The 56,990-nt window shown below is 54.6% G+C and carries 52 protein-coding genes and 1 tRNA gene (1 of these 53 running past the window's edge); 38 read left to right on the forward strand and 15 right to left on the reverse strand.

Going from position 1 to position 56,990, the window contains the following annotated elements; genetic code table 11:
- Positions 1-45 precede the first annotated feature (45 nt).
- Positions 46-405, reverse strand: coding sequence for a YraN family protein (locus KYK14_RS05035; protein WP_243900258.1), 360 nt, complete (start codon positions 403-405; stop codon positions 46-48).
- A gap of 176 nt (positions 406-581) precedes the next feature.
- Between KYK14_RS05035 and lipB the strand changes: the two genes are divergently transcribed.
- The 10 genes from lipB (at position 582) to porN (ending at position 11,137) form a co-directional block, all read left to right on the forward strand.
- Positions 582-1,382 (forward strand): lipoyl(octanoyl) transferase LipB, encoded by an 801-nt coding sequence (gene lipB, locus KYK14_RS05040; protein ID WP_219157510.1) that lies wholly within the window; start codon positions 582-584, stop codon positions 1,380-1,382.
- A gap of 36 nt (positions 1,383-1,418) precedes the next feature.
- Complete coding sequence (locus KYK14_RS05045) at positions 1,419-1,835, forward strand: hypothetical protein (RefSeq protein WP_208307542.1); 417 nt, start codon at positions 1,419-1,421, stop codon at positions 1,833-1,835.
- Between the two features lie 47 nt (positions 1,836-1,882).
- On the forward strand, positions 1,883-2,959 hold the full coding sequence (locus KYK14_RS05050; protein WP_243900257.1) for an MraY family glycosyltransferase: 1,077 nt from the start codon (positions 1,883-1,885) through the stop codon (positions 2,957-2,959).
- 29 nt (positions 2,960-2,988) lie between these two features.
- On the forward strand, positions 2,989-4,188 hold the full coding sequence (locus KYK14_RS05055; RefSeq protein ID WP_219157513.1) for a DUF4271 domain-containing protein: 1,200 nt from the start codon (positions 2,989-2,991) through the stop codon (positions 4,186-4,188).
- 69 nt (positions 4,189-4,257) lie between these two features.
- Complete coding sequence (locus KYK14_RS05060) at positions 4,258-5,070, forward strand: uroporphyrinogen-III synthase (protein WP_219157516.1); 813 nt, start codon at positions 4,258-4,260, stop codon at positions 5,068-5,070.
- Positions 5,071-5,329: 259 nt separating this feature from the next.
- Positions 5,330-6,337 carry a PorP/SprF family type IX secretion system membrane protein gene (locus KYK14_RS05065; RefSeq protein ID WP_219157519.1) on the forward strand — a complete coding sequence of 336 codons (1,008 nt, stop codon included), beginning with the start codon at positions 5,330-5,332 and terminating at the stop codon, positions 6,335-6,337.
- A 236-nt stretch (positions 6,338-6,573) separates the two neighbouring features.
- Entirely contained in the window at positions 6,574-7,581 is a 1,008-nt protein-coding gene (gene porK, locus KYK14_RS05070) for a T9SS ring complex lipoprotein PorK/GldK (protein ID WP_185282231.1), read from the forward strand.
- Between the two features lie 91 nt (positions 7,582-7,672).
- On the forward strand, positions 7,673-8,488 hold the full coding sequence (porL, locus tag KYK14_RS05075) for a type IX secretion system motor protein PorL/GldL (protein WP_246601692.1): 816 nt from the start codon (positions 7,673-7,675) through the stop codon (positions 8,486-8,488).
- Positions 8,489-8,549: 61 nt separating this feature from the next.
- The gene (gene porM / locus KYK14_RS05080) at positions 8,550-10,136 is read left to right on the forward strand and encodes a type IX secretion system motor protein PorM/GldM (protein WP_219157522.1); all 1,587 of its coding nucleotides are present in this window, start codon (positions 8,550-8,552) and stop codon (positions 10,134-10,136) included.
- Between the two features lie 47 nt (positions 10,137-10,183).
- The gene (gene porN / locus KYK14_RS05085; protein WP_185282233.1) at positions 10,184-11,137 is read left to right on the forward strand and encodes a type IX secretion system ring subunit PorN/GldN; all 954 of its coding nucleotides are present in this window, start codon (positions 10,184-10,186) and stop codon (positions 11,135-11,137) included.
- 122 nt (positions 11,138-11,259) lie between these two features.
- Here porN and uvrC read toward each other — a convergent pair whose 3' ends face one another.
- The 3 genes from uvrC to porW form a co-directional block, all read right to left on the reverse strand.
- The gene (gene uvrC / locus KYK14_RS05090; RefSeq protein WP_219157524.1) at positions 11,260-13,074 is read right to left on the reverse strand and encodes an excinuclease ABC subunit UvrC; all 1,815 of its coding nucleotides are present in this window, start codon (positions 13,072-13,074) and stop codon (positions 11,260-11,262) included.
- Positions 13,075-13,211: 137 nt separating this feature from the next.
- Positions 13,212-15,551, reverse strand: coding sequence for a penicillin-binding protein 1A (locus KYK14_RS05095; RefSeq protein WP_219157527.1), 2,340 nt, complete (start codon positions 15,549-15,551; stop codon positions 13,212-13,214).
- A gap of 129 nt (positions 15,552-15,680) precedes the next feature.
- Positions 15,681-18,668: a type IX secretion system periplasmic lipoprotein PorW/SprE gene (gene porW / locus KYK14_RS05100; protein ID WP_219157530.1), complete on the reverse strand. Its 2,988-nt coding sequence runs from the start codon at positions 18,666-18,668 to the stop codon at positions 15,681-15,683.
- A 209-nt stretch (positions 18,669-18,877) separates the two neighbouring features.
- Here porW and KYK14_RS05105 point away from each other — a divergent pair, with 209 nt between their 5' ends.
- The 8 genes from KYK14_RS05105 to atpG all read left to right on the forward strand — a co-directional run bounded on the left by KYK14_RS05105 (position 18,878) and on the right by atpG (position 24,870).
- Entirely contained in the window at positions 18,878-19,117 is a 240-nt protein-coding gene (locus KYK14_RS05105; RefSeq protein ID WP_208309000.1) for an AtpZ/AtpI family protein, read from the forward strand.
- A 26-nt stretch (positions 19,118-19,143) separates the two neighbouring features.
- Entirely contained in the window at positions 19,144-19,551 is a 408-nt protein-coding gene (locus tag KYK14_RS05110) for a hypothetical protein (protein ID WP_219157533.1), read from the forward strand.
- A gap of 33 nt (positions 19,552-19,584) precedes the next feature.
- Entirely contained in the window at positions 19,585-20,640 is a 1,056-nt protein-coding gene (gene atpB / locus KYK14_RS05115) for a F0F1 ATP synthase subunit A (protein ID WP_219157536.1), read from the forward strand.
- 54 nt (positions 20,641-20,694) lie between these two features.
- Positions 20,695-20,961, forward strand: coding sequence for an ATP synthase F0 subunit C (gene atpE / locus KYK14_RS05120; protein ID WP_185282240.1), 267 nt, complete (start codon positions 20,695-20,697; stop codon positions 20,959-20,961).
- A 187-nt stretch (positions 20,962-21,148) separates the two neighbouring features.
- Positions 21,149-21,643: a F0F1 ATP synthase subunit B gene (locus KYK14_RS05125; protein WP_185282241.1), complete on the forward strand. Its 495-nt coding sequence runs from the start codon at positions 21,149-21,151 to the stop codon at positions 21,641-21,643.
- 87 nt (positions 21,644-21,730) lie between these two features.
- Positions 21,731-22,291 (forward strand): ATP synthase F1 subunit delta, encoded by a 561-nt coding sequence (gene atpH, locus KYK14_RS05130; protein ID WP_219157539.1) that lies wholly within the window; start codon positions 21,731-21,733, stop codon positions 22,289-22,291.
- Between the two features lie 3 nt (positions 22,292-22,294).
- Positions 22,295-23,878: a F0F1 ATP synthase subunit alpha gene (gene atpA / locus KYK14_RS05135; RefSeq protein ID WP_208308996.1), complete on the forward strand. Its 1,584-nt coding sequence runs from the start codon at positions 22,295-22,297 to the stop codon at positions 23,876-23,878.
- Between the two features lie 107 nt (positions 23,879-23,985).
- Positions 23,986-24,870 carry an ATP synthase F1 subunit gamma gene (atpG, locus tag KYK14_RS05140; RefSeq protein WP_219157542.1) on the forward strand — a complete coding sequence of 295 codons (885 nt, stop codon included), beginning with the start codon at positions 23,986-23,988 and terminating at the stop codon, positions 24,868-24,870.
- Positions 24,871-25,027: 157 nt separating this feature from the next.
- On the opposite strand, the gene KYK14_RS05145 is transcribed toward atpG, so the two are convergent.
- A complete protein-coding gene (locus KYK14_RS05145) occupies positions 25,028-25,756 on the reverse strand; it encodes an HAD family hydrolase (protein ID WP_219157545.1) in 729 nt (242 codons plus the stop codon).
- 150 nt (positions 25,757-25,906) lie between these two features.
- Here KYK14_RS05145 and pafA point away from each other — a divergent pair, with 150 nt between their 5' ends.
- The 3 genes from pafA to KYK14_RS05160 all read left to right on the forward strand — a co-directional run bounded on the left by pafA (position 25,907) and on the right by KYK14_RS05160 (position 29,392).
- The gene (gene pafA / locus KYK14_RS05150; protein WP_219157548.1) at positions 25,907-27,616 is read left to right on the forward strand and encodes an alkaline phosphatase PafA; all 1,710 of its coding nucleotides are present in this window, start codon (positions 25,907-25,909) and stop codon (positions 27,614-27,616) included.
- 167 nt (positions 27,617-27,783) lie between these two features.
- Positions 27,784-28,368 (forward strand): inorganic diphosphatase, encoded by a 585-nt coding sequence (locus KYK14_RS05155; protein ID WP_185282247.1) that lies wholly within the window; start codon positions 27,784-27,786, stop codon positions 28,366-28,368.
- A gap of 139 nt (positions 28,369-28,507) precedes the next feature.
- Positions 28,508-29,392 (forward strand): UbiA family prenyltransferase, encoded by an 885-nt coding sequence (locus tag KYK14_RS05160; RefSeq protein WP_219157551.1) that lies wholly within the window; start codon positions 28,508-28,510, stop codon positions 29,390-29,392.
- A gap of 33 nt (positions 29,393-29,425) precedes the next feature.
- Here the strand turns inward: KYK14_RS05160 and KYK14_RS05165 are convergent, their stop codons facing one another.
- Positions 29,426-30,955 carry an NAD(P)H-hydrate dehydratase gene (locus KYK14_RS05165; protein ID WP_219157554.1) on the reverse strand — a complete coding sequence of 510 codons (1,530 nt, stop codon included), beginning with the start codon at positions 30,953-30,955 and terminating at the stop codon, positions 29,426-29,428.
- 146 nt (positions 30,956-31,101) lie between these two features.
- Here KYK14_RS05165 and msrB point away from each other — a divergent pair, with 146 nt between their 5' ends.
- Positions 31,102-31,563 carry a peptide-methionine (R)-S-oxide reductase MsrB gene (gene msrB / locus KYK14_RS05170; protein WP_185282250.1) on the forward strand — a complete coding sequence of 154 codons (462 nt, stop codon included), beginning with the start codon at positions 31,102-31,104 and terminating at the stop codon, positions 31,561-31,563.
- A gap of 173 nt (positions 31,564-31,736) precedes the next feature.
- Positions 31,737-32,642, forward strand: a complete 906-nt coding sequence (gene sdaAA, locus KYK14_RS05175; RefSeq protein WP_185282251.1) for an L-serine ammonia-lyase, iron-sulfur-dependent, subunit alpha — start codon at positions 31,737-31,739, stop codon at positions 32,640-32,642.
- 13 nt (positions 32,643-32,655) lie between these two features.
- On the opposite strand, the gene KYK14_RS05180 is transcribed toward sdaAA, so the two are convergent.
- From KYK14_RS05180 to ispF, 3 genes are all read right to left on the reverse strand, one after another.
- The gene (locus tag KYK14_RS05180; protein WP_219157556.1) at positions 32,656-34,026 is read right to left on the reverse strand and encodes a LutB/LldF family L-lactate oxidation iron-sulfur protein; all 1,371 of its coding nucleotides are present in this window, start codon (positions 34,024-34,026) and stop codon (positions 32,656-32,658) included.
- Positions 34,027-34,171: 145 nt separating this feature from the next.
- Positions 34,172-35,860 (reverse strand): M28 family peptidase, encoded by a 1,689-nt coding sequence (locus KYK14_RS05185; protein ID WP_219157565.1) that lies wholly within the window; start codon positions 35,858-35,860, stop codon positions 34,172-34,174.
- An 80-nt stretch (positions 35,861-35,940) separates the two neighbouring features.
- Positions 35,941-36,420 (reverse strand): 2-C-methyl-D-erythritol 2,4-cyclodiphosphate synthase, encoded by a 480-nt coding sequence (gene ispF, locus KYK14_RS05190; RefSeq protein ID WP_219157568.1) that lies wholly within the window; start codon positions 36,418-36,420, stop codon positions 35,941-35,943.
- 207 nt (positions 36,421-36,627) lie between these two features.
- Between ispF and KYK14_RS05195 the strand changes: the two genes are divergently transcribed.
- From KYK14_RS05195 to KYK14_RS05220, 6 genes are all read left to right on the forward strand, one after another.
- Positions 36,628-37,239 carry a TetR/AcrR family transcriptional regulator gene (locus KYK14_RS05195; protein ID WP_208308987.1) on the forward strand — a complete coding sequence of 204 codons (612 nt, stop codon included), beginning with the start codon at positions 36,628-36,630 and terminating at the stop codon, positions 37,237-37,239.
- A 33-nt stretch (positions 37,240-37,272) separates the two neighbouring features.
- Positions 37,273-38,817 carry a TolC family protein gene (locus KYK14_RS05200; protein WP_185282256.1) on the forward strand — a complete coding sequence of 515 codons (1,545 nt, stop codon included), beginning with the start codon at positions 37,273-37,275 and terminating at the stop codon, positions 38,815-38,817.
- 78 nt (positions 38,818-38,895) lie between these two features.
- On the forward strand, positions 38,896-40,035 hold the full coding sequence (locus KYK14_RS05205) for an efflux RND transporter periplasmic adaptor subunit (RefSeq protein ID WP_219157572.1): 1,140 nt from the start codon (positions 38,896-38,898) through the stop codon (positions 40,033-40,035).
- Positions 40,036-40,086: 51 nt separating this feature from the next.
- Positions 40,087-40,479: a four helix bundle protein gene (locus KYK14_RS05210; protein WP_185282258.1), complete on the forward strand. Its 393-nt coding sequence runs from the start codon at positions 40,087-40,089 to the stop codon at positions 40,477-40,479.
- Between the two features lie 8 nt (positions 40,480-40,487).
- Positions 40,488-43,925 carry an efflux RND transporter permease subunit gene (locus KYK14_RS05215; protein WP_219157574.1) on the forward strand — a complete coding sequence of 1,146 codons (3,438 nt, stop codon included), beginning with the start codon at positions 40,488-40,490 and terminating at the stop codon, positions 43,923-43,925.
- A 137-nt stretch (positions 43,926-44,062) separates the two neighbouring features.
- Complete coding sequence (locus KYK14_RS05220) at positions 44,063-44,332, forward strand: phosphopantetheine-binding protein (protein ID WP_185282260.1); 270 nt, start codon at positions 44,063-44,065, stop codon at positions 44,330-44,332.
- Positions 44,333-44,415: 83 nt separating this feature from the next.
- On the opposite strand, the gene KYK14_RS22560 is transcribed toward KYK14_RS05220, so the two are convergent.
- Complete coding sequence (locus KYK14_RS22560; RefSeq protein WP_219157576.1) at positions 44,416-45,105, reverse strand: YkvA family protein; 690 nt, start codon at positions 45,103-45,105, stop codon at positions 44,416-44,418.
- Positions 45,106-45,268: 163 nt separating this feature from the next.
- Entirely contained in the window at positions 45,269-45,868 is a 600-nt protein-coding gene (locus KYK14_RS05230; RefSeq protein WP_208308982.1) for a C40 family peptidase, read from the reverse strand.
- Between the two features lie 316 nt (positions 45,869-46,184).
- Here KYK14_RS05230 and KYK14_RS05235 point away from each other — a divergent pair, with 316 nt between their 5' ends.
- On the forward strand, positions 46,185-46,547 hold the full coding sequence (locus KYK14_RS05235) for a hypothetical protein (protein ID WP_219157578.1): 363 nt from the start codon (positions 46,185-46,187) through the stop codon (positions 46,545-46,547).
- Between the two features lie 84 nt (positions 46,548-46,631).
- Here KYK14_RS05235 and KYK14_RS05240 read toward each other — a convergent pair whose 3' ends face one another.
- Positions 46,632-47,426: an SDR family NAD(P)-dependent oxidoreductase gene (locus KYK14_RS05240; RefSeq protein WP_219157580.1), complete on the reverse strand. Its 795-nt coding sequence runs from the start codon at positions 47,424-47,426 to the stop codon at positions 46,632-46,634.
- Between the two features lie 241 nt (positions 47,427-47,667).
- Between KYK14_RS05240 and KYK14_RS05245 the strand changes: the two genes are divergently transcribed.
- Positions 47,668-48,159 (forward strand): hypothetical protein, encoded by a 492-nt coding sequence (locus KYK14_RS05245; RefSeq protein ID WP_219157582.1) that lies wholly within the window; start codon positions 47,668-47,670, stop codon positions 48,157-48,159.
- A 67-nt stretch (positions 48,160-48,226) separates the two neighbouring features.
- On the opposite strand, the gene KYK14_RS05250 is transcribed toward KYK14_RS05245, so the two are convergent.
- Positions 48,227-48,299, reverse strand: a tRNA-Thr gene (locus tag KYK14_RS05250).
- Positions 48,300-48,488: 189 nt separating this feature from the next.
- On the opposite strand from KYK14_RS05250, the gene KYK14_RS05255 reads away from it, so the two are divergent.
- The 5 genes from KYK14_RS05255 to KYK14_RS05275 all read left to right on the forward strand — a co-directional run bounded on the left by KYK14_RS05255 (position 48,489) and on the right by KYK14_RS05275 (position 53,948).
- Positions 48,489-48,983, forward strand: coding sequence for a hypothetical protein (locus KYK14_RS05255; protein WP_219157584.1), 495 nt, complete (start codon positions 48,489-48,491; stop codon positions 48,981-48,983).
- A 70-nt stretch (positions 48,984-49,053) separates the two neighbouring features.
- Positions 49,054-49,812 (forward strand): FkbM family methyltransferase, encoded by a 759-nt coding sequence (locus KYK14_RS05260; protein ID WP_219157586.1) that lies wholly within the window; start codon positions 49,054-49,056, stop codon positions 49,810-49,812.
- Between the two features lie 17 nt (positions 49,813-49,829).
- Positions 49,830-50,108 (forward strand): DUF4834 family protein, encoded by a 279-nt coding sequence (locus tag KYK14_RS05265; protein ID WP_185282268.1) that lies wholly within the window; start codon positions 49,830-49,832, stop codon positions 50,106-50,108.
- Between the two features lie 167 nt (positions 50,109-50,275).
- Positions 50,276-52,831, forward strand: a complete 2,556-nt coding sequence (locus KYK14_RS05270) for a YfhO family protein (RefSeq protein WP_219157588.1) — start codon at positions 50,276-50,278, stop codon at positions 52,829-52,831.
- A 172-nt stretch (positions 52,832-53,003) separates the two neighbouring features.
- A complete protein-coding gene (locus KYK14_RS05275) occupies positions 53,004-53,948 on the forward strand; it encodes a 1-aminocyclopropane-1-carboxylate deaminase/D-cysteine desulfhydrase (protein ID WP_219157590.1) in 945 nt (314 codons plus the stop codon).
- Here the strand turns inward: KYK14_RS05275 and KYK14_RS05280 are convergent.
- Entirely contained in the window at positions 53,834-55,108 is a 1,275-nt protein-coding gene (locus tag KYK14_RS05280) for an ArnT family glycosyltransferase (protein ID WP_219157592.1), read from the reverse strand. The two genes, KYK14_RS05275 and KYK14_RS05280, sit on opposite strands and share 115 nt — an antisense overlap.
- A 183-nt stretch (positions 55,109-55,291) precedes the next feature.
- Between KYK14_RS05280 and KYK14_RS05285 the strand changes: the two genes are divergently transcribed.
- On the forward strand, positions 55,292-55,924 hold the full coding sequence (locus KYK14_RS05285) for a DUF4230 domain-containing protein (protein WP_219157594.1): 633 nt from the start codon (positions 55,292-55,294) through the stop codon (positions 55,922-55,924).
- A gap of 61 nt (positions 55,925-55,985) precedes the next feature.
- Here the strand turns inward: KYK14_RS05285 and KYK14_RS05290 are convergent, their stop codons facing one another.
- The gene (locus KYK14_RS05290) at positions 55,986-56,489 is read right to left on the reverse strand and encodes a regulatory protein RecX (protein WP_185282272.1); all 504 of its coding nucleotides are present in this window, start codon (positions 56,487-56,489) and stop codon (positions 55,986-55,988) included.
- 160 nt (positions 56,490-56,649) lie between these two features.
- On the opposite strand from KYK14_RS05290, the gene KYK14_RS05295 reads away from it, so the two are divergent.
- Positions 56,650-56,990 carry the start of a DUF5686 and carboxypeptidase regulatory-like domain-containing protein gene (locus KYK14_RS05295; protein WP_219157596.1) on the forward strand. Its footprint extends 2,284 nt past the window's final position, so 341 of the gene's 2,625 nt are visible here — the first part of the coding sequence; it begins with the start codon at positions 56,650-56,652; the stop codon falls past the right edge of the window.

Below are 56,990 nucleotides of genomic sequence, written 5' to 3' on the forward strand. Positions count from 1 at the left end.
TCCTTCGCAAGCTCAGGATGACACACTATTGTGAAGTCCCTGGTCTCAATAAAACGCATCCTCAAAGTGCTCTACCCGGAAGCCAGCAGCTACGGGCGTTACGGCCAAAACGTCGAAGCGAATGTCGCCGTGCCAGTTCAGTTCTTCCTGTACCTGCTCGGCGGCCAGGCGAAACAATTGCCGTTTGCGCTCCGTCACGAACGCCTCGGGGTAGCCGAACTGTGAGGTAGAGCGCGCCTTCACCTCCACGAATACCAGCAACTCGTCGTCCAGCGTGGCAATTAAGTCGATTTCGGCACGGCGGTAACGGTAGTTGCGTTGCACAACGGTATACCCTTGCGCCGTGAGGTGCGCGGCGGCGGCATCTTCGCCGGCTTGGCCGAGTTGGTGCGCGGGAGTCATCATACGGGGGTAGGGTAGGGGGGCAGCACGGATGGGGTTGGTGCTAAATCTAGTACCTTTGAAGTGGTTTGTGCACCGACCCGTCACCGGGATTGTAGGTAGCTGTTATTGGCAGGCCGAGAGGATGTAATTACTAGCCAGCGCGGCTTGCTTTTTGTACACCGCAGTTTTCAATTAGGATGGACACATTGCTTACTTCTTGCAGTACATCGGCTCCGACTAGTTCGGTGTTCAGTGCTACGCCTACTGCTACGCCCCACCAAAATCGTGCGCTACATGTGCGTCATTTGGGCGTGCAGCCCTATGAAGAGGCTTGGGCCTATCAGGAAAGCCTACTAGCCGATACCTTGGAGCGCAAAAAGCAGAACCGCGACGCCATCGAGCGAGGGGAAGCCCCTGCGCCTACCCCCAACTACCTGTTGCTCTGCGAGCATCCGCACGTGTATACACTGGGTAAGAGCGGCAAACCTGAGCACCTGTTACTGGATGAAGCAGGCCTGGCGCACCACGGTGCCACGTTTCACCGCATCAACCGCGGCGGCGACATCACCTACCACGGCCCCGGCCAGCTGGTAGGCTACCCCAACCTCGACCTCGATAATTTCTTCACCGACATTCACCGCTACCTGCGCGTGCTGGAAGAAGCCGTTATCCTCACCCTGGCCGACTTTGGTCTCTCCGCCGGGCGCATTGCCGGCCTCACCGGCGTCTGGCTCGACTGGGAGGAAGGCGCCCCCAACCCGCGCAAGATTTGTGCAATGGGCGTCAAGTGCAGCCGTTGGGTAACGATGCATGGCTTCGCGCTCAACGTCAATACTGACCTTGATTATTTTGGTCATATCATCCCCTGCGGCATCGACGACAAAGCTGTAACCTCGATGGAGCAGGAGTTGGGCCATGATGTGCCTTTGGCTGAGGTTGCGGACCGCTTGGTACCGCATTTGGCAACCTTGTTGGGAGCTACGCTGACGCAAGAATAGCTGCGATAGAGCGTCCATTTTATCCACTGATTACCTATGAAAGAAGATATTTCCTTTGATCCGGTAGAAGGCGTTTCTATTGCCATAGTGCCCAGCCAAGACGCGGTTGTGGAAGACGGCAAACCCGGTTGGCTGGTCTACTTGTTGAACTACAATTCCTTTCCGCTCAGCAACGTTATCGTAAGTTCTAATGGCTACGGTACTGATGCGCAGGGCGAGCCAGTGCGTACCTCCACCCTACGTCATGCCTTGCCGGAGGTAGAGCCCCGCAGCGCCGTTCCCATCGAACCCATCGACCCGGCCCTGTTTCACCTCAACAATCAATACTGGCTCAGCTACTACCGCGGGGCACAGATTTTCGACAAGAAATTCATTTTCGTTCCCGATTCTATTGTGCCCGCCAACCTGACGCACATTGCGCTGCTCGAGCAGGAAGGCGTGCTGCACAGTTAATCCGATCTTGCCCGATTCCACCCACCCCCTTTGATCTTGACTTTACGATGCCCGTTCTCGGAGTAAAACTGGTCCTGTCGGCTCTGTGGTCGTTTTTGGTGGCGCTGTTTGCCGTGCCGTCCATTATCTACATCGCCCACCTAAAAAACATGCTCGACACGCCCAACGTGCGTACCGTGCATGAGTCACTTACCCCCCGTTTGGGCGGGGTAGCCATCTTTGCAGGCTTCATGTCGGCGCTTACCATTTTTGCGCCTCTGGAAAATGGTATTCAACAACTGCTGGCGGGTTGCATCGTGCTGTTTTTTGTAGGACTGAAGGATGACTTGGTGACGATTTCTGTCACTAAAAAATTTATCGGGCAGCTATTGGCCACTGGTATCATTATGGTGATGCCTGATATAGAAATCCGCATTACCAGCTTCCAGGGCATCTTTGGTATTCACGAGCTACCTATGGGTGTCAGCTATGCCATCACATTCGTGGCCATTGTAGGCATCACCAATGCCATCAACCTGATTGATGGGCTCGATGGCCTGGCGGGTACCATTGTAAGCATCATCTCCGCTACGTTTGGTTACTACTTTCTACGCTATGGTGGCCCTTCTTACGGAAACTACGCTTATGTTGCTATCTGCCTGATAGGTGGTATTATCGGTTTCCTACGTTATAACTTCCACCGCGCCAGTATTTTCATGGGCGATACTGGTTCCTTGGTGTGTGGATTTATCGTGTCAGTACTCACCATTCAGTTTGTTGAGATGGGCGCTACCACGGGACAGCCATTTGGCGCTTCGTCGCCATCGGTAGCGGTAGGAATTTTGTTTGTTCCGTTGTTCGATACTCTGCGCGTCTTTATTATTCGGATGCTGGCGGGCCGTTCACCCTTCTCACCCGATAAGAACCACGTGCATCACCGTATTCTGGCTATGGGCTTTCAGCAGATAAGTACAGTGCTACTGCTAGGGCTGCTTAATCTAGTAGTGATTCTGTTTGTCATCAACTTCTCCGCTCTAGGCAATACTCTATTAATACTAGCATTAGTGGCTTTCTCGGTATTGTTGAGCGTTTTTCTGGGCGTATACCACAGCCGGCGGGGTGTACAGCGTCGAGTAGCGTCATAGTAGTACAGCAAGCAAGTTCGCCAGAGATTATGATGACCAACTACTCAATTGCTACACGCCACCACTGGCGCTGGGTGTTGGTATGGCTGCTCTGCTGGCTGACCCTACCCAGCGGCGTCCGTGCAGCTGAGTATCGGCCATTGCCCCCATCCGCCAAAAGCGGCTTGTCAAACGATTGGCTGATTTACAATGCGTCTCGAAACCGGCTGACGCTGTACCTACCCGGCTATCACGCGCCGGCGCATGCGTATTATCAGTGGGTGAATCTGCGTCCTAGCAGACCCCTACCCATCACGTTTGTGGCTCGTCAGAATGAGTGCTTATTTCTGGACAACCAGTTAATTTTCACCTCACCGGCCGCCGCCTCCTACACGCTGGATCTGGCTACCTTCCTACCAGCTTCTGCGCCGGCTGGTCAACATCTACTCTGTGTCTGGCATGCCGATGCGGTACCCAATCTATCATCGTTTGCGAATGCTATTCCGGAGGTAGCAGCGGCTTCTGGCAAGCCGGCCTCCACTGTAGCTAGGGTGCTTCCGCGTCCTCGTGGCCACCAGGGGCAGACTGTGTTTATCGGCTTTTTGCTGCTGATTGGGCTGCTATACGGTGGCCTGCGAGCTTCCTACCAACCAGGTTTTGCTCGTATCTATCAGTTTGAGCAGCTGTGGCGCCGCGGTAACAACGAGCCCGACTTTTTGGTGAAGCCTACCATCACCTGGCTCAATATCCTACTCGTTCTGATTTTCTCGCTCTCCTTTGCGCTGCTGCTTGTTGCCATCCATACCAACATCCAGAGCATCGTCATTCTACGGCGCTTGTTTGCCGTGCCTGAGTCGGCTATTGTACTGCGGGTGTTGTTCTACACCAGCCTCATTGCGGCCTTCGTATTAGGAAAGTACCTTTTTCTTGAGTTGATGGGCTACATCTTTGATGTCACGTCCTTGGTAATAGTCCAGTATCGGGAATTTATCCGCACAATTCTCTTTATGGGATTATTCCTGCCCCTTGTTATGCTACTCTATTTAGGCCTCAATCAGACCCTGCCCGAGACAGTACTATGGGTGTCTAATGGTGTGGTTTCCTTACTGTTACTAGGCTCTGTATTTCGTATAGCCCGCACGTTACATCGGCGGGCGTCATTACTGAATCTGCATTTGTTTTCGTACCTTTGCGCCACGGAAGTGATTCCACTCATCATTCTGCTTAAAATAATCGTTTTTACTTACTAATACCGCGCTGTTGCGGGTGTGAAGCATTATTCATAACCCTCCTTTTGCGCTAGATTTACTCGATTACCTATGGCCGAAAGCAAAGACCAACCGGGAACGGGCCGGCATGCCAAAAGCATTGCTAGCATCCTCGTTACGCAGCCTAAGCCCACCGGGGACATATCACCCTATTTTACCATTGCGGAGAAGTATGGTATTAAAGTTGATTTTCGCGAGTTCATACAGGTTGACCCTGTCTCATATAAAGACTTTCGCAAGGAAAAAGTAAACATCCTCGACCATACGGCTATCATCTTCACCAGCCGCAATGCCGTCGACCATTTTTTTCGTATTTGCCAGGAAGCCAAAATTGAGATGCCTGCCGAAATGAAGTATTTCTGCATTTCAGAGCAAACAGCTAACTATTTGCAGAAGTACATTGTGTTGCGGAAACGGAAACTATTTGTTGGACTTCGTACCGCATCTGATTTGTTCGAAGTCATCAAGAAGCACAAAAGCGAAAAGTTCTTGTACCCATGCTCTGACATTCGCAAAGATGATATTCCGGAGTTCATGCGGGCCAACAACTACAAGTTCACGGAGGCGGTCATCTACCGTACTGTTGCCAGCGACCTGTCGGATCTGAGCGACGTGAAGTATGATTGCCTAGCTTTTTTCAGCCCCTCCGGCATCAGTTCCCTCTTTGTTAACTTCCCCGACTTCGTACAGGATGGTACGCGCATTGCGGCATTCGGTCCTACCACAGCAAAAGCCGTTCGCGATGCAGGTTTAGAGTTGGATATTGAAGCTCCTATGCCCAATGCGCCCTCTATGACGGGTGCTATTGAAGAGTATATTCGTCGAAATGCCGAAGCTGTTGCTGCCCTCAAAAGCAGCAAATAAAAGCAAGAAACAGAATAGTATTAGCCCCCTTTTCCAGCAATTGGTCGTTGGAGAAGGGGGTTTCTGTTTTACCGATGCAAAATGGTAACCGAATCAGTCTCGGAAGTGTATTTAAGCAGGCAAAAACATAAGGCTAGATAGACACTTAATCTGACAGCAGAGCGTTTTAACGTAAAGACGCGACCGAGTTTTTTTTCTACATTTGAAAACGTACTTGTGTAGCCTGTTATGGCATACGCTCCGTTAAATCTGTTGCTATATGAAGCGAATTTTACTTGCCGGTTTTTTATCCACCTGCGCTGGTACTGCCTTTGCCCAGCAACAGCCTAATTTTACGCACTATCCGTTTGTTGGCCTTTACTTGAATCCTGCTTATGCAGGCATCAAAGGGCAAGGAGAAATTACAGCGTTGGGTCGCTACCAATACCTTGGCTACAGTGGTAGTTTTGATGATGGTGGTTCGCCCCAAACATACTTGCTTTCGGCCTCGTTGCCGGTGCCTGCTTTGGGTGGGGGTATCGGTATTCAGGTATACCGAGATGTAGTAGCAGTGTTGAAAACTACGAACGCCCAACTCTCTTATTCCAAGCATTTCAAAATTGGCGAAGCCAGACTGGGAATTGGCGTTCAGGGTATCTACAATCACGTAGGCCAGGGCGGTTACCGACCCGTCGATCTAAACGACCCGAGAGTGCCCATAGAAGGCTCTGACGCAAAGTTTGACCTAGGCGCTGGAGTATGGTATGAAGCGCCTAAATTTTATGTGGGTGTAAGCGTAAACAACCTACTGCGGGCAAATGGGTACCGCTACCTAGCGCGACCAGTAGATCCTACTGCGGAGCTTTCTGAAACGGCTCGGTATCTGAATGAAAATCATTCGTACCTGACTGCTGGCTACAATATTGAGGCATCTTCATCCGTTGTGGTAACGCCCACCGTACTCATGAAAATGGTGCTGCCGGGTAAGTTCGGAAACAACGATAAATTTAATTTCAAAAATAATTCTTACGAAGCTGGTGTTCGTGCTACAGTCAATGACCGGTATTGGGCTGGCATTGGTTATCGCTACGATGAATCCATTACTGGCTTGGTAGGATTCAGTTTTGGAAAAGATAACGCTGCACGCGTTGGATTAGCTTATGACCTTATTGCATTTAACCAAGATGCAAGGGCGTTGAGCTCTGTCGAATTGATGTTATCGTATCGCCTACCCAAGCCCGGAATTTTTACGCGTCCAGCAGTACGTACGCCGCGTTACAGTTTTTAGCCTTCATATCTGGCAGGGTTTTCGCGGTTCAGGTGAGTAAGAAAGACGAAGAGGATAACCGTAGGGAACCTTGAGGAGCTATCCTCCTGTTTCACCGAATGTTGCACTTCTCGCGGTCTTTTCAACGCGTCAGAGGAAAGGCTTGTGCGCGTACGCTTCAATGAGTAAATTTGCCGTTCCATAAAATTGTAATCTTTGGGTATTGCCGCCCAATCAGCCTTTTCTACACCTACCTCATGAACAAGTTACTTCTACTGCCTCTGGTTGCCTTCTCGGCATTGTTTCTGGGGGGCTGTGGCTTTGGCAAAGGACCGCAGGGCGACCTAGTAGGGGCGGAGGACCGCCCTGAGTATAACCCACAGGAGGTTCCTTTTGGCATGGTGCCCTGCCCCGGTGGTACGTTCCACATGGGCCAGACTGATCAGGACATTTCGGCCTCTATGGTGAACATGAACAAGCAGGTGACCATCGCCGGCTTCTACATGGATGAAACAGAAATCACCAACAACGAGTACCGCCAGTTCATGAATGCTATCCGTCAGGATTCCATTGATGTGTTGGGTGAAGAGTATGTGATGACGGAGCTGTATCCCGATACTACCGTATGGGTACGCGACTTCACGTATCACATGGGCGACCCGCTGATGGAGTATTACTATACTCACCCAGCATTCGACGATTATCCAGTAGTGGGGGTAGACTGGTTTGCCGCCAAGTATTTCTGCAACTGGCGCACCAAGAACAAGAACGCCGCCAACGAAGAGTCTGGTCTGGCACCTATGCCTAACTTCCGTTTGCCCTCTGAGGCGGAGTGGGAATATGCCTCCCGCGGCGGACGTGACTTAGCCACCTACCCTTGGGGTGGTCCTTACCTACGCAATTCGCACGGCTGCATGCTGGCCAACTTTAAGCCCGGCCGCGGCGACTATGCTTCTGATGGTTATGCTTACACGGCCCCAGTAGGCGCCTTTTTCCCGAATGACTTTGGTCTATATGACATGTCGGGTAACGTGGCCGAGTGGTGCGATGATGCATACATGGAAGCTTCGGTACCGGTAGTGTGGGATATGAACCCTACCAACCCCGACGACAACGAGCCTCGCAAAGTGGTACGTGGTGGATCTTGGAAAGACATTGCTTACTTCCTCGAAACGGGTACCCGCAACTTTGAATACCAAGATTCCGCTCGCTCTTACATCGGCTTCCGTTGCGCCATGATTCAAATTGGCCGCAACTCTCGCTAACTCAAACTTCGCTTTCAATTAATCAATCAGGCCGGGTGGCCGACGCATTAACCTCACCAACCCCTCATCATTTCCAATCTTCTTTTCAACAATGGCAGCAAAAGGTAACTTTTTCTTCGACAGTGTAATGCCGAAAATCTACGGTATTGGAGCTGCAGTCGTAATTATTGGTGCACTATTCAAAATTCTACACTTACCCGGCGCTAACGAGATGCTGATTGTAGGTCTGGGCACCGAAGCAGTTATTTTCTTCTTAAGTGCGTTCCAACCTAACCCCAAAGAAGTTGATTGGTCATTGGTGTACCCTGAGTTGAGCGAAGGTTACGACCCATCGACTGGCAACTCCAGCTTCCGCACCAACGCTATTGCTGACAACGGCAGCACTGGCCTAACCCGCAAATTAGACGACATGCTGAAGGATGCAAATGTAACTCCTGAAGCTATCAACTCGCTGGGCGCTGGTTTGAACCGTCTAAGCACCACCACACAGCAACTCTCGACGCTGGGCGACGCTACCAACGCTACGGAAGAGTACACCACGAAAGTACGTGGAGCTGCTCAGTCGCTGGAGCGCATCAACGAAGCATATTCTAATACGGCTCAGGCTATGTCGGCTATGGCTGAGGCTACCTCGGACGCCAAAGAGTACCACACGCAGGTACAAACCGTGACCAAAAACCTGGGCGCTCTGAACGCAGTGTACGAAATGGAATTGCAGGATGCCAACACGCACCTGAAATCGATGAATAAGTTCTACGGCACACTGAGCCAGGCAATGGAAAACCTGACCGAAGCCGGCAAAGAGACCGAGCAGTTCAAGCAGGAAATCACTGGTTTGACCACCAACCTGACCTCGCTGAACCGTGTGTATGGCAACATGTTGAACGCCATGCGTGCTACCAGCTAAGCTGATAAGTAGAAAGATTTAAGAAATTCTGTCCCCACTATACATTTAATAGGAAGACGAGATGGCGGGAGGAAAAGAAACTCCACGGCAGAAGATGATTGGCATGATGTACCTAGTACTGACTGCACTTCTAGCCCTGCAAGTAGACTCAGCAATTCTGCTGAAATTCAAATTCTTGGATGATGCGCTGTTTGGCATCAACCAGAAGGTTGAGAAAGCAAATGGTAATGCCGTAAAAGGCATTCAGGCACAGGTTGAAAAGAACCGCAACCAAGCCAGCGATTTGGCAGTGCTGAAGCAAAGCGAAGAGATTCGGGAACGCAGCAAAGCAATGGTTGCTTACCTGAACGATGTACGCGATAAGCTGGTAGTAGCTACCGAGAATAAAAAAGGCCAGAATGCGTACAATAACATGGATGCTAATGATAAGGTAGCAAACGCCATGTTGGGCCAGAACAAAAACGGTTTAGCCTATCCCCTAAAAGGCAAACTGAATGAGTTCTCTAGCTACATCAAAGGTTTCGTGCCCGGCGCTACTCCTCTAGCTCTAGATGCCAAAGAGGACCCTTTGACCGCTGCTGACCCAGCACAGAAGACGAAAGACTTCGCTGAGTTAAACTTCGAAAAGACGCCTCTTGTAGCTGCTTTAGCTGTGCTATCGCAGAAAGAAGCTGAGGTATTGAAGTACGAATCGGATGCTTTGGCTGCACAAGCTGCTAAGGTAGGTGGTACCACCATCGTATTTGACAAAGTAGGCGCTTTCGCTAGTGCAGAGTCAAACACAGTAGCTGCCGGCACAAAGTATAAAGCAGAGCTCTTCCTTACTGCTTCGGCCTCGAACCTGAAGCCTACGATGACTCTGAATGGTTCGCCATTGTCAGTAGATCCTAACGGTCACGGTAAAGTAGAGTTCACGGCTACCCCTGGTGGTTTTGATGCAGCTGGTAACGCCAAAAAGCAGTGGTCAGGTACGATTCGCTTCAACCAGAATGGTCGCGACACAACTTTCAAAGTAACGGTTCCATATACTGTTACTAAGCCAGTAATGCAGATTCAATCGGCTTCGGTACAAGCTTTGTACTTCAAGTGTGGCAACAAGCTAAGCGTACAGGTTCCTGCTTTGGGTGCTCAATACAAGCCTAGCTTCTCTGCCTCGGGTGCTGCCTCTATCCCTGGTTCGAAAACGGGTGAAGTGATGCTGGTGCCTAACTCGCGGGAAGTGACTCTGAACGTAAGCAGCAGCGGTAACGCTATCGGTTCGCAAACCTTCCAGGTGCGTCCAGTTCCGAAGCCTGATATCAAATGCGTAGTAGGTGGCCGTGAGGCTAACGAAAAGCAGGGTACTCCAATTACTGCCGTGCGTAACCTATCGCTGCGTGCTATCCCGGATGCCAGCTTTGCCAACTTCCTACCTGAAGACGCCCGTTACCGGGTAACTAGCTATGAAGTAACATTGGTACGTGGTCCACGTCCTGTAATGCCTTCTCGCACTATCAGTGGTCCCGATGCTAACTTGAGCGATGTAGTAAACACTGCTAAGCCTGGCGACCGTCTATACATTCAAGTGAAGGAAGTGAAGCGTATGAACTTCCAAGGCCAGCAGGAAGACGTAAACATGGGCAAACAGTTCAATATTCCGCTGATCTAAGCATTGCTTAACTGAACGAAACGCGGCGATTTACTGATTACTACGGTATGAACAAGATTCTCTCTTTGGCTGCTCTGGCAGCAGGCCTCACGCTGTCGGTAGCAGCTTCGGCACAGGAACAAGCTACTACCGCGAGCAGCAATGGCTCGTACCGTCCGATTCCGAATTCGGATATCATGTTCAGCAAAACTATCTGGCGCGCTGTTGACCTACGGGAAAAGCAGAATAAGCCAATGTTTGCCGAGGGTAAAGAAATCAGCCGCATTATACTGGATGCCGTGAAGCGCGGTGAGTTGCAAGCTTATGCTAATGACTCGCTGACTCGGACGCTAACACCAGCCCAAGTACAGGCCAATGCTTCTTATGTAGAAGAAACACAAGGCCTAACTGATGCTGAGAAAGCTGCCGGTTTCACAGATGCTGACTTAGGCGGCGGAAGTGACGACGGTTGGGGTAGCAGCAGCGGTGGTGGCGATGGTTGGGGTGCTCCAGCGAAAAAGTCCACTGCCAAGGGTAAAAAAGGAGCTACTACTAAAAAGGTAGCTGCTGCTCCTCCAAAGCCGGCTGCGCCACCTAGCTATGAGTATCGTCCTAAGGACTTGTACCAAATGGAATTGAAAGAAGATATGATCTTCGACAAGAAACGGTCGCGGATGTATCACGACATCAAATCCCTCACGCTGGTAGTGCCTTCTACGCTGCCTTCCAACGCTTCGGGTATTGAGAAGCCCATTGGCACGTTCAAGTACAGCGACTTGGTTCGGGTGTTCCGTAACAATCCTACTAGCGCCATCTGGTTTAACCCTCAGAACGACGCACAGCACAAGAACTTGGCAGACGCGTTTGAGTTGTGGCTGTTCAATTCGTACATCGTGCGAGTGTCGAACCCAAACAACGCACGCCTCGACGAAATCTACGGTGGTCAGCAGCAAGGTATCCTGGCTTCGCAACAAGCTGCCGCTGATTTGATCGAGTATGAGTACAACCTGTGGAGCTTCTAAGACCACAGATTAACTCGGATTTTAGCGGATTACACAGATTTAGTAACTGATCCGCTTATAAATAAAAAGCCTCAACCAATAATTGGTTGAGGCTTTTTATTTATAAATTTTTACGCAAAAGGCTATTCCAATGCAGCAGATTCTTGGTCAGCAAAGTAATTGAGTAATACTTTAGCTTTGGCTTTTCCTACTTCTGCCACTAATTCCAACTCAGTAAGCTCCTTAATCTTTTTAACAGACTTGAATTTGGAGAGAAGCTTATCAGCTGTAACAGGACCTAGGCCTTTCACATCTGTTAGCTCTGTTTTAAGGGTAGCAGCGTCGCGGCGGCTACGATGGAAGGTAATGCCAAAGCGGTGTACCTCATCGCGCATTCGTTGGAACAGGCGTAGGCTTTCGCTTTTTTTATCGATGTAAAGGGGTAGGGGGTCGTTGGGTACGTAAATTTCTTCCAAGCGCTTAGCAATACCAATGACAGCCATTTGGCCCCATAGGTTTAGATCTTTCAGCGCTTTCACAGCCATGCTAAGCTGGCCCTTGCCCCCATCTACGATAACCAGCTGGGGTAGGCTGGCACCTTCGTCTACAAGGCGACGGTAGCGGCGCGTTACGACTTCGTACATCGAATCGAAGTCGTTGGGGCCAATCACCGTCTTAATATGGTAATGACGGTAATCCTTCTTGCTAGGGCGGGCATTACGGAAACACACCATCGCAGCCACCGGGTTATCGCCCTGGAAATTGGAGTTGTCGAAGCACTCAATGTGTTTGGGTAACTCCGTGAGGCGCAAGTCCTTCTTAATAGTTTCCATGATCCGTACCTCGTTCAAGTCTTTGGAGCGGTCGTTCATGCTTTCCTTCTCCTTGCGCAGGTACAGCACATTTTTGAGGCTTAGCTCTAAGAGCTTGCGCTTGTCACCGATCTGTGGCTGAGCCACTGTTACGCCGGGTAGGGGCAGATCGGGTAGGGGTACGTTGGTCAAGACTTCCTTTGATTGGCTCTCGAACTCCTCGCGCATCTGCATGACCAAGGGCGCCAGGATATCCGCGTCCGACTCATCCAGCTTCTTCACTACCTCCAACGACTGCGTTAAGATGATAGAGCCGTTCATCACTTTGAGGTAGTTGATAAACGCTGATTTTTCGTTGGACGCAATGCTGAATACGTCGATGTTTGACAGCGACGCGTTGACAACTGTTGATTTGGCCTGGAATTCTTCCAGCTTATCCAACTTTTGCTTGAACTGATGCGCTAGCTCATACTGCTGATCCTGAGCGGCGGCGGTCATTTTCTCCCGGAAGTAGGCCCGCGCTACCGTCAGGTTACCGTTCAGAATATTCCGAATCTGTGCAATGTATTGATTGTACGTTTCTTCATCCTGCAAGCCCTCGCATGGCCCTTTGCAGTTGCCAAGATGATACTCTAAGCAAACTTTAAACTTACCAGCTTCTATATTTTGAGGCGACAGGTTATAGGTGCAAGTCCGCAACGGATACAACGCTCTGATTAGCTCTAGTATCACGTTCATGGCTGTGAGGTTGGCGTAGGGGCCGTAATAGCGACCATCGCCGGGCTTCTTGTTGCGGGTTGGGATGAGGCGCGGAAACCGCTCGTTGGTCAGCAGTAGGTAGGGATACGTCTTGCCATCTTTCAGTAGGATGTTGTACTTGGGCTGATGCTGCTTGATGAGGTTGTTCTCTAACAAGAAAGCTTCCGACTCATTGTCCACAATGGTGAACTCGATGCGCTTGATGTTCTTGACCAGTTGCTGGGTCTTTTTGTTATGATCCTGCTTGGTGAAATAGCTGCTTACGCGCTTGCGTATATCTACCGCCTTGCCAACGTAGATAATGCCCTCATCATCAAAGTATTTATAAATACCAGGACGATGGGGCAAATGGCGAATCTGTTCTTGCAGGTGGGCGTTGGCAGCCATAGGGTAGAGTAAGTCGGAAGTTCCTAGTGCGTACGCACTGGTAGGAACAGGAGATTCAGTAAGAAACTGTGGCCTATAGAAACAGCAAATGGCGAGTGTTTATCACCGCCATTTGCTGTTTTTTATGAAAAGATGCCCTAAATATCCTGATTGCGGATATCTTCTAGTTTCACTTGGTTGAGCTTCTGGTCGTCTGGGATGGTGTCGCGCTGACCAGCGCCGTAGTAGCGGCTGCAATCAATTTCCACAGTCAGCGGCTTTGCTGGCTTCGGAAACGGACCGGTGCTAATGCCGATGTTCTTATTGTCGGCATACACCTTCTTCATAAACAAGCCATAGAGGGGTAGGGCCATGCGGGCACCCTGGCCGTCGCGGCCGGAGCGGAAGTGAATGCTACGGTCCTCGCCGCCTACCCACATGCCGCACACCAAGTCGGGCGTGATGCCCATGAACCAGCCATCGGAATAGTTACTGGTGGTGCCAGTCTTGGCGCCCATTTCGTAGGGGAATTTGAAGCCAGTTTTCAGAATGGTGCTGGTGCCGCCGCGCTCTGTGGTAGAAGCTTGCAGCAAGTAGGTCATCAGGTAGGCCGTTTCTTCGCTGATAGGCGTGCGGGTTTGCGGCACGAATTCAATCAGCGTATTGCCATTTTTATCCTCGATGCGCGTCACCATCATGGGGGCGGTCCACACGCCTTTGTTCACGAAGGTGCCATAGGCGCCGCACAGCTCAAATACGCTCACGTCGCTGGAACCGAATCCTACCGCTGGCACCGCCTCAATAGGAGAAGTAATACCCAAACGTTCGGCATATTCTACTACTGTTTTCGGGCCTACCTTTTGCACCAGAAAGGCCGTGATAGAGTTCATCGACCGCGCCAATGCCTGCCGAATCGTATACATCTGGCCAGAGTATTTGCCCTCGAAATTTCGGGGCGTATAGCTAGGCCGGCCCGCCTCGGCAGGAAACGTTACGGGTACGTCGGCCACTTGGTAGCAGGGCGAGTAGCCCTGGTCGATGGCTGCCAGATACACAAAGGGCTTGAAGGTAGAACCCGGCTGGCGCATGCCCTGCTTTACGTGGTCGTACTTGAAGTAGCGGAAATCGTTGCCGCCTACCCACGCCCGGATCTGCCCATTCAGCGGGTTCATGGCCATGAATCCGGTTTGTAGGAAACGCTTGTAGTACGCCAGTGAGTCCATCGGCGACATCGTCACTTCCTTTTCGCCTTGCCACGTGAAGACCGTCATCTTGTACTTCTTGCGCAGATAGTAGTTGATGGAGTCCTTATTGCCATCGAAGCGGTTGTTGAGCGAGCGGTAGCGGCCCGTACGCTTGATGGCGGTTTGCAGGAAATTTGGAATCACGCGGCCGTTCTCATCGCGCCAAGGCTGCTGGCCCTTCCACACCCGGTCAAACAGCTTTTGCTGCTGCTTCATGTGCTCGGCCACGGCTTGCTCGGCGTACTTCTGCATACGCGAGTCGATAGTCGTGTAAATCTTCAGGCCGTCGGCATAGAGGTCGTGGTCGGTTTCGCGGGCCCATTGTAGCAGAAGCTTGCCTAGCTCGGTGCGGAAGTAGGGCGCAATCCCTTTGTTCTGATTCTCGACGCTGTAGTTGAGCTTGATGTTGGTGGCAACGGCCTTTGAATACTCGGGCTCCGAGATGTAGCCATACTTCTGCATCTGGCCCAGCACCCAATCACGGCGGCGCTTGGAACGCTCTGGGTTACGAACGGGATTAAACCACGATGGCCCGTTTACCAAACCCGCCAGCAAGGCTGATTCTTCTAATTTCAGGTCTTTAGGCTTCTTATTAAAGAACGTCTTGGCGGCTACGTTGATACCGAAGGCATTCGAGCCAAACTCGGCTTGGTTGAGGTACATGCGCAGGATTTCGCGCTTGGTGTAGTTGCGCTCCAGGCGCACGGCCATAATCCACTCTTTGGTCTTCACAATGAGTACGCGCAAGCCTTTGGTGTCATTCAGCAGGCCGTCGTTCAGGTCCTCCCGTGTACGGAACAACAGCTTGGCCAACTGCTGCGTGAGAGTAGAGCCACCTCCGCCTTTGCTACCCGTCAGGATGCCGCTAGCCACCCGGCCCATTGCTTTCAAGTCGATACCCGAGTGGGCCTCGAAGCGCACGTCTTCGGTGGCAATCAGAGCGTCGATCAGGTTTTGAGGTAAGTCCTTGTACTCGGCGGGCGTGCGGTTTTCGCGGAAGTATTTACCCATCAGCGCGCCATCGGCCGAATAGATTTCGGAAGCCAGCTCGCTTTTTGGGTTTTCCAGCGTTTTCAGATTAGGCATACGCCCAAACAGGTTCAGAAAGTTGACGCTGACAGCCCAGACGTACAGAACGAACAGCGCCAGCCCGCCCCCAAACAGCACCCACAGCGTCCGGGTGATGCCCTGGAAGCGGTGGCTTCGCTGAGGTTTGCGCGAGGAGGGTTTATTCTTCGTGGCAGGATAGGCCATGGGAGAATTGGTAGTTAAGAAGTAGAAATGAAGTAATAAATGAAAAGTTGTCCAACCTAATAATCTGATTTATAACCAAAAATGTTGCTAACAGCGGCGGTGGGGCTTCCATCAATACTTCACCCAAAATTAGCGGAAATTGTTATCGTAGAATTGCTGGTATTCATCCAGGTTCTTGGTTTGACGTAGCAGCAGCAGGTTCTCCGTACTAATCACAACGGTTTGGTAGCCCGCGCCCCGCAATCGGCTTAGCGGCGACTGAGGTCCGCGCAACTTAAGTGCATAGCTCTGTGCTTCCTTCAGGGTAGGGAGGCTGCCCACGACTACCAAAACTTGCGCATCTCCGAGCGCCTCAGTTTGCACCGATAAGTTCTTCGCCCGGTAGAAACGGCCATTATAAGCTTCCAACTGCTTGGGCAGTTCCGCCAGCAGGGGGGCATCTGACGAGAAAACCAACGCTACGGTGTGCGCTGAGGTAGGCGCTGCGGTATAGGGGGTAGCCGATTTGGCAGGCTCCGCTGCCGCAGGTGCGGGGGCAGTACCAGTTGGCGCCGGCGACACGGCAGCTGGAGTAGGCGTCTGTCTAGGCGCTGGCACCGACGATAATGGTGCAGTAGTCGGAGCGGCAGTACTTGCTGGTGGGGTAGGAGCGGCGCCAGGAGTAGGCACTGCCTCGCGCGATGGTGAGGCCGCTGGGAGCTCCGGGCGATACACCTCTATTGGCGTTGCGGGTACAGGAGCTTGGTAGTAAGCTCGCGGGCGAGTGTCTACTTCACCCGGCCGGAAGTTGGATACGATGGGTTTCTGCGTGCTGGCCAGTGCGCCTGGCAACTGCCCAGCCTCGTATTTCTGGTAAGATGCCTGCAACGTAGTGGCCTCACTCACCAACGGACTATCCGGGTACTCCTTAATGAATTTTTCTACAGCTGCCTTGGCCGTAGGAGGCGTTTGGGTCCGGATGGTAAGCAGGGTATTCAAGTAAGCCGCCCGGTCGTTGAGGTCGGTGTCGGGGTATTGCTGTCGGGCCTGCGTCAGAGTAGCGGATGCTTGTGTAAAATCCTGCCGCTTATACTGCGCGAAGGCCGAATCCAGCTGCACCCCCATCTTCTCATTGGCAACGGATACGCGCCGCAGATACTCCGGATCGGCCACCAGTTTGGCATACGACGAGTTGGGAAACTGCCCCCGCAACTTCTGCGCGTATACTTCAGCCCGCGGGTTATTCTGATCCTTATATAATAAGTAGAGACTATAATATACTTGCGGGGCGTGCTTTGTGGCCGGAAAACGCGTTAATAATTGCTCGTAGGTTTCGATGGCGCGGGCGGGCTCTTGCAGCTGAAGACGATAGATAGCCCCCAGCGCAAACAGTGCTTCCTCCACCTGGAGCTGCGAGGTTTGCAACTGCGGCTCCGTAAGCGGAATGCTTTGGCGATACTGCGCTACCAGCGTTTGCAATTGGGCTTCTGGGGTAGGTGCGGCGGCTGGCGTGGAGCCCAATTGGGCACCGTTTACAATATTCTCACTGCCGGCTGCTATGGCCGTCACGGGTGTCCCGCCGTTCTGATCGTTCACAGGCGAGTTGCTGGCCTGCGTTACGATGCGCCAGTTGTCCTGAAGTGGTCTATTACCCCACTTCCGCAAGAAGTCGGCGCGGGCCGTGCTCATGGAGGTAGGGTTATCGAAATACCAGGCGGCGCCGGTGCTGGTACTGGCAAACAAATCGGGGTCGGTGCCCACGTTGCCGGAGCGGGCCGCACTCACGCCCGTAGCTGTCTGTAGGCGGCTTTGTGCGTCTGCGGCTTGTTTGGCGCGTATTTCCGCCTCGCGGCGTGTATCTAACTCAGCTTGAGCGTAGGCATTCAAGCGCGTATCCAACTCAGCTGGCGCCAGTTTCGCCAGGGCTTGCAGGCTGTCCTGCGTTTCCACAATCGTAATCTGCTGGGCAAACTGTTGCAGCACTTCGCTACGCTCAGCCGTTACGGCGTACTCGGGCACCTCGCGGGGCATCGCTTGCACAGCACTATCATAGTAGGCCGCGGCAGCACGATATTTCTGTAGGTTGTCGTAATAAATACGCCCGGCTAGCAACTGAGTGTAGCCTTTTTGCGCACGGTTGCTACCACCGGCTCTAGCCGATTGACGCAGAAGCGTCAAAGCCTCGGGGTAGCGTTGCTGGCGGTATTCCAGGCGCGCCATCTCGTAGTAAATCTTGTCGCGGTACTCCTTATTATTCGGATTGCGGAGCAGCTTCGCGAAGTATTTATTTAAACGCGTCCGATCTTCCTGACCCAAATTCGACACCTGGCCCAACAGCAATTTGGAGTAGAAATCCAGCTCGTAGGGCGGGTTGCGCTTTAGAATCTGATTCAGTTCGGCGTAAGCTTTCTTGTCTTCTCCGGCCTGCTGATACAGCTGCGCCAAAATGTAGCGCGTGCGCGACTGCTCATTCTTGGGCTCTACCAGCGGCACCGCTCGCTCCAAGTTGTCAATGGCCCGTTGCGGCTCGTTCATCGCCAAATAATACTCGGCGCGGGTCAGAAACAAGTCCTTAGCATTTACCGGCGTACCTTCCTCCCGCTCCAGAATAGAGGAAACCGCGGCGGCGCTTTCGTATTCCTTCATCGCCATAAACGAGCGCATCAGCCAGATGAGAGCGGCGTGGCGGGTGTTAATATCTGAGCTGGTGGTGTTGATGAAGCGGAAGGTTTTGACCGCATCCTCGTACTCCATCTTATAAAAGCGCGCCTTGCCCACTAGCAGGTAGGCGTCGTCGGTCCAGTCGCTGCCGGGGCGGTGCTGGATGGGTAGGGAGGCTTTCTTGATGATATCGTCGAGGTCGGCCGCCAGGCGAGTAGCCGTGGCTTCGTCGAGGGTAGGAAACAACGACAGGACGTGGTTGTAGTCGTTTACGCGAGCTTTATAGAGGTCTGCCTCCACGGCGCGCATTTTCTCCCGCGCCAGAAAATACGCGTTGTCGCGAGCTACCACATTGTCATAGGCATGACCAACCAGCGAGCGGTTCTCGGAAGAACAAGCCGTGAGAAATACGCCCAGTAGCAAGCAGCCAGCCAGGACAGAGAGCAGACGGAAAGGTAGCAGAGTAATCAAAGGCACAGGCAGGTAGACGCGGTATGGAGCAGGTAAAACGCACGCCGTCGGCCAATTTGTTCGGCCATGTTGCGCGGGATTTCTACACAACGCCGTCAGACCGGTAAAATTACGGGATTTTCCGGGGCAAACGGCCGACGCGCAAGCCGGAGTTTGCGTAGAAAGAAAGGTAGTACGCCGAAAATCAATACTTTCGCACCCCCAATGCCTCTTTTATGGCCGTTCCTACCCCTTCCGAGCCAGATTTTGATAGCAACAACCGCTTGCGTGCGCTGGCCAAGTATTCAGGGCTAGGCTTTCAGATGCTGGGTATTATTGGGGTGTTCACATTCATCGGGATAAAGCTGGACGACTACCTGCACACCAAAAAACCGTGGTGGACCGTGGCCTTTGTGCTCGTAGGAGTAATTGGCGCCATGTATCAGGTAATTCGTTCTGTCACCCACGACGAGTAGCGTTCTTCGCGTACACAGAAACATATATGCTACAGTTTTTTCGCCAGCTGTTGATTTTCTCCTTGCTCATTGGTGCCGTGCTATATGCCCTGCATACGCAGTACGGTACTACCCTTGTGCACCCCTTAGCAGGTTATATCTTCGGTTTCTTCATACTTATTACCATCATCACGTACTGGATTACCCTACGTCTGGTGCGTATCAGCCCCGATAACTTCATGGCGGCCTACTTCGGGTCCATGGTTTTGCGGCTGCTTTTGTCGTTGGGCTTGGTGTTGATCTACCTCTATAAGGGTGGCGCACGCGAAGGAGACGCCCGTTGGACCTTCCTTGGCGCCTTTTTTATCCTCTATTTTCTCTTCGCCGGATTTGAAGTCTGGACTGTTCTGAGTAACTTGCGCCCGTTTTCAAAACGGGGTGTAACTATTACATGAAGTTTTTGTGAACCCATCACTAAGCCTTTCTGAATGAAGCGTTTATTTATAGCTCTCTTCTGGATTCTCTCGCTTCCCGTCTTCGCGCAGCACACAGCCGATACCATGACAGAGGCTTCAGACTCGGAAGCCTTCAAGCCGGGCGAGATGATTCTGCACCACATCGGCGATTCGCACGAGTGGCACTGGTTTTCCACCGACAACAACCATTTTACCACCTATCTGCCCATTATTGCCTTCCAACCCGGCAAAAGTGTAGAGGTGTTTTCGTCGAAGCACTTGGCCGAAGGCGAAACCTACAACGGCCTGAAGCTGGAGCACGAGCACTTGGTGGCGGAAGACGGTGGTAAAGTGTACGACTTCTCCTTAACGAAGAATGCCTTCGCCCTATTGCTGAGCAGCGTGTTGATGCTGATTCTCTTTATTAGCGTCGGCAATGGCTTCAAAAAGCGCCACGGCCAAGCACCACGCGGCTTGCAGTCGTTCTTCGAGCCCATCATCATCTTCGTACGGGATGAAGTAGCCAAGAAATCTATCGGGCCGAAGTATGAGAAGTACATGCCCTACCTGCTCACGGTGTTCTTCTTTATCTGGTTTAATAACCTGCTGGGCCTCACGCCGGGCGCCGCCAACCTCACCGGCAACATTGCTGTGACGTTCACGCTGGCCGCCATGACGCTGCTCATCACCTTGTTCAGCAGTAATAAAAATTACTGGGCGCACATTTTTGCTACCCCTGGCGTACCCAAGCCGCTGCTCATCATCATGATTCCGGTGGAATTGATTGGGGTTGTAGTGAAGCCGTTCTCGTTGATGGTTCGTTTGTTTGCCAACATGACGGCCGGCCACATCGTAACGCTGAGCTTTATTAGCTTGATTTTCATTTTCCGTAGCCTGGCTATCAGCCCTGCTTCGTTGGCCTTCGGTCTGTTCATTAATATTTTGGAATTGCTGGTAGCTATTCTGCAAGCCTACATCTTCACCCTGCTCACGGCCATGTACATTGGCGGCGCGGTAGAAGAGCATCACCACGACGAGGCGGACTACCAGATGGAGGGCGACCATATTGCTCCCACGGCCGCTCACTAAGGTTTCACCACCCCTCTTTTTTTGTTTTCACACTCCCCACAAACCTCTTTTATTATGCTTCTCTCTTTGTTGTTGCAGGTTGCCAATTCGGTTGGTCTGGCTGTATTCGGTGCCGGTATCGGTGCTGGTCTGGTAGCCCTGGGCGCTGGTCTGGGTATTGGCCGTATTGGTGGTCAGGCAATGGAAGCCATCGGCCGTCAGCCGGAGGCTTCGGGCAAGATCCAAACTGCTATGCTGATCGTAGCCGCCCTGATTGAAGGTCTGGCCCTGTTCGCAGTGGTAGTTTGCTTGCTGATTTCCCTCAACCTGTCGCCCCAATAAGGTAGAGCAGTAGATGGAGCAGCCCGCTGCGCTTCGCTTCGGCGCACGGCGTAGCGGGCTGATTCAGCTTTCAGGTAGGGAGTTATCGAAAGGTGGCGTTGCGTAAGATGCCGCTTCTTTCTCACTGTACCTACCTACCTGTTTTTTGCTTACGCAGTACGATGTATCGCTGACTGACGACCCTCCCATGAATCTCGTAACCCCCGAATTAGGCCTGATTTTCTGGCAGACGGTGATTTTCCTCATCGTACTGTTCCTGCTCGCCAAGTTTGCCTGGCGCCCCATCCTCAGCTCGCTGAAGGAGCGCGAAACCTCGATTGAAAACGCGCTGCGCATGGCCGACCAGGCCAAGCTGGAAATGCAACAGCTGAAAGCCAGCAACGAAAAGCTGTTGGCCGAAGCCCGCTTGGAGCGCGACCGTATTCTGAAGGAAGCCTCAGCCGTTGCTACCCAGCACATCGAGGAAGCCAAGAATAAGGCGACTGAAGAAGGCAACCGCATGATTACGCAAGCCCGCGAAGCTATCCAACAGGAAAAGAACATGGCGCTGGCCGAGGTGAAAAACACCGCCGCTCAGTTGTCGATTGACGTGGCCGAGCGCATTCTGCGCCGCGAGCTAACCGACGCTCCTGCCCAGCAGCAGCTGGTCGATTCTTACCTGAAAGAAGTAAAGCTTAACTAAGCTGTTCGCGAGTGGCGGTTAGCTGTTGGCTTCTACAAGCACGACAAGAGCTACTAGCCATCAGCCATCAGCTATCAGCTAAAAAAAATGTCTGAACAACGAGTTGCTTCCCGATACGCTAAGTCGCTGCTGGATCTGGCAGAAGAGCAGGGCAATCTGGCGGCCGTGAAGGCTGATATGGATCTGTTCAGCCAAACGCTGGACGAAAGCCGCGACCTGCGCCTGCTACTCCGCAACCCTATCGTGAACCACGATAAGAAACTGGCTATTCTGAAAGCTGTTTTCGGAAGCAAAGTCTCGGATTTGACGATGAAGTTTCTGTCCATCATCACCCAGAAAAACCGTGAAAGCGCTCTGGAATACATTGGGCCGGAATTCATTCATCAATATAATGTGTTGAAGAGTGTGCAGGTAGCCGAGGTAACCACGGCCACGCCGCTCACAGCAGAACTGCGCACCCGCATGAACACCTTGGTGCAGCAGCAAACCGGCTCGCAAGAGGTGCAGCTAACGGAAAAAGTAGACCCGGCCCTTATTGGTGGCTTCGTGCTGCGGGTAGGCGACCAGCTCATCGACGACTCCGTGCGCTACCGCCTGCAAAAGCTGCGGACCGAATTTTCTAAGAACCCCTACCAATCCCAACTATAAGTCATGGCAGAAGTACGTCCGGATGAAGTATCCGCTATTCTGCGGGAGCAGTTGTCGAACTTTAAGACCGAAGCCGAACTCGAAGAAGTCGGAACGGTTTTGCAGGTAGGCGACGGTGTAGCCCGCATCTACGGGCTGGGCAAAGCCCAGTCGGGGGAGCTACTCGAATTTGAAAACGGCCTGCAAGCCCTAGTACTGAACTTGGAAGAGGACAACGTAGGTGCCGTAATGCTCGGCGACTACTCCGATATCCGGGAAGGTGCTACAGTACGCCGTACCAATAAAATTGCCGCTATTCAGGTAGGCGAGGGCATCATTGGCCGCGTGGTAAACACATTGGGTCAGCCCATCGACGGCCGCGGCCCCATCACAGGTGAAACCTACGAGATGCCGCTGGAGCGCAAAGCGCCTGGCGTTATCTACCGTCAGCCTGTAAACGAGCCCCTGCAAACCGGTATCAAGGCTATCGACGCTATGATTCCGATTGGCCGTGGCCAGCGTGAGTTGATCATTGGTGACCGTCAGACAGGTAAGTCGACGGTAGCCATTGACACCATCCTGAACCAGCGTGAGTTCTACGACCGCGGTGAGCCAGTATTCTGCATCTACGTAGCCGTAGGTCAGAAAGCTTCTACGGTAGCACAGGTAGTAAACGCCCTGCAACGCGGTGGTGCTATGGACTACACGGTGGTGGTGTCAGCTTCGGCTTCGGACCCAGCTCCTATGCAGTTCTACGCTCCCTTCACGGGTGCCGCCATCGGCGAGTTCTTCCGCGATACGGGCCGTCCCGCACTGGTAGTATATGATGACTTGTCGAAGCAAGCTGTAGCTTACCGTGAGGTGTCGCTGTTGCTGCGTCGTCCTCCCGGACGCGAAGCCTACCCTGGTGACGTATTCTACCTGCACAGCCGCTTGCTGGAGCGCGCTGCGAAGATCAACGCTTCCGACGTAATTGCCCGCGACATGAACGACCTGCCCGACAGCATCAAGCACATCGCCAAAGGTGGTGGCTCGCTGACGGCTCTGCCGCTCATCGAAACGCAGGCAGGCGACGTGTCGGCCTACATCCCGACCAACGTAATTTCGATTACGGATGGCCAGATCTTCCTTGAAACCAACTTGTTCAACTCGGGCGTTCGCCCGGCTATCAACGTGGGTATCTCGGTATCGCGGGTAGGGGGTAACGCCCAGATCAAGTCGATGAAGAAGGTAGCTGGTACGCTGAAGCTAGACCAGGCACAGTTCCGCGAGCTGGAAGCCTTCGCCAAATTCGGTTCCGACCTTGACGCTTCGACCAAGCTCACCATCGAGCGCGGCCGCCGCAACCTCGAAATCCTGAAGCAGCCACAGTTCTCGCCCCAGCGCGTGGAAGATCAGGTAGCCGTTATTTACGCTGCTACCAACGGTCTGCTCGACCAAGTACCTGTAAACAAGGTGCGTGAGTTCGAGAAGGAGTTCGTGCAGGTGATGACCACGCGTCACCCTGAGGCTCTGCAAGCCCTGAAAGCCGGTAAACTCGACGACAGCGTGACCAACGCCATTCGTCAGGTAGCCCGCGACCTGTCGGCAGTATACGCTTCGAAGTAATTATAAATTAGGAAGTAGGAAGTAGGAATTAAGAATTGTGTGGTAATGCTAATCAGCTCAACCAAATAATTCTTGATTCCTAACTCTTAATTCATAATTCCCAAAGAATGGCTAGCTTAAAAGAAGTCCGCAACCGCATCGTATCGGTGCAGAGTACGCAGCAGATCACCAAAGCCATGAAGATGGTGGCGGCTGCTAAGTTGCGTCGGGCCCAGGATAATATTCTGCGGATGCGCCCCTACGCTCAGCGCCTCAACGGCATTCTGGCAAACCTAACGGGCCTAACTGGCGGCGAGATGGTGAGCGAATACGCGGAGCAGCGCGACGCGCGTCGGATATTGGTTATCGCCATTACGTCGGACCGTGGCTTGGCGGGTGCTTTCAATAGCAACATCTTCAAGGGCGTGAATGCCTTGCTGCGCGAGCAATATGCCGCGCAGGCTGCTGCTGGCAACGTAACCGTGATGGCCATTGGCCGGAAGGCACAGGATTACTTTGGTCGTCGCCTACCCACGTTGGGCAGCTATGGTCATGTGTTCACGCAACTGTCGTTCGACACGGTACGTGCAGCGGCGGAGCAAGCAATGGACGGTTTCCGCAACGGCGACTTCGACCAAGTGGTGATGGTGTACAACGAGTTCCGGAACGTGGCCACGCAAATTGTGCGCACCGAGCAGTTGTTGCCCCTAGTACCCGCTGAGGCTACCGAGGAAACAGCTACTACCAACGTTGACTACCTGTTCGAGCCCTCGAAAGAGGAAATTGTACAGACGCTGATTCCGCAGTCGTTGAAGATACAGCTGTATAAGGCCGTATTGGAAAGCAACGCTTCGGAGCATGGCGCCCGTATGACGGCCATGGACAAAGCTACCGACAACGCTGGTGAACTGTTGAAATCGTTGAAACTGACTTACAACCGGACGCGTCAGGCAGCCATTACCACCGAAATTCTCGAAATCGTGGGTGGTGCTGAGGCACTGGCTGCTGGGTAAGTTGACCTGCTGATTACCACAAGAAAGCCCGTTTCTGAAACAGAAACGGGCTTTCTTCTTTATGCTCCGGTAAGCTGTCATTCTGAAGGCAGTGAGGAATCTAAGTACATTCAGCAATGAGTAAACTTAAATTACTCACTGCGTTTGGAATGACAGTCTATGCTTCCTGTGCGTACTGTCGGCTGGCTAGCTCCTTGCTGGGGGTAGGCACGGGCGTATTCTGTTCCAACAGCTCCAGAATGTCGGCGGGCGTGATTTCCGTGAAGTCCTTGATGACGCGAATTGGCGCTTGAAACTTGTCGGCCGATACGCTGGTGCTGAGGCATAGGCAGCGCATACCGGCTCTGTAAGCAGCTTGCTCGCCCATGATGGCATCCTCAAACACCAAGCAACGCTCGGGTGGAATGCCTACCTTTTCTGCCGCCACGGAATACGTGTCGCCGTGGGGTTTGCCCCGGTCCACGTCATCCTTGGTAATTAGCTCGTCGAAATAGCGGCGTAGGTTGAGGTGGTCGATGATGTAGCTGATGGTGTCGTTGCCGGAGCCAGTGCCGAGGGCAATGCGGAACCCCGCAGCGCGGGCGGCTTCCAGAAACGGCGTGAGGCCGCTTACTTCTTGGCGGTCGTCCCAATAGAGCGTGCGGTAGAGAAATTCCCGTTGGGCCGTGTAGCGCTCTATGTCTTGCTCCGGCACTGGGTGGCGAAAAACCGATCGAAGAATGGCACCAGCGGGCATGCCATTCAAACGTTCAAGTAATTGGCGTGCGTTTGTGGTTAGTCCTAAGTCTCGGAATAACATCTGAAAGGCATAAGCTTGGATGTCGGTATTATTGACAATAACCCCATCCATGTCGAAGATGAGGGCATAGTCGGATGCCTGGGCCATAGGGTAGGGAAGAAGGTAACTAAAAGATAACGTGCTTCCGCTTACGCAAACAGTCCACTTTTGACTAAGGAAAGCAACATTTTAACGCGCAGAGTCTATCTTTGGCCCATCTAAACCGTGGTGCTGCGGCATCTGCATTTTGTCTGTGATTTGAAAAAAAGTCTGTCTTTCTTACTAGCAGCAGCGTTGGCACTACCTGCCGTCGCGCAAAAAAAATCCTCTCAGAAGTTAGAGCGTCCCAAACTGGTGGTGGGTATTGTGGTGGACCAGATGCGTTACGACTACCTCTACCGCTACTGGGACAAGTATGGTAAAGACGGGTTTCGGCGTTTGCTGGGCGAAGGATTCAGCTACGAAAATGCCCATTACAATTACGTGCCTACCTATACTGGACCGGGCCACGCCAGCATCTACACAGGCACTACACCCTCCGTGCACGGCATCATCGGCAACGATTGGTATGAGCGCGAGGCGGGTAAGAATACCTATGTAACCGAAGACAATACTGTGCAGACAGTGGGGAGCACGGGCACGGTAGGGCAACAGTCGCCGCGCCACATGTTGACCACGACCATCACCGATGAGCTGCGCTTGGCTACCAACTTCCATAACAAAACGATTGCCGTGTGTATCAAAGACCGCGGCTCCGTGTTGCCCGGTGGACACACGGCCAACGCGGCGTATTGGTACGATGGCAAGACGGGCTCCTTTATTTCGAGCACTTTTTATCAGAATAGCCTGCCCGAGTGGGTAAAGGCGTTCAACGACCGGAAACTGCCGGCGCAGTACCTGAGCCGGCCTTGGCAAACGCTCCTACCCATTGAGCAATATACCGAAAGCACGCCCGATGATGTGCCGTGGGAAGGCTCTTTCAGGGGAGAAGCCAAGCCTGTATTCCCGCACAACCTGCCCCAATTGAGCGGCTTACCCGATGCCTCGGTGGCCGCTAAGTTGCGCGATGCCGGTGAGCCAGTGCCTGTTACGAACCTAGACGTGGTGCGCTCTACCCCCTTCGGCAACACGCTGGTGGCGGAGTTGGCGATGGAGGCCGTGCGGGCCGAGCAGCTGGGCCAGCGCGGCATCACGGACTTTATGCCGGTCAGCTTTTCGTCTACCGACTACGTGGGGCACCAGTTTGGGCCGAATTCCATTGAAGCCGAAGACACCTACCTGCGCCTCGACCAGGACATTGCCCGCTTGCTAGCCTACCTCGACAAGACCCTGGGGAAAGGCAACACGCTGGTATTCTTGACTGCCGACCACGGCGCCGCGCATTCGCCTAATTTTCTGATTGATAAGAAAATTCCAGCCGGCGCGGTAGGGCCACGCTTTATGCGCGACTCGGTGCAGCACGAGCTGGTACGCCGCCACGGTGCCGGCAACTGGGTACTCACCTACGAAAACCAGCAAGTGTACCTGAACCGGCCGCTCATTGCGCAGAAGAAACTGGACTTGCGCCTGATGCAGGACGAAGTAGCCAGCATTATGCTGCAATTTGCGGGCGTCACGCGCGCCATCACCGCCGACGACGTGCAGAAGTCGCACTGGGAAAGCGGAATGCTGATGTACCTGGAAAACGGGTATTTCCCGAAGCGTTCCGGCGACGTGCTGGTGGTGCTAGAGCCCGGCTGGCTGGAATCGGGTTCCTACCCTGCCCCCAACAAAGGCACCACCCACGGCTCGGCCTCGGCCTACGATACCCACGTGCCCATGCTGTTTTGGGGCTGGCACGTGAAGCACGGCGCCTCGGCGGCGCCGGCTGTGATACCAGACATTGCGCCCACCGTAGCACGGTGGCTACATATTCAGGAGCCCGACGGCTGCACCGGTCAGCCATTGCAGGAAGTACTGAACTGGTAGTATAATTTTTAGAAATTGTGGCTGCTGTTTTTCGTTTTAGTGCCGTATAAGGCTATCTTGGGAAAAACACGCAACTTCGCGGAATACAAGCCCAACATAGCTCAATGCTATCCGTACAGCACACGCCCATCACTGCATAATTCCCTACTAAATACTTTTTACCCTCAATGGCTAAGTTTAACCCCTGGCACGACGTATCACGCGGCGAAAATGCCCCGACGCTGGTAAACGGCATTATCGAAATCCCCAAAGGTTCGAAAGCAAAATATGAACTGGACAAGGATAGCGGCCTGCTGAAACTAGACCGCGTGCTGTTCTCGGCTGTGCATTATCCCGCCGCCTACGGCTTCATTCCGCAGACTTACTGCGACGACAAAGACCCGCTCGATATTCTGGTGCTGTGCTCTGTGGACCTAGTGCCCATGTGCGTGGTAGAAGCCAAAGTTATTGGCGTGATGCAAATGATTGACGGCGACGAGGAAGACGACAAAATTATTGCCGTAGCTGCCCACGATATTTCCGTTAATCACTTCAACGAGCTGGAAGACCTACCTCCCCACATGCTTTTGGAGATGCAACGCTTCTTTGAAGACTACAAGGCTTTGGAGCACAAGCAAGTAACAGTGGAGCGCTTCATGGGCCGCGAGCAGGCCTACCGCATCATTGAAGAAAGCATCACGCTGTATAATACCACGTTTAGCAAAGAAAATGTCGCGGCCGATTCAGTAGCTGAAACTTCGACCAAAGCGTAGTACCAACTGTTGTTCGTGCTATACTTACAAAACCCACCGGCCTACCGGTGGGTTTCTTGTTGTACGCCATTATGCTTGGCCCTACCTCACCGTCGGACTACAGGGCCTTATCTTGCCGCCAGCTCTTCGTTCTCTTTGCATGCGCGACTCCTCCACTACCCACGCGCCTACCTGGCCCGCCACGCTGAAACGCGCTACCAATGCAGTGCTGTACAGCAGCACGTGGCTGGCGCTGGCAGCCGTGGCGCTTACGTGGGCGTCGTTTTTGTTCTGGCGGGTGCACATTCCGCCCCGGCTGGCGGGTCTGATTTTCGCGGCGACGCTTTTTCTCTATAATCTCGATAGCGTATTGCCTTACAAATACAGCCAGAAGCTGGTGCTCTCGGAGCGCAAGCTGTGGATGCGGCAGCATCGGCGCGAGCTATTTGGGCTGGCCCTGGTGTCGCTGGCCGGGGCTGGTGCTCTGTTTTTTTACGACGGCTGGCTGCACCTGATTGGCTTTTTGGCTCACCTGGCCCTAATTTCGGTACTGTATTCCCTACCCTTGGTGCGGGTTCGGGGGAAATGGCGTGCCCTGCGCGACCTACCCCTGCTCAAGGTATTTCTAATTGCTTATGTATGGGCCGCTGTCACGGTGTGGGTGCCGGCGCTATACCTGGGTATCCCACTCAGCACGCCCGAGTTGCAGTTGCTCTTCGCCCGCCGCTTCTTTCTGATTCTAGCGCTAGCCTTCGTCTTCGACATCCGCGACTACACCAAAGACCGCCTCACGGGCACCTACACGTTTCCGGGGGTATTTGGGGTGCGCGCCACCAAGTGGATAGCACTGGCGGCGCTGCTGGTGTCGTGCGTGCTACTCCCCCACAATATTACCCTGCGTCAAGGCATGCTGCTGTTGCTGCCAGCTGCTCTGGCTGCCGCCGTTATCTGGTATGCCGACGAAACACGCCCAGATTATTACTTCGCCCTGCTTACGGATGGCGTTATGATTGTGTATTTCTTGGCGGTGTACTGGGCGATGTGAGATGGTGAGTTTTTCATTCATCATCTTCCCGCTTCACCACTCCTCTGGTGCGGTTAACTCTTCAAAGGCCACTCCTAGCTTTTCGATAAGGTCGTGGGCGAGGCTGCCGGCTTCGCCTAGCGCCTCGGCAGCCAGTGTGCCAGCGCGGCCGTGGGCATAGACGCCTAGCAGGCAGGCATCGAGAGGACTGAGGTGGTTGCTTTGAGCACGTAGGGCGGTGAGCACACCCGTGAGGGCGTCGCCGGAGCCGCCACTGGCCATGCCAGGGCTACCGGTACTATTAAAATATAGGGTGCCGTCGGGAGTGCCTAGGCAGGTGTAGGCGCCTTTCAGTACGCAGTAGCAGCGGTGTTTCTGGCAGAAGTTGCGCAACAGCTCCAGGCGGTGGTAGTCGTCGCGGGCGGGCTCTGTGAGGCGTTCGAATTCCTTAGGATGGGGCGTGAGCACCGTATCGGGCGGAAGTAAGTCGAGCAACTCGCGGTTTGCTCCTAGCAAATTCAACGCATCAGCATCTAATACCAGGGCGATGTGCTGCTCACCAGCCTCTCGTAGCAACTGTTCCAACACGGCCTTCGTGGCATCTTCCTGTCCCATGCCCGGCCCTATGCCCACAGCGTCGTACGATTTCAGCGGTGGCAGTTCCGTAAGGTGCTCCTGATTGGGGTCGACCAACGCCATGGCTTCCGGTGCCGAAGTTTGCAGCACATCGTAGCCTATACTGGGCGTACGTACCGTAAGCAAACCTACCCCGCTACGCAAGCAAGCCCGCGTAGCCAGCACACAGGCTCCGATTTTTCCCTTGCTACCCGCCAGCAGCAACGCATGACCATACAAACCCTTGTGCGAAAACATAGCACGACGCGGCAGCTTACCCGCTACGAAAGCGGCGTCTACGAAATACTGGTCAACTTTCGCTTTCGCGAGAAATTTTGTGTCGAGGCCGATGGGTAGCAAATGCCACTGGCCCACGTATTCGGCATGGTGGGGTAGGAGAAAGGCCAGCTTGGGCAGCTCGAAGCTGACGGTGTGGTAGGCTCGCACAATCACGCTATCAGCAGGTTGAGGTGCGTCGGTGAACAGTCCGGAGGGAATATCCACCGACAGCACGCGGACTTTGGCCTTGTTGAGGTGGCGAACCAGCGCGGCGGCCACTCCTTCTAGCGGTCGACTAAGACCTGTACCAAACAGAGCATCTACTACTAATGCCCCGTCGGGTAGGGTAGGGAGGGCGTCTTCCCCTACCTCGGCTCGTGGTACGTTGACGGGTAGTCGGTCGAGGTTGGCTTGGCAGTCGGCCGAACGCTTCTCAGTGGGTAAAAGCCATACGCGCACCTGATAGCCCGCTGTGTGTAGGTGTCGTGCCACTACCAGCCCGTCGCCGCCGTTGTTGCCGGGGCCGCACAGTAGGTGCGTTTCGCCTGCTTCGGTGGGTGAGAGGCGGTTCATCAGCCAATCAGCCAGCGCAGTAGCGGCGCGTTCCATGAGGTCAAGAGAGGAAATGCGGTCGGTTTTGATAGTAGCTTGGTCGGCGGCGTGCGTTTGGTCGGCGCTAAGGATTTTCATAGAGTTAAGAGAGTAGAAGGCAGGGCAGAAGTACTATCCTGCATCTTACGGACAAAAAGACCCCGTGGTGAGCCGAAAATAAACTTCGAGCCTGTGTTCCGCGTTTTCACCTGTATATTCTGTCCTGAACTTCAAAACCAACCCATATGCAAACCTGGAACGATGTTATCCGGCTGGCCAACCACGGTAGCCCTACCCCGCCCCGTCGGGTAGAGAAAACCAACGCTGAATGGCGCGAGCAGCTCACTCCCGAGCAGTACCATGTAACCCGCGAGCACGGCACCGAGCGCGCTTTCACGGGCGAGTACTGCGAGGCGCACGAAGCTGGCCTTTACGCCTGTGTGTGCTGCGGCACCCCGCTCTACGATTCGCGTACGAAGTTCGAATCTGGTACTGGCTGGCCCAGCTTCACCCAGCCTGTAGAAGAAAGCGCTATTAAGTATAAGAAAGACACCAGCTATGGTATGGTGCGCGTGGAAGTGCTCTGCAACGTATGCGACGCGCACCAAGGCCACGTTTTCCCTGATGGCCCGGCTCCGAGCGGCCTGCGCCTGTGCATCAATTCGGCTTCTATCAAACTGGTAGAAGCCAAGGAAACAGCCGTCTAACAGCCGCGCTTCGTGCCCTACCCCAGAGAGCAGCCGCGAAACCCGGCTGCTCTCTGTTTTTGACGGAAAATTCTGTTGAATTTTGTAGTGCAGGATGTAGGCGATAATCGGAAAATACTACCGCCTACCCAATTTCAAGTATTAGCTATTCCATAACCTGTCATTTCCAACGCATGTCGCTCCTATTCACTGATTTTGCCAGCTGGCAGGCGCACTGCGAGGCAACTGGCGAGGCTCTTTTTCAGCCCGTATTGGCCTACGAGATAGAGCAAAAAGGCCGTGCCGAAGCGGATATCTGGCCGGGGCTGCAACGCGCCTACGATGTGATGCGCGACGCCGTGCAAACCGGCCTGACGCAAAACATGGTGTCACGTTCGGGCATGGTCAACAATGGCGCCCGTAAAATTGCCGCTTCGCCGGTCACGGTGCTCTCGCCCGAGTTCAAACAGCTCGTGACGCGGGCACTGGGTGCCAAAGAGGTGAACTCGTGCATGGGTAGGGTAGTGGCGGCGCCTACGGCCGGCGCCTCGGGTATCTTGCCCGGAGTGCTGGTTACGTTGCAAGAGCAGCACCAGCTAGATGACCGGAAGATACTAGAGGGCCTGCTAGTAGCGGCAGGCATTGCGCTTATCATCGAGCAGAATGCCTCGTTGGCGGGTGCCGTGGGCGGGTGCCAAGCCGAAACGGGTAGCGCGGCGGCTATGGGCTCCGGCGCTATTGTGTACTGCCTAGGCGGCTCGGTAGACGAGGTGTTTGCGGCCGTGGCCATCACCATTCAATGTATGTTGGGCCTGGTCTGCGACCCGGTGGCAGGGCTGGTGGAAGTGCCTTGTGTGGTGCGCAATGCTTCGGCAGCGGCCATTGCCTTCAGCTCGGCCCAGATTGCTATTGCCGGCGTCGACCCAGTAATCCCCGTAGATCAGTGTGTAGCGGCCTTGGGCGAGGTAGGCCAAAGCATGGAAACCCGCTACAAGGAAACCGCCTTGGGCGGCCTGGCCAACACCACCCGCGGCCGCGAAATTGAACGAATGGTGCTGGTGCAGGACGTGCAAATTTTACCGGACGAGGAAGCAGGGTAGGCGCTAGCAAAGCTTACCGCCGCTCCCGCCACAGCTTATTAAACGACTTCGGTGCTACCTCCAACGCTTCGCGGCGCTTGTTCCAGCCTACCAGCGTCAGCATTCGGAACAAGGCCCAGTTCTTGGCACGAGCGGGTAGCAGGTTCAGTAGGCGGCGGTTCAGCATTGCCAGTTTCCAGAAGTAGATGGCGCGGGTTTCTTCCGAATCAGCCATGCCTTCTTGTACGCTCTGCTGCCGGTTTTTGAGTAGCAGGTTGTGAATGTTGATTTTCACCGGACACACCGAGGTGCAGGCCCCACACAGGCTGCTGGCGTAGCTTAAGTGCTTATTTTCAGCGAGGCCCGATAAATGGGGCGAAATAACGGAGCCAATGGGGCCAGAATACGTGGTTTCGTAGGTGTGGCCGCCGATGTTTTTGTAGACCGGGCATACGTTGAGGCAGGCGCCGCAGCGGATGCAGTGCAGGGCCTCACGCTTGTCGGGTTGGGCCAGTAGGTTGGTGCGGCCGTTGTCGAGCAGTACCACGTACATTTCCTCGGGGCCGTCTTTTTCCAGTGGCTGGCGCGGCCCTGTGTAAATGGTGTTATACACCGTCACTTGCTGACCAGTGCCGCTTGTGCTGAGCAGGGGCCAGAACAAATCCAGGTCCTGGAGCTTCGGAATTACCTTCTCGATGCCCACAATGGCGATGTGCGTGCGCGGAAAAGTGGCCGACAAGCGGGCGTTGCCTTCATTCTCCGTCACGGCTACGGCGCCGGTATCCGCAATCAGGAAGTTGCCGCCCGTGATGCCTACCTCTGCTTGCGTGTATTTGTCGCGCAGGAGGTGGCGGGCGGTGAGCACCAGTTGCTGGGCATCGTCGGTGTGCTCAATACCTAAGTGCTTCACGAAAATATCGGCAATGTCCTTCTTGCTCAGGTGCATGGCCGGCGTTACGATGTGGTAGGGCCGCTCGCCGTTCAACTGCACGATGTACTCGCCTAGGTCAGTCTCGATAGAGTCGATGCCGTTTTTGCCGAGGAAGTCGTTCAGGTGAATTTCCTCGGTGGTCATGCTCTTGGCCTTCACCACCGTGCGGGCCTTACGCCGGGCCATGATCTTGCCTACTTCCAGCAGGGCCTCTTGCGCATCTTGCGCCCAAATCACCTTGCCGCCCCGCGCCGTAAAGTTGCGCTCAAACTCCAGCAAGTACTCGTCCAAGTGGTTCATCACCTTGGCCTTGAGGTAGGACGCCCGCTCCCGCGCCAGCTCGTGGTCTTGGTAAAAGCCGAGGCCGGTTTGCACGGCCGCGTTGTACTTGCCAATGTTGAAGCGAATCTTACGGCGGTGCTCCAGGTCGAAGGCTTTCGACTCGGAATCGGTGAGGAATTGGGCGGATTTCATGGCTGAAAGGGGAAATGGGAAACGTCTGTCATCCTGAGCTTGCGAAGGACCTTCTCACACTAGAACAGCAGTCATAACAACGACTCGTTCTCCGGGCGTAAGGTCCTTTGCGCAACTCAGGATGACAGCTATCCAACGAATGAAACTACGGCTTGTTGGAATCCACCACAATCCGCTTGTCCCGATTAGCTAGGTCCCAGGCGGTGTAGAACACCAAGCGGGCGCGGGGCTCCATCTTCTGAAACTCGATTTTATCGACTTCATCGCCAGCACCGTGGTAGTCGTCGTGTACGCCGTTGAAGAAGAAGGCTACCGGAATTTTATGCTTAGCGAAATTATAGTGGTCGGAGCGGTAGTAGAACCGGTTGGGGTCCTGCGGGTCGTTGAAGCGGAAGTCCAAATTAATGTTGTCGTGCTTCTGATTTTCCTCCTGCAAAATGGTGTGTAGTTCCGAGGAAAGCTTGTCTGAACCAATCACATACACATAGGTAGGTTGGCCCTCGTGCTCCTTGTCGGTGCGGCCCACCATGTCGGTGTTCAGGTCGGCCACGGTGCTTTCCAGCGGGAATACGGGGTGGTCGGTGTAGTACTCCGAGCCCAGCAGGCCTTTCTCCTCACCCGTTACGGTTAGGAACAGGATGCTACGGCGTGGGCCATGGCCTTCTGCCTTAGCCTTGGTGAAGGCCTCTGCCATTTCCAGCACCGATACCGTGCCCGAGCCATCGTCGTCGGCGCCGTTGTTCACCTCGCCATTCGTGATGCCGATGTGGTCGTAGTGAGCCGAGAGCACCAGCAACTCGTCCTTCTTGTCAGTTCCTTCGAGGTAGCCCAGCACGTTTTCAGTGGTGAAATCCTCGGTTTTGCGGGGCGCCTTAATACTGAATTTGGTGGGCTTGAAGGGCGCCACCACCTGTTTGCCCGCCTTGGTGATGCTCTGCTGATACTTGGTAACGGCCGCAGCCGTAGTGCCCAACATCTTGTACCCTACCTGCGGCGACACAAAGAACATGGTAGCACGCGGCGTCTTCTGGGCATCCTTAAAAGCAATGCTAGGCCGATTGATGTAACCCGCCATGCGCGCCGCTAGCTTCTGGAAGTTGCTGTTGGGGTTGAAATCAACAAAAAACACGCTACGAGCACCTTTCTGGATAGCCAACGCCGCCTTTGCCCGGTAATCGGTGCCCCACTTGCTGGGGTTGCCGTCTTTGCCTAGCAATGGCTGATTTTGGGTGTTGGTGGGCTCCCCAATCAACATAATCAGGTCTTTCCCTTTCACATCGAGGCCGGTGTAGTCGGAGTAGTCGTCCTGCTCGATGCCGTAGCCCACAAACACAGGCTGCACCGTCGTTTCCTGCTGGAAGGGCGAGGTACCCATGCCGTAAAAATCCTGGAGCCACTGGTAGGTCTGACCGGCCACCTTCAGGGTAGCGCCATCGGCCCAGGTGCTGCGCTCCATGGTGAAGTGCTGTAGGTAGGGATTGTCGGAGCCCTGCACGGGGCCTGTCAGCCCCAGCTCTTTGAAACGGTTGGCTATGTATTCGGCAGCCATTTTCTGGCCTTTTTCGCCGGTTTCGCGGCCTTCGTACGCATCCGAGGCAATGATGCTCAGGTGCTTGCGCAAATCTTCCTGCGTAATGGTCTGGGCGTAGGTAGCGGCCAGGTCGGAGCCGGCGGGCAGCACCGTTTGCGGGGCCGATTGCTGGGGCGGGGTGGTAGGGGCTTCGGTCTGAGCGCCGCGCTTGTGCTTTACTTTAATTTTCTTAGGCTGCTGCGCCACGCTGGCCGTTGTGCAGCACGCTGCCAGCAGCAGGGTTAGGAGAGAGGGTTTGTTCATTCGTTGGGTCTTGGAGATTTTGTTTTTAGCAGAACGTTATTCGATGGGTCGTCATTCCGACCAACGGGAGAAATGACGACCTATTGCTGCATAATCAGCACCGAAGCGTAGGCGGATACACCCTCGCGGCGGCCTACAAAGCCCAGCTTTTCGGTGGTGGTGGCTTTAATGCTGATATCCTCTTCGGCTATACCCATCACCTCGGCTAGCACGCGCTGCATTTCCGGGATATGCGGATTTACCTTAGGCGCTTCCAGGCAAATGGTGGAGTCGATGTTGCTGATCTGGTAGTTTTTCTCGCGTAGCAGGCGCACTACTTCGGCCAGCAGGCGCTTGCTGTCAATGCCCTTGTACTGCGGGTCGGTGTCGGGAAAGTGAAAGCCGATGTCGCGCAGATTGGCGGCACCCAGCAGCGCATCGCAGATAACGTGGATGAGCACGTCGGCGTCGGAGTGGCCCAAGGCGCCGTGCGTGTGCGGCACCTGAATACCACCAAGCCAGAAGGGTAGGCCCTCCCGAAGCTGATGAACGTCGTAGCCGAAGCCAGTTCGGATTTTCATAGGAAAAGCAAGGAATAGAAATGAAGGCCCCAAGATACGGCCCTCGCCAGACTCAGGGCATATGAGCGCGCAGTGAAAAAAAGTATAGTGAGGGTAAAATATTGCGCGGCGCTATACGTCTGCACCGGCAATAGAAGGAGTTGCTGAAAAAACAGATGGAAACTTTGGAATCAATTAAAGTTTCCGATGTACCTTTGCAGCGTGAGTATGGAAACGAAAGACCGGATATTACACGCTGCCAGGGAGTTGTTTATGCGTAACGGCGTCCGAAGCGTATCAATGGATGACATTGCCAACCACCTGGCCATGTCGAAAAAGACCCTCTATAAATGGTTCAGCAACAAGGATGAGATTGTGCAGACCTCCATCCAGCAGCACCTTGTAGAGGAGTCAACCTGCGAAGTCCCTACCAAAGGCGCTGCGAATGCACTGGAAGAAATGTTTCAATTGATGCAGTGGCACCGACAGTTTCTGAGTGAATTGCACCCCAGCATCTTCTACGATTTGCAGAAATACCACCCGCAGGCCTGGGCGCTGTTTGAAGAGCATAAAAAGACCTTCTTACTGCAAAAAATAATTGAAAATCTGGAGCGGGGCATGGCCGAAGGCGTGTACCGCGCAGATCTGGACTTGGCCGTGCTGGGGCGCCTGCGCCTGGCGGAAATAGACTTATGCTTCAACCCCGATATTTTTCCGAACCGGCAGTTTGAGTTGATTCAGCTGCACACGGTATGCCTGGAGCATTTTTTACTCGGCATTTCCTCCCTGAAAGGTCATAAGCTCATCAACCAATACCGGCAACTAACAGAGGCCGAGTAGCCTCTCCCAAGTGTTCCCTCGCTCTTTTCTTATATGAAAAACATTTGCCGCCTACTGCTGCTACTTGCAGTGCTGGGTTTCCTGAGTCTGCACGAGCTACTGGCTCAAACACCAGCCACTGGTCAGCCCGTAGCCACCACTGCTCCCATGGCGCTGTCGTTGCCGCAGGCTATCGACTACGCCGTCAAGAATAAATCCACGCTCCAGTCTACGCGTATCGACCAGCAGCTGGCCGCCGCGCAGGTAGGACAGGTAAAGTCGCAGGGCCTGCCGCAGATAAATGTGTCTTCTTCCATAACGGACAATTACAAGCTGCAACGCTCCTTGGTTGACTTCGGCGCTTTTGGTGGTGGACAAGGTCCACTAACTGGTGCTGCCCTCACGCCAGAAGCGGTAGCAAGCGCACAAAACGGGCAAGTAGTGAATCTACCGCCTACCTACGACCCCTACGTGCCGGCGCCGCCTACGGCACTGTCATTGGGCTTTCAGTGGCAGGGCAACGCCTCTGCCTCAGCGTCGCAGCAGCTTTTCAACGGTTCCTACCTCCTGGGCCTGAAAGCGGCTAAAGTATATCAGCAGTTGTCGGTGAAGCAGACCAAACAGAGTGAAATTGATGTAGTAGAGCAAGTATCGAAAGCCTACTACAGCACATTAGTAGCCGGGCAACGGCTAGATTTGCTGTCGCGCAACGTGGCTCGCCTAGATACGCTGCTTTATCAGACCCAGAAGACATTTGAAGCTGGTTTTGCTGAGAAGCTGGACGTGCAGCGTCTGCAAGTGCAGCGCAACAACTTGCGCATTGAGCAGCAAAATGCTGAGCGCTTGATTGAGCTAAGCGTGGCGCTACTGAAGTTTCAGATGGGCCTCGACCAGCGCCAGCCCGTGCAGCTCACCGATTCGCTGAGCACGGCCGTGCTGGATGCTGAGCGCCTAAAGCAGAGTCTTGTTCAGGCTGATGCTGATTTCAACTATCAAAACCGCATTGAGTACTCGGTGCTGGAAACCCAACGCGACCTGGCTGCGCTAGATGTACGCAATCAGAAAGCCGGCTACTTGCCCACCCTCAACCTGATTGGTGCCTACGGCTTCTTGGGTTCGGCCCGTTCGCTACCTACCTTAATGGAGTTTCGCGGAGCAGGTTCGATAGATTCAAAGACGCAGTTCCCCAACCAGAACTGGTTTGCCTTCGGCAATGTGGGCTTGCAGTTGCAAATCCCGGTTTTCGATGGTTTCCGCAAGAAGTACCAGGTGCAAACAGCTAAGCTGACGCTGAAGCAGGTAAATACGGGCTTTACTACCCTGCAACAAAGCATTGACCTACAACGCACTCAGAGCCAGACCACGCTACAAAACGACCTGGATGTGCTGGCCAACCAGCGCGCCAACCTGGACCTGGCTACGGAAGTAGCACGGGTAGCCAAAATCAAGTTTCAGGAGGGGGTAGGCTCCAACGTGGAGCTGATTACGGCCGAAACCGACCTGCGCCAGGCCCAAACCAACTACTACTCGGCACTCTATGATGCGTTGGTCGCCAAAGTCGATTACGACAAAGCCAGCGGCACGCTGTACACGAAATAAGCTGTCTACGCTAAATAAGCTGATAGCTAGTAGCTGTTGGCTGTTAGCTTTTTTTTCAGATACTCCTCCTCATCTTATATGAAACGCTCCTCCTTTAAAGCTATCAGCTATCAGCTAGTGGCTATCAGCCTGTTCACCGCCTCCTGCGGTCAGGGCGACAAAGACCCGGCCGCCCGGTTGGCGGAACTCAAGAAAGAACAAGCCGCCACCCAGGCCAAAATTGCGGATTTGGAAGCCAAAACCGGCGCCAAAGAAGCCAACGCGGCCGCGCAGGCCGTGCCCGTATCAGTACTTAATGTGCAGCCCGAGAACTTTGCCAGCTATTTGGAAGTGCAGGGTAGGGCCGATTTTGATGAGAATGCCAACGTGTCGCCGCGGGCGCCGGGCACTATCACCAGCATCCGCGTGCAGCGCGGCGACCGGGTAGGCAAAGGCCAGATTCTGGCTACTCTAGACGCGGCGGTGCTGGAATCCGGTATTGCTGAGCTGCGCACCCGCATGGACCTGGCCCGCGTGATCTACGAAAAGCAGAAGCGCCTCTGGGACCAGGAAATCGGGACCGAAGTACAGTATTTGCAGGCCAAAAACAACTATGAGGCCCTGAAAAACAACCTCACCACCCAGCAGCGGCAGCGCGACCAGTACAACGTGCGGGCGCCCTTCGCAGGCACCGTGGATGACGTGCCAGCCAAGGTAGGGGAGTCGTCGGGACCTGGCTCGCCGGTGGTGCGCCTGCTCAGCGGCAGTAGCGGCAAGATTGTGGCTGACATCTCGGAAGCCTACTCCAACAACATCAAGCCCGGCGACAAGGCCTTGGTGAGCATCCCCGACATGGGCGAGGAGAATATTTCCGCTACGGTGCGTACGGTCAGCAGCATCATCAACCCCACCAGCCGCACATTCACCATTGAGTTGCGCCTGAATAGCTCAGCCGCTGTGAAGCTGCGCCCCAACATGGTGGCCACCGTACGCATCCAGAACTATAACAGCCAGAACGCCACCGTGCTGCCCGTAGACTTGGTGCAGCGCGACGAGCAGAATAGCTATGTGTACGTGGTAGAAAATAAAGGCCAGCAAAAAATAGCTGCCAAGCGCGTTATCGAAACCGGCGCCACTTACAACGGTAAAGTGGAGGTAACCAGCGGTTTGAAAGCGGATGATCAGGTAGTATCAGCGGGCTATCAGAATTTAAACCCCGGCCAAATAGTTAGCTTATAGCTGCTGGCTGTTAGCTATTAGCTTCATAAGTGTAAGCGAAAAGCTACGTAAATGAAAAATTATAAGGAATTGCGGGTTTGGCAGCAAGGGCTACGGATTGTAGGCTTTGCGTACGAGGTAGCCCGTCAGTTGCCGCGCGAGGAAACGTACGGTTTGCGTAGTCAGATGACGCGGACGGCCATTTCAATTCCGTCAAACATAGCCGAAGGTAGTAGTCGCACCAGCGAATTGGAGTATAAGCACTTTCTGGAAATTGCGTTAGGCTCTTGCTTTGAACTTGATACGCAACTCATCGCGGCTATCCAATTAGGGTTTATTGAACTGCCACCAGACCATCCACTTCCTACTCTTCTAGAAGAAGAAATAAAGATGCTACACGGCTTCATTAGTCGTCTGTCTTCTACTTCAAAAGCTATTAGCCAACAGCTAGCAGCTAACAGCTAAAGAAAGCCATGCAGGATATAGAAAAAGAATTTGGGCCCACCAGTTGGTCCATCAATAACAAGACGAGTATCTACATCATCACGCTGATCTTGTGTATCGCGGGGGTGTTTGCGTACATCAAGCTCGGCAAGGAGAAGTTTCCGGATATCGTGATTCCGCGCATCATCGTGGCCACGGTGTACCCCGGCACCTCGCCCACCGACATTGAAAACCTGGTGACGCGCCAACTCGAAAAGGAGATTAAGAGCGTGAATGGGGTGAAGAAAATCAACTCCACCTCCAACCAGGACTACGCCATTGTGGACGTAGAATTCAACTCTGGCGTGGATGTACAGTATGCCAAGCAGCTCATCAAGGACGCCGTAGACAAGGCTTCCAGCGAGCTGCCCAACGACTTGCCGGCCCCGCCCACGGTGCAGGAGGTGAATATCTCCGAGCAGCCAATTATGTACATCAACCTGGCTGGCAACCTGCCCCTGAGCCAGTTGAAAAGCTACGCCGACGACTTTCAGGACAAGATTGAAGCCCTACCCGAAATCACGCGGGTAGACATTGTGGGTGCCCTGGAGCAACAAGTGAACGTAGACGTGGACCTGAACCGCCTGCGCGCTTCCCGCCTCAGCTTCACCGACATCAGCAACGCCATTGCCCGCGAGAACATCACCATCTCGGGTGGCTCGGTGGACGTGGGCGACCAGAAACGCGCCGTGCGCGTGGCTGGGCAGTACGCCAACGCCGCCAACATTGCCGATATCCAGATCAAGAACCTGAACGGTTCGGCCATTCGCCTGGGCGATATTGCCACGGTGACCGATGCTTTTAAAGACCGCGAATCCTACGCTCGTCTGGATGGCAAAACCGCCATTACCCTGAACGTGGTAAAGCGTCAGGGTGAAAACCTGATTGAAGCTTCGGATAAAATTAAAACGATTATTGCTGATGCCGAGCAGACCCTACCCAAGGAGCTGACCATCACCGTGACGGGCGACACCTCGAACGACACCCGCGTGACGCTCAACGACTTGATCAATACCATTATCATCGGCTTCCTGCTGGTAACGCTGATTCTGATGTTCTTCATGGGCACTACCAACGCACTGTTCGTGGGTTTGTCGGTGCCGCTGTCGATGTTCCTGGCCTTCGTGCTGCTGCCTACCCTCGATTTCTCGCTGAACATGATTGTGCTTTTCGCCTTCCTGCTGGCGCTGGGTATTGTGGTGGACGACGCCATTGTGGTAATTGAAAACACCCACCGCCTACTGCACGAGCACCCCGAGATGACCACGGCCCAGGCCGCCAAGTATGCTGCTGGTGAGGTGTTTGTACCCGTGCTGGCCGGTACCCTGACAACGGTAGCACCCTTCGTGCCGCTGATGTTCTGGCCGGGTATTGTGGGCTCGTTCATGTTCTACCTCCCTGTCACGCTGATTCTTACGCTGATGTCGTCGCTCATCGTGGCCTTCATTATGAACCCGGTATTTGCCGTGTCGTTCATGGAGCGCGAGGAAAACCACGGCGGCAAGGTGGTAGCGTGGCGCGAGTTGTCTACACTGGCTAAGCTGTCGATTGGTGCTGTGGCAGTCATTGCGGTCATTGGCTACCTCAGCGGCTCTACCTTCCTGGGCAACCTAATGCTGACGCTGCTGGCCTTCATTTTCCTGAACAACTACGTGTTGGTGAAGCTGATTGCCGGCTTCCAAATGAAAGTGCTGCCCCGCTTCCAAAATGGTTACCAAAGCCTGGTACGCTGGGCGCTCAACTGGCCGATAGCCATTATGGTAAGCATGTTGGTGCTGTTTGTAGTGGCGTTCTTCGCCGTGGGCGCCCGCTCGCCCAAGGTGGAATTCTTCCCCAGCGGTGACCCCAAATTCATCTACACCTACCTGAAAATGCCAGTGGGCACACGGGTAGAGGTAACGGACTCGGTGGCCCGCATTCTAGAGCGCCGCATTTACGGCGTGATTGGCCGTGAAAACCACGACGTAGAATCGGTGATTACCAACGTGGCCATCGGCGCCGGCGACCCTGGCGAAGCTACAGCTACCGGTGTGTCGCAGTCCAACCTGGCGAAGATTGGCGTGGCGTTCAAGGAAACCAGCGAGCGGACCGGTCCGGCCACCAGCGAGTACATGAACAAGATTCGGGAGGTGGTGAAAGGCATTCCGGGCGCCGAAATTTCGGTGGATAAGGAAGCTAGCGGCCCGCCCGTGGGTAAGGAAATTGCCATCGAAGTAGCCGGCGACGACTATCCTACCCTCGCCAAGCTCTCCAAGAAAGTGACGCGCTATGTCGATTCGCTCAACATTGGCGGTATCGAGCAGCTGCGTTCCAACTTGGAAGACCGCAACCCCGAAATTGCCGTTGACATCAACCGGACCCGCGCCAACCGCGAGGGCATCAGCACGGCCCAGATTGGCTCCGAGGTGCGCACGGCCATCTACGGCTTCGAGGCCAGCAAATTCAAGACTCCTGATGATGAATATCCCATCCAGGTGCGCTACGCTGAGCCCTACCGCAACGACGTGGACGCCATCCTGAACTCGCCCCTGACCTTCCGCGATGCTACTGGCCAGGTGCGCCAGGTGCCCATCTCGTCGGTTGCCGACGTGAAATACGGCACCACCTACGGCGGCATCAAGCGCAAGGACACCAAGCGCGTGATTACGATTTCCTCCAACGTGCTGGGTGGTTTCACCGGCCCCGACGTGGTGCGCAACATCGAGCAGGCGCTGAAATCCTTCCCTACCCCGCCCGGCTACACCATCCGAATGGGTGGCGCGCAGGAAGACCAGCAGGAAACCAGTTCGTTCCTAGGAATTGCCGCCATTGGCGCCATCGGCCTGATTTTCTTGGTGCTGGTTACGCAGTTCAACTCGGTGAGCAAGCCTATCATCATCCTCACGGAAATTATTTTCTCCGTAATAGGGGTGATGTTGGGCTTGGCTATCACGGGCATGAACATCAGTATCGTAATGACGGGGGTAGGCATTATTGCTCTGGCTGGTATTGTGGTGAAAAACGGTATTCTGTTGGTTGAATTCACCGATATGCTCCGCTCGCAGGGCATGAAGCTGCGCGAAGCCATTGTCTTGGCCGGACGCACCCGCCTGAACCCGGTAATCCTGACGGCCACGGCCGCCACGCTGGGCCTGATTCCGCTGGCTATTGGTCTGAATATCGACTTCTACGAGTTGTTCAACTCGGGTCACCCCAACTTCTTTATCGGCGGTGAATCGGTGGTGTTCTGGGGTCCGCTGGCTTGGACAATTATTTTCGGGTTGGTGTTTGCAACCATTATCACCCTGTTGGTAGTCCCCGTTATGTACCTGCTCAACGAGCGGCTACGGGCCAAGCTTACGGGCGTCGACCCCGACGCTCCGCGCGAGGCGCCGGCCGATGCGGAGGAGGTGCGGGCCGCTCGCCCACCGGTGCTGGCCGAAGCGTAATCATTATTTCACAGTATTTTCACGCCAGCATAACAAACCTCGCCGGCTGTTACTCTTCTCGCAAGGGTAGCAGCCGGCAGGAAATGGCCCTGGCCGCTGCCGGTTGCTGGAACTGCGGTGTTTCTTTCTCTTTCTTTATGTTACCTACTACTACCCCAGCCGTTAAATCCATCGAGCAGCAAGTGTTGCGCATTGTCAGCCAGCGCCGGCCTATGCGCCCCGTTCGCTTGCGTAGTCGTCTCAACCACGAGCTGGGCCTCGACCAACTCGATGTAGTCAACATCATTCTGGCCCTGGAGCAGAGCTTCCACATCGTCATTCCCGATGAGGTGCCGCTCACTACCGTTAGCGACTTCGTGACTTACGTAGCCGAGCATACGCCCGAAACGGCCAGTCAGGCTGCTTAATATAGCGGCCATACATGCACAAAGGCCCGCAACACACCAGTGTTGCGGGCCTTTCTTGTTAGCAAAGGGTAGGGGCTTACCGCCTACCGAACGTTACCTCCCGTAGCAGTTGTATCGATGTTGGGCTGGCGGCTGATGCTGGTAGTAGTAGCCGCTACGTCGGGCTGCGCGGGCGAGCTGGACGTGGCATCGTCGCTTAAGTCGGTTGTACCAGCTTTTTTAGCTGATTCGGGAGCTTCCTGTGCGGGCTCGTGGGCAGAGGCTGGTGCGGCCTGAGCCGGCGTTTGCACGCGCGCTGAATTATCCACCATTGCGCTGAAGCCAGTAGCTGCGGGGCTATCCTCTACCACCACCGGACGAGTTTTTTCCCACTCCGCAAATTTATCGAGCTGTTCCTTGAGCGTGGAGGTGAACCAGGCTATCAGAGCCACGTCGTCGAGGAGACCAATCACCGGAATAAAGTCCGGAATCACGTCGATGGGGCTCAGAAAGTAGATAAGCACGGCCACAGCCGCCAAGATGGAAGAAGCCGGCAGGCCCGTGTATTCGCCCGTGCTAGCCGATCGCACCAGCCGAATCAGCGTTTGCACAGTTTCCCAGGCTTCGTGCGCCAGGCTTCCTAGCTCGTTTTTCTCGCGGGCTTTCTGGTAGGCATCATTCAGGAGCTGTTTGATGCGCAGGGGTTTACTCAGGTATTCTTCGGCTTTGCCCAGAAACTTCTTGAAGAACGGGGAAGAAGCAACGTGTTCGCCTTTAGGTGCTTTCGTAGCCATAGGGTAGGAGCGTAAAAGAAAATAGAAAGCTGATGCCGTTATAGACAGCCGCCGATGCTACATACTAAATCAACCGGAAATAGTTGTAGCTGAAACGAAGGTAAAAAAAAGCCCCGTTTGCGGGAACGGGGCTTTCGAAGCATAGGAAAGGAAGGCAGTTGCGCTAGTTCAGGGCTACCCGGCCAGCGGCGTAAAAGTTGCGCTGGTAGTACGCCTGCTTCAGGGAGCTAACCATCACACCGCCGTTGGTGGCAGAATGAGCAAACTTACCATCGTTGAGGTAGATGCCTACGTGGTAGATGGGCTGGCCCGGTCCACGACGGAAAAACACCAGGTCGCCGGGCTGCATTTCGTCTTTGGCCACATGCTTCACATTCTGGAACATGGAGCGCGAGCTGCGTTGCAGGGTGATGCCGTATACTTCCTTAAACACCCGCGTCACGAAGCCCGAGCAGTCGGTGCCGCGCTTGGAGTTGCTGCCGTAGCGGTAGGGCGTGCCCAGCCAATCGAGCACAGTTTCCAGCAGGTTTTTGTCTTCGGTACGGTCGAGCGATACGCCGAGCTTCTGCTCGTAGTGGGCGTAGGCCACAGAGTCGTTAGCGAAAGCAGGCAGCGCGGTGCCATCTGCAAAACCGGAAAAGTCGGGGAGGAGTGAGGCTTGAGCTACTATAGGAGCCGAATTGTTCGTTTCGGGCGTACGCTCAAAGAAAAACGAAAGGGCCATCGAGGCAGCGGCGAGGCAATACAGAATTCTGTTGTTCATTGTCCGTCGTAGAGGTGGCGAAAAGCTGCGGCCGATACGGAAAAAGGCGCGCTAGCAGAAGGAGGGTACTTCGATAAGAAAGGGCTACCGTGTAGCAGGAAATAAAGAAGCAAAAAGAAGTAGTCAGACTGATAAAACCTCGATATTTCTAGGATACCAGATTTTTAAAGCTAAGCCGTAATAGAGGAGCTATCCAAGTAAAGCCGGTATTTTATTCCTGCTTTATAGGTTAAATTCAATGAATAGGCTGAAAAATCATATAAAATACGAAACTACGCTGGGTTATACACCGTATAAACCTGCCCAAATTTTACACATGAAAGTAGCGCCCGTTATCGAAAATTCTCCTTTCGCCCGCATCGCCCGCATAGTGCTCAAATCGCGTAGCGTGGCCATGGTATTAGGCGGCACCATTCACCTGAGTGGAGCTACCAAAGAGGAGTTTTTGCGCGACCCGCGTTGGGTGGCGCACGAGATGTGCCACATCCGGCAGTACCAGCAGTATGGCCGGGTAGGGTTCCTGCGCCGCTACCTGCGCGACTGGCTACGCCACGGCTACTACAATATCCCCTTCGAAGCTGAAGCCCGCGTGGCCGGCGACCAGGAAGCGCACCTCTACGCCAACGGCCGCCCCGTGCCCTCGCGCGCCCACTCGCACAAAGGTGCAGGTGAGGTGTAGCTTGAGCCCTTAACCTAATAAGAGCTACATAAAAAATGCCGCCCCACGGAGGTAGGGCGGCATTGGTAAGAAAAGAAGGGTAGCCTATTCTATTGGCTCAAACTTTTTCTGGTTGCTGAGAGCCAGCCACGTATCGGGAATAACCTTGGTCATGGCTGCCAGAAGTTTGTTGCTCACGCCCGAGATAACGCGGGTTTCACCGTTCATCAGTGCTTTGTAGCCGTCTGCGGCTACATCTTTGGGGTCAGCCTTTTCACCTTGGCCTTCTTCGGTATGCTCGGCATGGGCCGTGTAAAAGAATTCCGTTTCGGTAGCGCCAGGGCAGAGGGCCGTTACTGTCACACCGGAATCTTTCAGCTCCACGGTGAGGGCTTCGGAGAAAGACAGCACGAAGGCTTTGCTGGCGCTGTAGACTGCCAGTAAGGCACCCGGTTGGAAAGAGGCCAAGCTCGCCAGTTGCAAGATTCGGCCTTTGCCGCGCTCCTTCATGTCGCGTCCAAATAAATAGGTGAGTTCTACCAGTGCCGTTATGTTGGTCTTGATAATGCCAACGCTGCGGTTGAGGTCGGCATCTAAAAATGGACCTGCCAAGCCGAAACCAGCGTCATTCACCAGAATATCTACCTGTAAGCCTTTGCTTTGCACCTCATCATACACGCGCTGGGCGGCGCCGGGGGCACTCAGATCCTGCGTGATGAGGGTAGGGATGATGTTGTGCTTACTCTGTAGGTGCTCCGCGAAGCCTTGCAGCCCGCCGGGATTCTGGTCGACTAGCACCAACTGGTACTGGTCTTTGGCAAAGAGATGAGCCAGTTCTTGCCCAATGCCACTAGCGGCACCAGTAACAAGCGCAACAGAATAATTTGGGTCTTTGGCCATGGGAATAAGGTAGTCGGATGGTTGAGGGAAATGCCAGCGCTAGGGCGTAGCAACAGGATATCATACTACGTTAGCTGAAGCAGAGTTATAGTCGAGGTTGGGTAGGGGCGGCCAGTAATCGAGCTACTAATGCAACTAAACGTAAGGGTTTTACGAAAAAAGAAGGCAGCCCAAGGTCGCTGCCCGCGTAGTGGCTCAGCCATTGCGTGCTTCTCTCACTCGCTTACGATCTATTTCACTTATGGCAAACAAGACCCGCAATCAACAGCCCGTATATAGCACTTCCACCTCGTCCACATCGGGCGTTTCGGCCGGTACCGTTTCTACGGGTACCAGCAGCCACACCGACCCCGGTAGCTACCGCAACGACGAATCCAACCCAGCCCAGGACCTGGACCTAAGCCCAAACCCTGCACCTCGCTCGCGCAATTCCTGGATTGAAGGCGTCAATCAGTTGCCGCAGCAAGTGAAAGAGTGGGGCGGCAAAGCCGTAGATCAGGTAAGCAGCCTCAGCACCACCCAAAAGGTGGTAGGCGGTGCCCTGCTATTGGGCGGTATCGGCTGGCTGTCGTGGCGTGCGCAGAACAGCGGCGCCGACGCAGATGACTCGTCATATGACGCCGTTACCAGCACCCGCCCCTGGGGTAGCGCCAACCGCACGGAGATTGACCCGCAGTTTCAGCCCGTAACTAGCTACCGAAACGGCTTGGCCGGCGACACGGTAATTGAGTAGACGCTTGCTATACGCACAAAAAAACAGCGCCCCGATGAAAGATTTCATCGGGGCGCTGTGCGTTGAGAGCCTTCTACGGGACTCGAACCTGCGACCTGCTCATTACGAATGAGCTGCTCTACCAACTGAGCTAAGAAGGCGTTTCCGAGGTATCCGGCGCTACCAAGGGCTGCAAAGATAGCCAGACGTTCAGAAACTACACAAACCGTAGGGTCAAAAAATCTGGATATCGTGCGAAAAAGAGTGATACAACCCTAGATTGTGGTTTGGCGTTGGAAAGATACCCGTGCCGCATCACCTTGCGGACACTGCTAATCCCTTTCTCGCTTATGAAGAAAAACAAATCGTCTGCCCTCGTGCAGGCCCTTGGCAGCGGCCTGGCCGGTGCCGTGGCGGTGAACCTACTACACGAAACCGTGCGCCACCTTCGCCCCGCCGACGCACCCCGCATGGATGTACTCGGCGAGCGAGGCCTGCGCAAGCTGCTAGGCAAAGCCGATGCACCCCAGCCCGACGAGGAATCGGCTTACTACCTCACCTTAGCCGGCGACTTACTCAGCAATGGTTTGTATTACAGCCTGGTGGGTAGGGGCAAGGGTGCGTGGTGGCGCGGTGTAGCGCTGGGCGCGGCGGCCGGGGTAGGCGGGGTAGTGCTGCCCGGCCCAATGGGATTAGGCGAAGCCCCCAGCAACCGTACACCTCAAACCAAAGCCATGACGGTAGCGTGGTACCTGGTAGGCGGCGTGGTGGCAGCCGGCGTATCGCGGTGGTGGAGCAAAAGCCACAAATCCAAGAAGCGCAAACCCAAGCGCCACCAAGCATAGTGTGTGCGGTTTGGGGAGTGGTAGCGCATAGCCTTGACGTTCCGGCACTTTCCGGCATCTTTGCGGCGTGATGAAACAACTCCGTAAACTGCTGGTGCGGGCGCTGGGCTTCGAGCGCTACATTCGTCTGGTGAGCCGCGTGTACCTGCGGCTGGTGGGCGCGGGGTGGGGCAAAAAGAAGTACCCGGAGCTGTTTTTCCTGCAAAAGCTGATCAAACCCGGTTTCGTGTGCCTGGATATTGGGGCCAACCTGGGCTATTACTCCGTGGCCTTGTCGCGGTTGGTAGGCAAGGAGGGTAGGGTGCTGGCCGTGGAGCCCATTCCCGATTTCCAGGCCATCTGGAAGGAAAATGTGAAGCTGAGCGGGTTCGATAATCTGACGCTGCTACCCTATGCCCTGGGAGGCCAGAACCAGATGGTGCAAATGGGCACGCCCGAGCGCCACGGCCTGCTTCACCACGGCATGACCAAAGTGGCCAGCAGCAACCCCCACGAGCACTACGCCCGCACCTACGAGGTGCCCATGCGCGTGCCCGACGAACTCCTGCGCGACCTCACCCGCCTCGACTTCATCAAGTGCGATGTGGAAGGGTTTGAATCAGAAGTATTTACGCATTTACAAGCTACGCTGCGCCGCTTTCAGCCCCTAATCCAAACCGAGCTAAACGGTCTGGAAAACCGCCAGAAGGTAGTAGCCGTACTGGCAGGCCTGGGCTATAAACCATTTGTGCTCTCCGAGCGTTTGGAATTAGTACCGTGTTCGGCTGCGCAGCTTACCAGCGCCGTCACGGCCGACTTTTACTTTCAACCTACCCCCACGGCGGCATAGCCGGGCGTTTTGTATTGATGGGCAAATTCCTGCTTTTTCTCCTCGTTTTCTTTTTCCTGGTTCGTTATGTAGTGCCGTTGGTACTGCGTTTTGTAGTGAGCCGCTTTCTGCAAAAGCATGCCCGCCGCTACGGCGACGCGTTTAGCCAGCAGGCGCCGTTTGGGCAGCCCCGGCCGTCGTCGCCCCCGCCCGCACCGGGCCAGGTGCGCGTCGATTACGTGCCACCGAAAACTGCCAAAGCCGGCGAGAAAGATTTCAAGGGCGGTGAATACGTTGATTTTGAAGAGTTGAAATAGCCACTTGGCTGTGTAGCCGATAGATAGCGCTGTGCCCCAGTTGGCAACCGGTTTGTGGTTGCTGACGGGGGCACAGCCCTTACTAAATGAAATAAACATTCTACCTTCGGGGCTGCTTCGCCGGGCCGGGGGGCCGGGCGGGCGCATCAGGCTTCTTTCTTCCTCGGATGACTACTGTTTCTCCCGCTCCCGCGCCGTTGTGGCGCCGCGTACTGCCGCACTTGCTGGCGGTGGTGTTCTTTCTGGCCTTGGTGGCCGTGTACTTCGCCCCGATTCTTTTTGAAGGCAAAAGCCTGGCGCAGCACGACATTGTGCAGTTTCAGGGCGGTGCCCACGAGGCAGCGCAGTACCGCGAGGTAGCAGGCAAGGAGGCATTGTGGACGAACTCCATGTTCTCCGGCATGCCGACCTACCTCATCAGCACCCGCTTCCCCGGCGACTTATCCATCTATCTGCACCAGCTATTCACCTTGGGTCTGCCGGCTGTAGTAGCCAACCTGTTTCTGACCTTGCTTTGCGGCTACGTGCTGTTTGTGGTGCTGGGTGTGCGGCCATTGGTAGCCACGGTAGGAGCCATTGCGCTGGGTTTCACTAGCTACAACCTCATCATTCTGGCGGCGGGGCACAACACCAAGTCGTTGTCGTTGGCGTATGCGCCGCTGGTGCTGGCGGGGCTGCTGGTGGCATTTCGGCGCAACAAATGGCTGGGCGCCGGGCTGTTTGCGCTGGGCCTGACCATGAACGTGCGCTCCAACCACCTGCAAATCACCTACTACCTACTACTGCTGGTGCTGGTGTTTGGTATTGTGGAGCTGGTGGCTGCCGTGAAGGAAAACCGTCTGAAGGACTTCCTGACCCGCACGGCCCTGCTGGGCGTGGCGGCGCTGCTGGCGGTAGGCGTGAGCTTCGGACGCCTCTACACCACGGCCGAGTACGGCAAATATTCCATCCGCGGCAAGTCGGAGCTGACGAAGGCGCCGCCTGCCGCGCCCGGCCAGCCCGCCGCGAGTGAGGACGCCCCCAGCGGCTCTGGCCTCGACCGCGACTATGCCTTTGGGTGGAGCTACGGGGTAGGCGAAACCATTACCCTGCTGATTCCTAACTACTACGGTGGCGCTTCGTCGGGCTCTTTGAGTGAAAGTTCGGCCACGGCACAAGCCCTGAGCGGTCTGGGTGTGCCACCCGTGCAGCTGCGCGAGTATTTGCAGCAGCTGCCGCTCTACTGGGGCGCGCAGCCCATCACCAGCGGACCGGTATATGTGGGTGCCATTGTGTGCATGCTGTTTGTGCTGGGCCTGTTCGTGGCCGACCGCCGCACGCGCACCTGGCTGCTGGTAGCTACCATCCTGTCGATTATTCTAGCCTGGGGCAAAAATTTCGAGACGTTCAATAACCTAATGTTCGATTACTTCCCGGCTTATAACAAGTTCCGGTCGGTGTCGATGGCGTTGGTGATTGCCCAGCTAGCTATGCCATTGCTGGCGGTGCTGGCACTAGCGCGGGTGCTGCGCGCCCGTGGGATGGCTCCAGTGGCTACTCGTCCCGGCCTACCGCAACCTAAGGTAGAAACCCCCGAAACCGCCGACCTCAAGCGCAAGCTACTCTACGCCGTGGGCGGCACCATCGGCCTGTGCGTGCTGGCCTACTTGGTAGGGCTAGGGCTAGACTTCTCAGCGCCTATCGATACGCAATTGCAGCAGCAGGGCTTCCCACTGGATGCCTTGCGCCAGGACCGCGCCTCGCTAATGCACACCGATGTGCTGCGCTCCATCCTGTTCATCGCTTTTGCGGGCGGAGTACTATGGATGTTCTTGCAGCGCAAAATCACGGCGACGGTAGCAGCGGCCCTGGTAGGCGTGCTCACGCTGGTGGACCTGTGGGGTGCTGACAAGCGCTACCTCAACGATAGCAATTTCCAGCGTGGCACCGTGGCGCAGCAGTTCATCCCCACGGCCGCCGATCAGCAGATTTTGCAAGATAAAGACCTGAGCTTCCGGGTGTTCAACTTGCAGGCGCCTTTCCAGGAGGCCAACACGTCGTATTTCCACAAGAGCATCGGCGGCTACCACGGCGCCAAGCTCCGCCGCTACCAGGATTTGTATGAGTGGCAGATTGCGCGCAACAACATTCAGGTGCTCAACATGCTGAACACGCGCTATATCGTTATGCCGCCGCAGCAAGCCGGTCAAACGGAGCAAGTGCAGCGCAATCCCGCCGCACTGGGCAACGCTTGGTTTGTGAGCGACATCGAGAAAGTGCAGTCGCCCGATCAGGAAATCAATGCCCTCAGCAACTTCAACCCGGCCACTACAGCGGTGGTGGATGTGAGCAAATTTCCGCTGGCAGAAACCTCCTACCTCACCGCAGGCTCTAGCATTAAGCTCACCGCCTACTCGCCCGACGAGCTGAAGTACACCTACAACGCCACCCAGCCGGGCCTGGTGGTCTTCTCCGAAATCTATTACAAGGACGGCTGGAATGCGTTTATTGACGGTAAGCCAGCGCCCTACCTACGTGCCAACTACGTACTGCGCGCCATGCAGGTGCCGGCTGGTCAGCACACCATCGAGTTCAAATTCGAGCCCAGCGCGTACTCCATCGGTAACACTATTTCGCTGATTTCCTCTATCCTGCTGGTGCTGCTGTTGGTAGGCGGTATCGTGTACGCTGTGCGCCGCCAACCCGCGCCCGATGCAGTATCGGATGATTTGCTGATGGCGTAGAAGTGGTGAGTTTGTGAGGCGGTGAATTGGTCATTTTTGTAGAGGGGTGAAGTAAAAGCGTCTGTCATCCTGAGCTTGCGAAGGACCTTCTCACGCCTGGAACGAGAGGCGCAACAACGACTCGTCCTCATATTCATCGTTCTCGCGTGAGAAGGTCCTTCGCAAGCCCAGGATGACAGACGCTTTCACTTCACCCCTCATTCTCCAAGAACTCCCGGAGCCAGTCGCCGCCCGGCGCAACATCCGGCTGCTCTTGCTGCGCGATGATTTGACGCACTCAGACCTACCCGGCAATAAGTGGCGCAAGCTCAAGTACAACTTGCGGGAAGCCCGCCACCTCGGGCATAATACACTGCTGACCTTCGGCGGTGCCTACTCCAACCACTTAGCTGCCGTTGCTGCGGCTGGGCCACTGCATGGTTTCCGAACGGTAGGGGTAGTACGTGGCGAACCAACGCTGCCCCTCAACCCTACTCTGGCCGGGGCGCAAGCCCACGGCATGCAACTCCACTACCTCGACCGTGCCACATATCGGCGTAAAACCGCGCCGGAAGTGCTAGCGGAGCTGCTACGCGAGGTAGGGCCAGCCTACGTAATTCCCGAAGGTGGTTCCAACGCGCTAGCCCTACCCGGCTGTGCCGAACTGGTAACGGAGCTGACCCAGCAAACATATTTCGACTACCTCTGCGTGGCCTGCGGCACAGGTGGAACCTTGGCCGGCCTACTCACTGGCTTAGCCGGCACCCGGCAAGCCATAGGCGTAGCTGCTCTAAAAAACGCCGATTTTCTGCGTACGGATATCGAGGCGCTAACGCGTGCGGGCACTGGTGCCACCTATACCAATTGGAAGCTGCACACCAACTACCACCTGGGCGGCTACGCAGCCTACTCTGCCGAGCTGATGGAATTTATCCGGCAGTTTCAGGCGCGGCACGGGGTGCTACTCGACCCGCTGTATACCGGCAAGCTGCTCTACGCCATTCTGGATTTGCTGGAGAAGAACTACTTCGCGCCGGATAGCACCGTGGTGGCGGTGCACACAGGTGGGTTGCAAGGCTGGCAGGGCTTTGGGCAGCGGTTTGAAAGCCGTAGCGCGTGGTGGCCAGTGGTATATTGAGTTGTAGGATAGTTGTCAGGCGCTTGCACGTCAGAAATATAATTTCTGACGTGCAAGCGCCTAGTTATTTCTAGCGCCGCTAAAGCGAATATGCAAGGGAGTAGTGGCACCAGAAAACGCACATCCCAGTCTTCTACAGTCATCATCACTACGAAAGCCTGTAGCAACACTGTGCTTACCAGAAAAACGCAGGCAGGCTGCCAGATGGTATGCCGCCGCGCACCCCAAAATGCAAGCCAATAGCATGGGTAAATAAAGCTGACAATACCCAAAATGTGTCCCCAAGAATAATACGTTTTGGCGTAGCCAAAAAACACGACGAGCTTCAACAACGCCAGCTTGGTGAAAAACACTGGGTTATGCCAGATGAAGTAGGCCAATCGTATTACGGGGGATAAGCCGTCCGGAGGCATCTGAATGGGCTCAGTGGGCTCCACTACCCAGGCAGTGTAGCCATAGATAATCTCTCCACGCAGGTAGGTTTCAACTAGGGTGAAAGTGAGTAGCAGCTTATTGAGGATAAGCCAAATTAGCGGTAGCAGTAATACTAGCAACAACAAAACCCGGCGATAGAGCCGCTGGTCGGGTTGCTGCCGCAATAGCGTTAGCACCGCTAATACACCCGCTGCTGGTACTACAAAGCCATTAGGTCGCGAAAAGAATGCGAGCACCAGGCACAACGCAAAAAGTATCCAGCTCCGCTTACCGCTTGTGTGTGCTCGCACCAGGGCCCAAAACGATAATATCAGGTAGCTCTGAAATAATGATTCGGTGAGCAGATACACATTGAATTGCTGCGTGTCGCGCCACAGAATTAGGCTGGCTGTACCGAGCAGGGCTGGCAGGCGGTGGCCACCAAGGCGGCGTAGTGCATCGTAAAAGCAGGCAGTAGCTAGGGCGGCTATTCCTATCTGTCCTAGTACAATACCCCAGCGCCCAGCGCCCAGCCAGTGCCAAAAGCTGACAAACAAGGGGTAGCCTATGTAGCGCAGATTGTGGTTATGCTCAAAACACCACTCCTCGGCAATACGACGACCATAAGCTAAGTAACGGCCGCTGTCGTTTACGTAATACGGGCCATGATGCTGCCATAGCAGCGACAGTTGCATCAGTATCCACAGTACAGCCAATACCACCTTCTGCTGACGCCATAACCACATCGCCAGTCGGTTGATGCGACAAATACAAACTAAAGAAGAAAGGCGAAATGAAATGGCTGGCATGAATAGGTCAAAGGTAAATAGCTGCCATTAAATCAACTTCGTACCAGTTTACGCGCCTGTCTGGACCTTTCTGAAGAAAATCGCGTTACTAGCGCAACCTAGCTATAAATTTATTCCTGCATGATTCGTTTGTTTCGCCGCCTATTGCCGTTGTTGTTCTTGGTAGCATTGGGCTGGTTTTTATGGGATAAAGTGGAGCCTACCCTATCAAGCTGGGGAAAAAACCCGCTGGACATAGAACCCAAAATCACCGTGACCCACAACACGGTGCTGGAGAAAATAGAAGGCTTGGGCCGCTTGGAACTGGTGCGCTATCAGTTTAAGGACGTAGTGGAGTACAAAAAAGAGTACTCGCGTTTTCTACCCAATGCCAAGGTAGCCCTCATTGTGGCTGGCAATGCCATTGGTTGCTTGGATTTGCAAAAGGTGCGTCCGCAGGATGTGGTTTTTGTGGGCGACTCCATTGTGCGGGTGGCCCTACCCCCCGCGCAGCTCTGCACTTGGCAGGTAGACCACACCAAAAGCAAAGTTTATTCGGTTGAGAACGGTTATTTTCAGGATGCCGAGCTAGTGGACGCGGCCTATAAATACGCCGAAGCCAACGTGCGCCGGACTGCCTTGCAATCAGGTATCTTGGCTCAGACCCAGCAAAACGCCCAAAAGATTCTGCGGCCCATGCTGGAAACCCTCACGGGTAGGCAGGTGATACTCACGCAGCAAACTGCCGCGCCGCAAATGCCCGCCCGGCGGTAGGGTAGGAAAAACGTCACGCTACGTCTTCGCTCAGCATAACGTTCTGTATCAATAGTTCAGCCTACTCGTCCTCATCAGGTATCTTGCCTAAATCATCCAGCGCCATGCGGATCAGGTCCGATTCGTAGCCTTTCAGGGTAAGGTATTGCGTGAGTTTTAGGCGGCGCTTGCGCGGATTCGGCTCTTTTTCCTGGGCGTCTTTTTTCTCCAGTAAATCCGTGAGATTCTGGTAGTACTCGTCGCCGTCGATTTCCTTCATGCCGGCTTTAATGCAATAATCCGATAGGCCTTTTTGCTTCAGCTCTTGCGTGATGCGGCGGCGGCCCCATTTTTTCTGGCGGTAGTGGCCGCGCACGTAGCTGCGGGCGTAGCGCTCCTCATCCAGCAGATTTTCGCGGCTGAGCTTGATGATGATTTCGCCGGCCTCATCTTCGGTCAGGCCATAGCCGCGCAGCTTGCTTTCGGTTTCTTTGAAGGTGCGTTCCTGGTAGGCACAAAAGGCCGCAATTTTGTGCAGCGCCTCACCAGGGGTGTAGGTCTTCGGCTTTTTATCGGGTTGATACATGCGGGGAGATAAAGAATTGATACGATAACGAGGATGCAGCGGGGCGCGTTCCGACGCAACCACCGCTTGGTACGTAAACGGGCAGCGCGGGAACAGCAGGCAACCTTTGCCCGGCAAAATCTCTCTATCTTCACAGTCTCCGTGTTTATTACAAAAGTTGATGCGCTACCTGCTGCTTGTTGTATTGATTATAAGTGAGTTGTCGGCACGAGCTGGTATTGTGCGCGGCCTTGTGACCGACCAGCAAAACCAGCCGCTGGCTTTTGCCAACGTGGCCGTGCGCGCCACTACCACCAGCACCGCAACCAACGAACAAGGCCGCTATCAGTTGCGCCTGGAGCCGGGGCAGTACGAGTTGGTATTTCAATATGTAGGGTTCAAGCCGCGCCTGCAAACCGTGCGCGTGGCCGGCGGCGACACCGCCACGGTCCTCAACGTGCAGCTTACCCCCGAAAATTACCAGCTCAACGAGGTAGTGGTGCGCGCCTCCGACCGCGACCC

The sequence above is a fragment of the Hymenobacter profundi genome (assembly GCF_019334315.1).
In the GTDB taxonomy this organism is placed as follows: Bacteria; Bacteroidota; Bacteroidia; order Cytophagales; family Hymenobacteraceae; genus Hymenobacter; species Hymenobacter profundi.

What these genes read in the sequence shown, in the direction of transcription:
- ispF (WP_219157568.1), bottom strand. Translation starts at nt 36,420, where the DNA reads ATGAAAATCCGAACTGGCTTCGGCTACGACGTTCATCAGCTTCGGGAG.
- KYK14_RS05230 (WP_208308982.1), bottom strand. Translation starts at nt 45,868, where the DNA reads ATGAACAACAGAATTCTGTATTGCCTCGCCGCTGCCTCGATGGCCCTT.
- porM (WP_219157522.1), top strand. Translation starts at nt 8,550, where the DNA reads ATGGCGGGAGGAAAAGAAACTCCACGGCAGAAGATGATTGGCATGATG.
- KYK14_RS05050 (WP_243900257.1), top strand. Translation starts at nt 1,883, where the DNA reads ATGCCCGTTCTCGGAGTAAAACTGGTCCTGTCGGCTCTGTGGTCGTTT.
- atpA (WP_208308996.1), top strand. Translation starts at nt 22,295, where the DNA reads ATGGCAGAAGTACGTCCGGATGAAGTATCCGCTATTCTGCGGGAGCAG.
- atpH (WP_219157539.1), top strand. Translation starts at nt 21,731, where the DNA reads ATGTCTGAACAACGAGTTGCTTCCCGATACGCTAAGTCGCTGCTGGAT.
- KYK14_RS05145 (WP_219157545.1), bottom strand. Translation starts at nt 25,756, where the DNA reads ATGGCCCAGGCATCCGACTATGCCCTCATCTTCGACATGGATGGGGTT.
- KYK14_RS05055 (WP_219157513.1), top strand. Translation starts at nt 2,989, where the DNA reads ATGATGACCAACTACTCAATTGCTACACGCCACCACTGGCGCTGGGTG.
- KYK14_RS05195 (WP_208308987.1), top strand. Translation starts at nt 36,628, where the DNA reads ATGGAAACGAAAGACCGGATATTACACGCTGCCAGGGAGTTGTTTATG.
- KYK14_RS05165 (WP_219157554.1), bottom strand. Translation starts at nt 30,955, where the DNA reads ATGAAAATCCTTAGCGCCGACCAAACGCACGCCGCCGACCAAGCTACT.
- KYK14_RS05260 (WP_219157586.1), top strand. Translation starts at nt 49,054, where the DNA reads ATGAAACAACTCCGTAAACTGCTGGTGCGGGCGCTGGGCTTCGAGCGC.
- KYK14_RS05235 (WP_219157578.1), top strand. Translation starts at nt 46,185, where the DNA reads ATGAAAGTAGCGCCCGTTATCGAAAATTCTCCTTTCGCCCGCATCGCC.
- KYK14_RS05160 (WP_219157551.1), top strand. Translation starts at nt 28,508, where the DNA reads ATGCGCGACTCCTCCACTACCCACGCGCCTACCTGGCCCGCCACGCTG.
- msrB (WP_185282250.1), top strand. Translation starts at nt 31,102, where the DNA reads ATGCAAACCTGGAACGATGTTATCCGGCTGGCCAACCACGGTAGCCCT.
- KYK14_RS05255 (WP_219157584.1), top strand. Translation starts at nt 48,489, where the DNA reads ATGAAGAAAAACAAATCGTCTGCCCTCGTGCAGGCCCTTGGCAGCGGC.
- KYK14_RS05035 (WP_243900258.1), bottom strand. Translation starts at nt 405, where the DNA reads ATGATGACTCCCGCGCACCAACTCGGCCAAGCCGGCGAAGATGCCGCC.
- lipB (WP_219157510.1), top strand. Translation starts at nt 582, where the DNA reads ATGGACACATTGCTTACTTCTTGCAGTACATCGGCTCCGACTAGTTCG.
- KYK14_RS05045 (WP_208307542.1), top strand. Translation starts at nt 1,419, where the DNA reads ATGAAAGAAGATATTTCCTTTGATCCGGTAGAAGGCGTTTCTATTGCC.
- sdaAA (WP_185282251.1), top strand. Translation starts at nt 31,737, where the DNA reads ATGTCGCTCCTATTCACTGATTTTGCCAGCTGGCAGGCGCACTGCGAG.
- KYK14_RS05265 (WP_185282268.1), top strand. Translation starts at nt 49,830, where the DNA reads ATGGGCAAATTCCTGCTTTTTCTCCTCGTTTTCTTTTTCCTGGTTCGT.
- KYK14_RS05210 (WP_185282258.1), top strand. Translation starts at nt 40,087, where the DNA reads ATGAAAAATTATAAGGAATTGCGGGTTTGGCAGCAAGGGCTACGGATT.
- KYK14_RS05215 (WP_219157574.1), top strand. Translation starts at nt 40,488, where the DNA reads ATGCAGGATATAGAAAAAGAATTTGGGCCCACCAGTTGGTCCATCAAT.
- porK (WP_185282231.1), top strand. Translation starts at nt 6,574, where the DNA reads ATGAACAAGTTACTTCTACTGCCTCTGGTTGCCTTCTCGGCATTGTTT.
- KYK14_RS05200 (WP_185282256.1), top strand. Translation starts at nt 37,273, where the DNA reads ATGAAAAACATTTGCCGCCTACTGCTGCTACTTGCAGTGCTGGGTTTC.
- KYK14_RS05245 (WP_219157582.1), top strand. Translation starts at nt 47,668, where the DNA reads ATGGCAAACAAGACCCGCAATCAACAGCCCGTATATAGCACTTCCACC.
- KYK14_RS05285 (WP_219157594.1), top strand. Translation starts at nt 55,292, where the DNA reads ATGATTCGTTTGTTTCGCCGCCTATTGCCGTTGTTGTTCTTGGTAGCA.
- atpG (WP_219157542.1), top strand. Translation starts at nt 23,986, where the DNA reads ATGGCTAGCTTAAAAGAAGTCCGCAACCGCATCGTATCGGTGCAGAGT.
- KYK14_RS05155 (WP_185282247.1), top strand. Translation starts at nt 27,784, where the DNA reads ATGGCTAAGTTTAACCCCTGGCACGACGTATCACGCGGCGAAAATGCC.
- KYK14_RS05060 (WP_219157516.1), top strand. Translation starts at nt 4,258, where the DNA reads ATGGCCGAAAGCAAAGACCAACCGGGAACGGGCCGGCATGCCAAAAGC.
- KYK14_RS05240 (WP_219157580.1), bottom strand. Translation starts at nt 47,426, where the DNA reads ATGGCCAAAGACCCAAATTATTCTGTTGCGCTTGTTACTGGTGCCGCT.
- KYK14_RS05125 (WP_185282241.1), top strand. Translation starts at nt 21,149, where the DNA reads ATGAATCTCGTAACCCCCGAATTAGGCCTGATTTTCTGGCAGACGGTG.
- porN (WP_185282233.1), top strand. Translation starts at nt 10,184, where the DNA reads ATGAACAAGATTCTCTCTTTGGCTGCTCTGGCAGCAGGCCTCACGCTG.
- KYK14_RS05180 (WP_219157556.1), bottom strand. Translation starts at nt 34,026, where the DNA reads ATGAAATCCGCCCAATTCCTCACCGATTCCGAGTCGAAAGCCTTCGAC.
- KYK14_RS05275 (WP_219157590.1), top strand. Translation starts at nt 53,004, where the DNA reads ATGACAGACGCTTTCACTTCACCCCTCATTCTCCAAGAACTCCCGGAG.
- KYK14_RS05205 (WP_219157572.1), top strand. Translation starts at nt 38,896, where the DNA reads ATGAAACGCTCCTCCTTTAAAGCTATCAGCTATCAGCTAGTGGCTATC.
- KYK14_RS05280 (WP_219157592.1), bottom strand. Translation starts at nt 55,108, where the DNA reads ATGTGGTTATGGCGTCAGCAGAAGGTGGTATTGGCTGTACTGTGGATA.
- KYK14_RS05220 (WP_185282260.1), top strand. Translation starts at nt 44,063, where the DNA reads ATGTTACCTACTACTACCCCAGCCGTTAAATCCATCGAGCAGCAAGTG.
- KYK14_RS05065 (WP_219157519.1), top strand. Translation starts at nt 5,330, where the DNA reads ATGAAGCGAATTTTACTTGCCGGTTTTTTATCCACCTGCGCTGGTACT.
- atpB (WP_219157536.1), top strand. Translation starts at nt 19,585, where the DNA reads ATGAAGCGTTTATTTATAGCTCTCTTCTGGATTCTCTCGCTTCCCGTC.
- KYK14_RS05185 (WP_219157565.1), bottom strand. Translation starts at nt 35,860, where the DNA reads ATGAACAAACCCTCTCTCCTAACCCTGCTGCTGGCAGCGTGCTGCACA.
- porL (WP_246601692.1), top strand. Translation starts at nt 7,673, where the DNA reads ATGGCAGCAAAAGGTAACTTTTTCTTCGACAGTGTAATGCCGAAAATC.
- KYK14_RS05105 (WP_208309000.1), top strand. Translation starts at nt 18,878, where the DNA reads ATGGCCGTTCCTACCCCTTCCGAGCCAGATTTTGATAGCAACAACCGC.
- uvrC (WP_219157524.1), bottom strand. Translation starts at nt 13,074, where the DNA reads ATGGCTGCCAACGCCCACCTGCAAGAACAGATTCGCCATTTGCCCCAT.
- atpE (WP_185282240.1), top strand. Translation starts at nt 20,695, where the DNA reads ATGCTTCTCTCTTTGTTGTTGCAGGTTGCCAATTCGGTTGGTCTGGCT.
- KYK14_RS22560 (WP_219157576.1), bottom strand. Translation starts at nt 45,105, where the DNA reads ATGGCTACGAAAGCACCTAAAGGCGAACACGTTGCTTCTTCCCCGTTC.
- KYK14_RS05110 (WP_219157533.1), top strand. Translation starts at nt 19,144, where the DNA reads ATGCTACAGTTTTTTCGCCAGCTGTTGATTTTCTCCTTGCTCATTGGT.
- KYK14_RS05095 (WP_219157527.1), bottom strand. Translation starts at nt 15,551, where the DNA reads ATGGCCTATCCTGCCACGAAGAATAAACCCTCCTCGCGCAAACCTCAG.
- KYK14_RS05290 (WP_185282272.1), bottom strand. Translation starts at nt 56,489, where the DNA reads ATGTATCAACCCGATAAAAAGCCGAAGACCTACACCCCTGGTGAGGCG.
- KYK14_RS05270 (WP_219157588.1), top strand. Translation starts at nt 50,276, where the DNA reads ATGACTACTGTTTCTCCCGCTCCCGCGCCGTTGTGGCGCCGCGTACTG.